Raw genomic sequence first — 57,511 nt, 5'->3', positions numbered from 1 at the left:
GCGTTGCTGCCAATTTATCAGTTTCCTTAAACTGTCCTGGTGTTTTTCCAAAACGTTCCCTGAATATCTCAATGTAAGAACTGACGTTGCTATAGCCGCTCAGATAGGCCACTTCGTTTACGGATAATCCGGCGAAAATCCATTGAAGTGAGGAGAGTACTTTTGCCTGCTGGCGCCATCGGCTAAAAGTAAGCCCGGTCTCCTGATGAAACAAACGGCTAAGATTTCGTACGCTAATTCCCCATTTATTAGCCAGTTGCGTCTGATCCAGCACGCATCCGGGGTTTTTTAATAATTCGTTTGCAACGTTTCTTGCCCGACGATCTTCCGGCAGAGTGAGCTGAAGTGGTAATTCAGGTAGGTGGTTCAGCTCACAAGTTAATACTTTCAGAAGTGCATCCCCGTAATCGGCTGGCCTGTTCAGGCAAAGGCGTTCAAGCAACGTCAGGATAAAAGTATCCGTTCCATAAACCCCGGAACAAAGGGGGAAATGGATACTTGATAATGGTTCAAGGTAAAGACATTTGCCGCTTACGGCCCTTGTACTCCGGGCTCTGTGGTAAAGATTCGCTGGAAACCATCCCATCGACCCTGGAGTAACAACCCATTGAGTCAATTCCGTTTCAATTATCATAAGTCCCTGACTGAGCCAGAATAGCTGGCCTGACCCGTGTTTATGCCACTCCGTAGAATGCGCAGCGTCATGTTCAATCTGGGATATTTTTATCTGCATGGCCGATTAACCGTATATGTTGTCATGATACCGATAATATCCCATCCAGGTTCTGAAATAGACTTCCTGCCATCACTCAAAAGGATAATCTACATGCAAAACATTAAGCAGACAGTCATTGCCGCACTACAGACGATAATCACTGATCCGTTGCACGACGAGATTCAAATTGCATTGTTTTTTGCTCCTGACTATCAACAGCGCGTGGATGGTAAGGAACTGGATTATCGTGGGTTTATCAGACATATGAAGGCCATCAAGTCGCATACAACACGGATGAGCATTTCTATTAAAAGTATCGTGGCTGAAAATGATACCGTGTTCACTCATCATTATGTAAATGTGGAAAAAAATCAGGGTGAGAAGAGTGAATTTGAAGTTTTTGCCCGCTTTACTTTGTTATCTGAAAAGATCATCCGCTGTGAAGAGCTAACGAGAATGATTAACGGGTTGTCTGGAGACAGCGATTTAGGTAGCAGAACTTAATTTTTTCTTCAGCCTGTAGTCAGTGGCCCAGGATATGGGGATCGCCACAGCTGCGATAGCCATCTTTTAAGTTGGCATATTAAATGCCAGATACGGGCACTGCTCCCTCACAACATTATGCGTAAATCACTGTGGATCATCTTGTTTTCTATAGGTCTATGTTTTTCTGAATGCCAGTTAAACGCAAACGTGATGACTGGTAAGGGAGTTACTGACGTAGCGGTGAATCATCAACGCTGGCGGGTCATTCGCAGGAGGAGCGTTTACTGTTCCAAACCAGACAGGATTAGCCGGGCAAACGGAGCCACAAATGTAGGCAGGTATGCCCGCAAACGTACCCGCTATTGGTCTGTGGACATGGCCTGAAGAAATGGCGAGCAGTCTGGTCGGGGCGCGTCTAATAAAACCTTCCATCTCAGGCAGACCTCTGCACATCGTTTCGTCCAGCGTTGGTATGCCAGATGCAAATACGTGATGGTGCATAAACAGCAATGACGGAGGGCTGCATGGGTCGCTAAGTTGATTATCCAACCATTCCAGATGGTCAGTCACACTGCCGTAATCCTTATAATCAATCGTCGAATCCAGACCAATCAGACGAATGCCACCGGTGTTATGAATGAAGTGCAGGGCCTCTCCTTGGGCATCGTGCGCCCATCTGTTCTCATCCCAAACAGAACGTAACAGACAGCGGTCGTCTGAGTTACCCGGCAGGACCAACGAAGGGTAATTTTGCTGATTCAGACGGTCAGCTATCTTTATATAACCTTCCTGCCAATGCCCATCTGTTAGATCACCTGTAACTACCAACACGCCCGGCTGCAGATGCATAAGCCAATTTAGTACCTGGTCGAACCGAAACAGATGGTCATTTTCGGGTGAGGCGTGAATGTCTGAAACCTGCGCTATCAGCATAAAAACCTCATACGATTATTGTGTGGGGAACAAGATCGTGATTCATAACCATGAATCCGGTTTCAAATTTCATGTTTTTCACTACTAATGGCAACAATGGACAGATTAATTAGGATCAGTAATTCAAAAAGTTGCGGTGAATCAGACTGGCTGCAAAGGCGTTCGGGAATTCACAATGAATCGCTAAGTTCAATTCTGACTGCTCAGAGCCAATGTTAGCAGGGATGCGTAACTTCCGCTCCTCGCTCTCAGCGGACTGTAAACCAGCTTTATAAGTTGACCTAGCTATTGCCACCAGGCCCTAGCCGCATAGCCTGAAACGCTACCTCTGGCAGTTCGGCGGAGCTTATGGGCCAACTAGTTAAGGCAGTCGGGCTGACAACCTGGTCGCGCCGGGGAGCTCGGAGGGGCCATCCATATGTTGAATAGATTGATGGCTGTGTGTCATCAGTTGTAAATCTATAACTTTAAGTTAAATTAAAAAGACAGACTATCAATTATAACAATGAATTTTTAGGAAGGATGAATATTAAGTGGATCGGAAAGAGAGAATTATGTAAATTTGTAGAGTTTTATTTTAACTTAAAGTGATAAATATAAAAAACCATATGAATACAATCATCAATCGTTAAAGGGAATGGGGTTTTTATGATGCAATATATTACAATTAATAACATCCTCCTATTAGGTGTGACTGGAGCAACTTTATCAATTTTAATTCTTTTCACATCATCCATATTATACTATTTTTTTTTCACACAATAATGGAACGCTACAGTATTTACTTAAAACCATTATAATAGGGCTCATAACAACACCCGTCGCTATAGTTCTATTGTTCGCCCTTGTGCATTATGTTTTCTGGCAAAAAGGAATTTTATCAGCATGGCGTTATATTTCACCTTCAAATAAAAAAAAGAATGAAAATACGATTGCCAATACTGAGTCTGCGGATGTTTTAGTTCATCTCGTTCATGGTACCTTTGAACCTAACGCACCTTGGACACAATCAAACTCAGATCTGTGTAAAGAAATCAATAAGGTAAACCCAAAGCTAGGAATTTCCCGCTTCGTATGGGACGGGAAAAACACTGAAACATCACGAAAAAATGCAGCACTGCAGTTGGGTAATCATATCAAGGATTCGCCAGCCAAATATAACTACATTATTGCTCATAGCCATGGCGCTGCTATTGTAAGAGAAATGTCGTATATGTTTGATGACGTTGCGAGAAAGGTTGAGGGAGTCTGTCTTCTGTCGCCTCCTTTTATTTATCGACGTAAAATAACTCGCACATCCGGTGCATTGATGCATCTTATTGATATAAGTGGCTCTCTCTCAATCCAACTTATGTTTGCCCTAATTCTAAAACCTTTTGGCCTGTATGATTTCTATTTTGCATTGCTCGTTTTTGCGCTCACCGCATTTGCAGAAGTCAAACTATCTCAAAAATATAAAAAGGAAGTTTTGAGTGAGGTCGAAGATGGCAAGCTACGAGAAGCTGTGGATTTCAGAAATGTTGAGATTTATCATGCTATAGGCGATGAGGCGGATTCTGGATTAAGGTTTGTAAGCTCACTTCACGAAGGATGTTTTGCAATATTCTCGCAGCTGAAAAAAGCTCAAACAAGTCAACACAAGTTAATACATTGGTCAGCATTTATAAGTTACATTTCGCACATTCTTGCTGGTCTAATAGTTTGGGAGTTTTACCCTCAAGATACAGCATGGCTGATTTCATTATTAGTAAGCTTCACAATCGTTTTTTTATCTCACATTTTCCAATGGCTAAGACCCTCTAGAGATATTCCGCATGTTTTATTCATAGCTGCAATGCCTGTTGCCATTTTCTCGTTTTGGCTGGCTTTGGCTAAAGGAATAGCCTATGGAGACCTGCGTTTAATTTTCTGCCCTGAGGTATTTATCGCATCATCAGAAACTCCTGCTGGAGATCATCAGGTTCTTAAGTTTGCTCCACAAAGCGATGGGGTTCTAATGCACTCTACACACTCGAACGCTGAAGCTTTGCAAAATGTCGCTCAATGGTTGTACTGTAGTGAAAAGGAAAGAAAAAACCGCAACACATAGTTTATACTATTAATTAATAATATAATCTGTAGCTCACTCCTCATCTAAACCAGTTGGGGGAGTAATTGTGTAAAATTTAGTTCGCTTAATCAATTAGATTTAGACGGAAAGTTTATTTTTCTCAGGAATTTTTCTGAATATACTGCCTCAAAGGAATATGACCCACGCCCTTTTGATTAACAAGCCGTGAGGTTAGTAATGTCCGCTTCTCGCTCATAAGGGGCAACCATACTCAAATCTCCCATATTGCAGGAGATTTGAGTATGAACACGTCACCCTGGAACAAAGGCCGTATCTCACTTGCTGAAAACTATATGAGCTATGCGTGGATACAACCACCCGATAGTTTATCGGAACATCAGCCTGAATTATCATTCACTGGCAATATTTTTTGTTAAACTCATTAAATGACTTCATCTGCAAGTGATACTCATAAACTAAGGATTTATCATCAATCGTGTATGCAATGGGACGGCGTGAGTACTTAACGTCTAATATCAAGTGTTGTGGCTCTGCAGAGATAAACCGAGCACCTATTTTTTGATTGATTTTTGTTCGGCCAGAAATGATTCCGCACACATAATTCGCCCCCTCAAAGTGATGAGTGCTCATTTCGGAGAATAATATTGGCTTTGAAAAATCAATATCGCTATCGCAAAAACCTAACATCATTTTCTTATTATTTTCATTTGAAGGATCTTTTGCTAAAAAATCTTTGAATAAATCACAACTTGCCGATGAACTCGCTACTTTTTTAAGAAAATTAATCACATATGGCTTAATTTGTTTGTGCTGAATATTTTCTTGACCATTCGAAGCTGGAACTATAGTTAATAGAAGCAACGCAGATAAAACCAAACTTCTCATGAGCCTTCCTCCGTGAATGGATGTCCATGTTACATCGGCAAAAAAAATACCTAACTTTAATGACCTGTGATTTTCAACCACATTAGACGCTTAAATCACCTTGTGGTGCAATCAATAGCAATCCGTCCGTTCCTCGCTCAAAGCGGACCTTCGGTTCAGTCAGAATGTCCGCCCTGTGCCAGGAGCGGAACTTGCTTACATCAAACTATGTTAGTTTGAAGGGAGCAGATCAAATCAGCCAGTTCAAATCACGTTATAACGTATCGTCGCTATTTCTTCATCTGACCGGAAGAAGAAAAGATACCAAGCGAACACTGGTAATTGGCGATATTTGGCGTGATCAATTTCATCGTGCCGTCACAGCCACCGGAAATTCCGAAAGTTAGGATATTCCCCTGTACTTTTCCTCTGCCCTGATAATTATCGCGACCCACGATAATCGCCATATTAACAGTATCATCACTAAGTTTTTCGACCCGGATGGACTGGCTGGCGCTAAATCCTAAACTCGTTTTACGTTCTCCAGACCAAGTGCCGACAAACTTATCGATATCCTTCATTGCGCTACTGGCCGGATTACCGACACTGGTATCCGATTGTTTTTTTTTGCAAACAGAACAGGTACTAAATGTGATGTTTTTCGATTTTATTGGCGAGGTGCCAAACAAAGATTCGACACCGCTGGCCTTATTTTTGAGAATCGTCGAGTAAGACGTATTATCGACATAATAATCCACTTTCGAACATGAACGTTCGGAGCTGTGAACCATTATTTCCGCGCCATAATTTTTATTTGAACCGTAGCCTTTAATGAATTCAACCGCGCCTGAACACTTCCCCACTACTATCGAACAATCGCAATCGTCAGCGGCATACGCTAAAGGCAGTACGGTGAAATATGAGAGAAGAATTAAACCTGAAAAGACACTGCTTCGAACGAACATAACGCCCACTAGGATGTGACGACATTAGTGATAATCATATAGTTGATGCTCGGCCTCTCCGCAAGGGTTCCGGTGGGGACCCGCAGCGGCTATCACGTTTACATGCATCTGTACTACTTACCAACCAATAGGAATCACTAACTACAGATAACAATCCCCTGCTCTATATTCAATATAATTCAGCTTAACGACAATCTGTGAGGTTAGCGTCCGGTGAACTCACGTTCCGCAGTCGCGTGAGTTGTGAGCGTGCTTTAAGGTGTTGATTTTTTGATACGAAGGGCGTGCCGACTGGCGGAATTATGCGCAGTATGGCAGCAGCTCGTGCAGCCGAGACTGCGTTTTTGCCGGAGGTGCTTAACCCAGCGGCGTATTGCGGTGGATCTAACATTCGTTGCCTCACAGGCCTGTGGGACGATATAGCCATGTTTTAGAACGAACTCAGCGCATTCGCGCTTGAACTCGGGAGTAAACATTCTTCTGCTCATAAGGTTACCTCTTTTGTCAGTGAAGTTATAACCTCTGCGCGTGTCCGAATCTATTAAGCCACTACAGCGGCTTTGCCGGTTAGCACCGTGACCCGGCACGCCGGGGAGCCGGAGGGGGAGCAGAGGAAAGCTTCTGTCCAGATTTAAATGGGTTTTACCGAATGGCGGCGAGCAGTAAACATTAGTCCGCTACGTGCCAAAAGCGGAAGTCTGGTAGTTCTAGACCGCCCCCTGATATTCAGTGTCCGGATGCATGTTTCAGCGGTAAATGCAGTAATATAGTATTTGGTTATTTAACCTTATCTGCATTAAGGTTATGCGAACACGAAACCAGGGAGGTGTACCGTGGTAGCAGTCGATAAGATAACAAGTGATATAGAAGACATTGCGAACAGAATTGCAGACATCATCATGTCGCCCGCCATAATTACCGGATTAATAAACGGTGCGCTTACCGTTCCGCTCGATATGGGTTATCTCGCTTGGGGATATATAGATACCGATTCCCGTTATGCGCATCAGACACAACGTTTTCGCATGGCGGAAGCAATTCATAATGACATCCTGAATTATAAACATATAACCAATGCTGTAGAGATCATATTTAAAGAATTCGATAAATACGCCTCCGTATCTCAGCAAAACAATGCCTATCGCGGTGCCGTTTCCTCAATGGTCGGGCGATTCCTTACCTCGAAACTTATTGCGATAATTGGGTCGGCAGTGCTGACGAGAGTGTCATTTATTGGTGCGCAAAGTGCCAAAAACTGGATCGGCAGGGTGACGATGATTCTGCTTATCGGGGGAATGAGCGAACGCTCGATAAGAATGTCTGAAAGCCTCGCCATCGAGGCACCGGAAATTTACGCGCTGTTCCGGCCACACGATTATGACCTCACCTATTTTTTGTTTGAACCCGCCGTTAAACCGTTTATTGACGCTGTCCATGCTGGTGCCACACGCGGCCAGCCTGTGTTTGACAGGATAATCGATGCTGTAGGGCGAAAGCTACATGTCACACAATAAGCGGCTACACAGGGTACTGAAAAGCACGGTGAAAATGATGTTATTTACCGCCGCTAGGATATGGAATTTTTTTGAATCCGTGTTATTCGTTGGCGGGTTAATCGGATGTCTGATGCTGCCCGTGGCGTGGCCGCTAAAATTCGTTTATGCCGCCGTATGGCTGATAATTTTCTTCTCAGTGTCAAGAGGCGTCGCCAAAATAGAAGACTATCGGGAAAGAAGTCGAAACTCAAAATTAAGGAAATAAAATGTCTAATCCTGCTTATTTATGGTTAACAGATGAAAATGGTTCTCCTATTACCGGCAACTGTGAAGTTGTCGGGCGCATCGGCTCAATTGAGATAAAATCCCTTTCACATAATCTGACCGTTCCGACAGACAGAAATACAGGGAAATTGACTGGCACGCGTATTCACTCGCCGATATTGTTCCAAAAGGAATTCGACCGTTCAACGCCGATACTTTACCGTGCGATCAGTCGTGGACTCATGCTTAAATCTGCTGAAATAAAAATGTATCGCATATTAGATGCGGGCGTTGAAACCGAATATTTCAATATTCTGATGGAAAATGTGAAGATTACCGGCATTACCCCGAGCCTTCATCCTGGTTCGGGGACGGGGACACATCTGGAAAATATTGAGATCCGCTATGAGTCGATTCAGTGGAAATATGTAGACGGGAACATAATATTTAAAGACAGCTGGAATGAGCGTGTGGTTGCATAAGCCGAAAACAGAAAACACCGCTCATTGCGGTGTTTTGATATAGATATTTAGGCTTTGTTAAATAAATCAGATTTGGGGTAAGTATCCCTGGAGCCGGTTGCTGCTGGCAGGTAATACGCACACTTATCGCTCATAAGTGACAACCATACTCAAATCTCCCACATTGCAGGAGATTTGAGTATGAACACATCACCGTGGAACAAAGACCGTATCATCGGTCAAAAAAGACCACTTCAGATATCTCATATCTGGGGGATCCGAATCCGGCTTGAACTGGAAGGTAAAACACGTGATTTAGCTCTGTTCAATATGGCCCTGGACAGTAAGCTTCGAGGCTGTGATCTGGTCAAACTCAAAGTATCTGATGTTGCATATGGTAGCTCTCTTTCAAGCAGAGCAACGGTGTTGCAACAGAAAACCGGTAGCCCTGTGCAATTTGAGATAACCAAAGGGACAAGAGAAGCTGTTGCAGCATTGATAAAGCTTGGCAATTTGCACAGTAAAGACTTCTTGTTCCGGTCTCGGGTCGGAACTGACCAGCACATATCAACCCGGCAATACCGTAAGTATCCCGCTTAACCGAATCTTTCATGGATGGGTAGAAAAGCCTGGTCTCGAAGATTCGCTTTACAGCACACATTCCATGAGGAGAACAAAACCTTACCTGATCTACAAGAAAACCAAGAATCTCCGGGTGATCCAACTTCTGTTGGGTCATAAGAAACTGGAAAGCACAGTCCGTTATCTGGGTATTGAAGTCGATGATGCGTTAGAGATCTCTGAATCGATTGAAGTTTAAGGTTGTCAGGGCTGCAACAGCAGCCCTGTGCCAAAAGCGTAAGTATCAAAGGGTCAGTGTGAGTTAATTTACGAGTGGTTGGTCATAGCTGATGAGTAATTAATCTAAATAATGGACATTCATGTCGTATGGATTGAAAATCTTAAGTCTATGATTTACATATTTGGGCATAAAAGTGGATGAGCGAAATTTAGAATTCATGTTGTTAGCGCTTGAAAAATCACGTCAAGCCTTACCGGGCTGCAGACCAAATCCACCTGTAGGGTGCGTGATTGTCCATAAAAGGGCGGTGGTTTCCGAAGGCTTCACTCAACTTCCAGGCCATCATCACGCAGAGATAGACGCCATTTCAAAACTAACGGTTCCAATTGATGAATGTGAAATTTTTGTCACACTTGAACCCTGCTCCTATCAAGGAAGAACCCCTTCCTGTGCCTTGACTCTTGCTGAACTGAAACCACGCCATGTCTATGTAGCCATGGAAGACCCACATCCCAGAAACCGTGGAGAAGGGCTCAGAATTTTGAAAAATGCAGGTGTCAGCTTTACGCTAGGCATTGGTAAACGAGAAGTAGAGAATTTTCTATCCCCTTTTCTGGCGAAGTCTTAGGCCTTATAGACATAACAAAACTGTATCAGCCAAAGGTCCGCTCTTCGCTGGGAGTTCAACCGATGATGAAACACGTTGGTTAAAACTCTCTGTGGGTGATTCATATCAGCATGTCCGCTTCGTGCCAACTGCGGACATGGATAATTTCATGCGAAAAAGGTCACAGTTATAAAGTATGAATGGGATGTGAATATTTGATTGGTCAACAGATAATGAAAAACCATCTGAAATATTTGACTGAATATTCTTCCTGACAGTCAAGAATAGCTGTTTTAAACATCCTTCATCTGAAGTCATGGGTGAGGAATTTAGATACCGCAACGCGCCTCGAGAGGGCAAATGGATAAATATGCGGAACGACTTACAGGTTTTATGCAGGCCATAGGCTGTATGAATAATGCGGCAAACCGCGTGTCTGACTATTTTGTGATGAAACTTGAAGAAAGTAACAGCATGCTGACGTCTCTGGCAATATATCACTCGACCATCACAGATAAGTTTCCAGCCGCTTACTGGCACCCGCAACTTAAAGCCTGCGCTGAAAAAATGTTTATGGAAACGGTGGCGTCATGGTTTTTTGAGCATCAGGACACTCAGCGAATGCCTTCCTCACTCAAGCAGAACCTGCTCGACCATTTTAAAGATGGACTCGTTGAAATGACCGGTAATGCGCTGTTCTATACCCTCACCACCAGCCCACCTGTGTGGTATGGCTCCCTATACAATGAGTTCGTAATTGAGTCACGATATGGCAGATTTCTCGTCCATTTTAGTTGTCATGACTGACTCCTTTTTCAGCGACCAAGGGCTATAAAGTTCCGCTTAATAATGTGTTTCGCAGGCTGATCAAAGCGGCCTCAGCAGTTGCTGCGGCGGTGAGTGCATAGACGGAATTACATGCTTAACTCAATGTGATTATTACGTCGTCTGAAGTGAAACTTCTGCTCCTCGCTCATAATTGATATTCAGCCCATATAAAACAAAAAGCCCGCTTAGTTTCCTAAGCGGGCTTCTCTAAATTTGGCTCCTCTGACTGGACTCGAACCAGTGACATACGGATTAACAGTCCGCCGTTCTACCGACTGAACTACAGAGGAATCGTGTGAACGGGGCGAATAATAGCGACTGCCCCTGTGCATGTCAAAGGGGAAACGATATAAATGCGTGCGTTTGCTGATACTTTGGCCAAGTTGTTGAGAATAGAGTCAAAAAGGCCTGTTTTCATGTTCCGCAGGCCTGTTTATTGCAAACGCAGTGCGCGGCAGGCGCGGGTTATGCGTTCGCAGGCTTCCTGCAGACGGCTGTCATCAATCGCGTACGCAATGCGTAAATAGCCTGGCGCGCCAAACGCTGAGCCCTGAAGCGTGGCTACATGCGCAGATTCCAGCAGATAAGCGGCAAAATCTTCGTCGTTTTGCACAATATCGCCTGAAGGCGTCGTTTTGCCCAGCATTCCCTGGCAGTTGGCAAAGACATAAAACGCACCTGGCGGGACGTCCGCACTCAGGCCATCGAGGTTTTCGATACAATCCATGATCAGAGCGCGGCGGCGTGCCAGGATCTCTATCCATTCGGTAATGAAATCGCTGCTCTGTTCCAGCGCCGCCACGGTGGCCGCCTGCGAAATTGAGCTGGGGTTAGAGGTGCTTTGCGACTGCAAAATTTGCATCGCAGAAATCAGCCAGGCCGGGCCACCGGCATAACCTAAGCGCCAGCCGGTCATCGAATACCCTTTGGATACGCCATTTACCGTCAGGATACGGTCTTTCAGGCGCGGCTCAACGTCTGCCAGCGTGGCGAATGCGCCGGAAGAAAAACAAATCTGCTCATAAATATCGTCTGCCATCACCAGAACCTGCGGGTGTTCCAGTAACACGGCCGCCAGCGCCTTTAACTCTCCGGCGCTATAGACCGCGCCGGTCGGGTTGTTCGGGGAATTGAGGATCACCCAGCGGGTTTTTGCCGTGATAGCAGCGGCCAGAATCTCCGGCTGCAATTTCCAGTCATGGCATTCAAGGCAACGCACAATACGGGGCTCACCTTCTGCCAGTGCCACCATATCCGGATAAGACACCCAGTAAGGGGCGGGAATAATAACCTGATCGCCGGCAGAAACTGTGGCCAAAAGTGCATTGAAGATCAACTGCTTGGCTCCGCTGCCTGCAATGACTTCATCCGGCCGGTAGCTGATCCTATTTTCGCGATTAAACTTAGTAATGATGGCGCGTTTTAGCGCGGCGGTACCCGCCACGGCGGTGTATTTTGTGTCACCTTGTACAATCGCGTCGATGCCTGCCTGCTTGATGTGCGCAGGGGTATCGAAATCAAGTTCACCTTCACCAAGGTTAATGACATCCATGCCCGCTGCGCTTAGCGCGCGAACCTGGTCGGAAATCGCCGCTGTCGGCGAAGGGCGCACACGACGTAAACGCGATGCAAGAAATTCAGCAGACATTGTTTCCCCTGTTTGAACAATAACAAAATTGTATTATGTGAATCATTAAAACCAATTTAAACTTACCATTCTTCTTTTTGCTTTGCTCATAATTTCTTCGCGATGAGCAGCATTTTACCGGTGGAAATGGCTGGGCAGTCCGTTTTACTGGCGATACGCCAGGGGATTGCCTGAACTTTCCTTTTATATTTCAAGGTTGTCTTATGGCTTTTATTTTTGTTGCACATGACACACCTGAGCCTTCGCTGTACGGCGCGATGGCAGCGATACTGGCGGCACAAAAACATTTACCGCTTGCGCATCTGCCGGTGAGCTGGGATGTCGCGCGTTATCCCGATGCCTGCCAGCACGTCATCGGCGAAGGGCAACTGATGACCAGCGGGTTGCTGTGGACCGAACGCCTGAATCCGCAAAGTGCCGGTAAAGTGATGGCGCTTGATGATTTGCTCAATACCTATGGCACACAGGATGTGGTGATCCCGCTCGGACCGGCGCAAATAATCCAGTTCACGCAAATTGCCCGGCAGGTGCGGGACAATGCATTTGATTACGAACTTATCAATGTTGAACGCTCAAATCAGGGCTATGCCTTCAGCCGCCACGGACAGATGGATGAGGCCGCCGGATGCTGGTGGCGCGACCGTTACGGGCGCTGGATAAACCACAATACCCCGCCGCAAACCGGTACAGCCCTGCGTATTGCGCTGGTGGGCGCGCAGGCCGATCAGTGCAGCGTCTACCCGGCCACGCTGGCATCGCTGGGTGACGCCGCCGATGCGCTGGCGTTGTCTCTGGATATTGTTTACGCCGACCCCCTGGCGCTGGAAGATCATCTGCACGAGGTGATGGCGAATGTCGATGGCATCTTGCTGCCCGGCGGTGCTGCAATGTGTAATGTAGCCGGGCAGATTTGCGCCGCGCATTACGCGCTGAACCGTAATATACCTGTCCTCGGGCTTTGTCTCGGGATGCAGACCATGACGACGGCCATCGTGCAAAAAATGATGGGGTCGCTGAAAGCCAATCTGGCCGAGGCCGATCCGGATGCCGAAATCAAAACTTTCGTACCGCTTAAGGAGACCCCGACGTTTCCGGTTCATCGTCTGGGAAGCCATACCATGCATGTCCGGGCGGGTAGCCGGATGCATGAGATCCTCGGTGATGAATTTATCGTGCGCTATAACCACCGTTTTCACCTTGAACCGGCGCTGAAAGCCGGGCTGGAAGCGTTTGGGCTACATATCAGCGGAACGGATGTTTCCGGCAAGATTGCTGACGGTATCGAATATACCCGGCATCCGTTTTATCTCGGTGTTCAGGGTCATCCGGAGCTGTCATCGCTGCGGGTGAAACCGCATCCGCTGCTGACGGCTTTTTTAAAAGCAGCCGGTGAGCCGCACGAATAGGCCTATTCCGTCACGCAAAATCCCCGTCTTTTCAGACGGGGATCCTTCATTACTTCAGCGTTACACCGGAGCGCGGGTCGGCTGCCAGGCGGCGCAACTCCTGTTCGACCAAACCGATCACTTCCGGCCCGAGGTCAATCAGCGGGGCGCGAACGTGATGCCCGTCGAAGCCGCGCAGGTTCATTGCGGCTTTCACCAGCTGTGGCTGACCGAAACGACGGGCGAGGGCGCGGTACGGATACCACAGCCGGTGCAGTTCGCGGGCGGTATTGGCGTCACCGCTTTCCAGCGCACGGTAAGTTGCCAGAATAATTTCCGGCAATGCGCCGCTGTTGGTGGTGCTGATGCCGTCAAAACCACACATCATCGGGCCTAAAAATGCCAGATCGGATGCGCAGAACAGACGCAGGCGTCCGCCCAGGCGGTTGGCGATCTGGTCGATTGCCGTCGGGTTCAGGTCGCCCTGTTTGATGCCGACCACGCCTTCGATATCCGCCAGCTGTTCCAGCACGACGGGCGGCAGGGTAATGCCGATCCCCGGCGCGTTATAAACCAGAATGCCGGTGCGTGATAGCGGTGCCATCTGTTTGAAGAAGCTGACGATCTGCGCGTCAGTGACTTCTGAGACAAACGGCGGGGTGACCATTGGCAGACCGCCCAGATCACCCGCCAGTTGGGTTAAGTCACGCACCACGCGGGCATCAGAACCGGCGCTGCACAGCATCACGGGGACACGGTTGCCGACCACTTCCATCACATGCCTGAACATGGCGGCGCGTTCTGCGGCAGTCATCGCCGGGAACTCCCCGTAAGTGCCGCCAATCAGAATGCCGTCGTAACCCAGCCCGATCACGCGCTCGATATTGCGCGACAGGCCTGCGAAATCAAATTCACCGCTGGCGGTAAAAGGCGTCACGGTAATATTAAAAATACCCTTGAGGCGTGCCTGGCTTTCACTGATGTCTTTCATTTATTCAATTCCCGTAATCTTAGTAAAGGCAAAATCAAAGTAAGTACAGCGGACGATCCACCGTGCCGAGGGCGCGATAGCCGGTTTCAGTTACGACGATGGTTTCACTGACGCCGACGGTGAACTCCCCGTAGATGCGCAGGGCTGGCGGAATATGGAACGTCATGCCTGGCTGTAATTGCGTGGTGATCCCGCTGTAAAGGCTGAGGATCGCGCCTTCGCCCCAGTCCGGCGCGAACGAAACGCCGATGGAATAACCGGTGCGTTTTTTGAAGTTATCGGTATAACCGGCACGGTCGATAACCGCCTGACAGGCCAGATGCGGCGCTTCGCAGGTGGCTCCGGGTCGGATTGCATCGAGCGCGGCCTGCAGGGCTTCCTGGCAGACTTTTTCCATCTCAAGCGCGACGGCTGGCGGTTTACCCAGCCAGGCGGAGCGCATCAGCGCCGCATGATAGCGATCATGCGTGGCGGCCATTTCGAGGAAAATCGGGTCATTGTCGAGGATCTTGCGGCGGCGCCAGGTACCGTGCGGAACGCCGGTGCGCGGGCCGGTGGAAACCAGCGGTTCCATGCCCATGTATTCTGAACCGGCGGCAATGGCTGCACCCATCATGGCGGAAACCAGATCGTTTTCTGTCGCTCCGGCGGCAATCGCGGCGCGACCGGCCAGCATACCGGCGTCGACGTAACGGGCGGCGTGCGCCATTTTTTCCAGCTCGGCGTCTGATTTCACTGCACGCAACTGTTCAATAACGCCTGCGGCGTCGTGGATTGTGCCAATCTCGGCCTGTAAGGCTTCGTAAACGGCAATGGGCAGGAACCAGCCGCGTTTATCGATACCAATGCGGCTCTGCATCCAGCCACGCGCTTTCAGCACGTCGAGCAGGAAATTCACCGGATTATCGCCATCGGTATAAATCGCTGCATCCCGGATAAAGGTGTTTGAAATGAAGTTGAAGTATTCCAGCTGACGGATAACAAATACCGGATCACCGTCCACCGGCAACACCAGCGTCTGGAAGGTGTAATAGCCCGGCGTTTGCTGGCCGGTCAGATAAAAGATGTTTTCCGGCCCCGTGATGATCATCACGTCCAGCCCGGCTTTCACCAGCAGCTGGCGCGCCCGCGCAATGCGCTGCTGATACTCTTCTTCGCGAAATGCGGATTCAGCCCCCGGTACTACGCGGCCCAGATCGGGCAATGATGCTGTTTTCATTGTTCAAACTCCTGAATAAATTCTGCCTGAGAAGGGGTGAAGCGGATGCCGAGCCCTGCGCCCGGCTGGCTGCTCAGCAACCCCTGGTGATAGGAAAGGCCGTGAACCGGGTCGTTGCCCAGCCCGTCGGCACCGTAAAGTTCGGCATAGGCTGGCTGAGTGGCGCGGGCAACATGTAATGCCGCCGCCGTGGCAGCGCCGCCTTCGTTCATCTGGCCGATCATGAAAGGGACGCCTGCCGCGGTCAGACGCCGTGCTGCGGCCACGGTCGGTGCAATCCCGCCCATCTTGACCAGCTTCAGGTGCGCCATGATCTTGCCTTTGAGCTGCAAAATACGCTCTAAATCGGCCTCGCTGCTCATGCTTTCATCAAGCATCAGCGGCACCGGGCTGGTTTCGGCCAGCGCCGGGTAATAGCGGGCATTCGTGTCGGAAACGGGTTGTTCGAGATAGCTCATCTCAAACTTCGCCAGCGCCTGTAAATAGCTGCGGGCCTCCTCCGGTTGCCACTGTCCGTTGGCATCCGCTGACAGGCTGATCTCGTGCCCGAAGCGGCGGCGCAGCGCGGTAAGGCGTGCCTCGTCTTCTGCAAACGACGCGACGCCGACGCGCAGTTTAAGCTGCATAAAACCGCGCTCAACATAGGCGGTCGCCTGTTCAAGCATCTGCGCCATCGGTGTCCAGAACAGCGTCTGATTGGTGTGATAGCTCACCGTTTCACCGCTTTCGGCTCCGGCCAGTTGCGCCACGCTGATCCCATCCTGCCGCGCAATCAGGTCATGCAGCGCAATGTCGAGCAGCATCCGCGTCGGGGCTAAAAAATCAGCCATGCGCTGCGGCAGGTTCATCAGCAGTACACTGGCAGGCTGGCTGAGGTCTAACTGGCGCAGGGCGCGGATTACATCGCTCAACACCCCTTCGGCGCTGTAGCCGTTGAGGTAGGCAATGTTGATCCGTACTTCGCCCAGCCCGTTGAAGTTTTTGTCTTCGAGCAACAGATACAGCGTGTCCAGCCCCGGAATACTGCCCGACGACGCGGTATGCAGTTGCAGGTGCGGATAACGCAGATCGGCGCGATACAACGTAGCTTTCACCGGTGGCTCCTCAGCGTTGCAGCATTTTCAGGGCGACATCGCAGTAAATTTTGCTGCCCGCAACGAATTCGTCGATCGGAATAAATTCATCAGGTTTGTGCGCAACTGCCAGAGAACCGGGGCCAATGATGATGCCTTTGGTGCCGAGGCTGCGAAAATGCACCAGATCGCACCCGCCCTGGAAGCCGAACGGGCCGGGTTCCGGATTACCCTGCGCTGCGCAGGCTTCGACGCCCGCCAGCACAATCGGATCGTCGGAATCGGTTTCGGTCGCGCCGCCGGTCGTCGGCTTAAAGGTGACGATTTCGCTGCGTACGCCGAATTTATCCTGTGCCAGTTGCAGCAAATCCTGAATCTCTTGTTTTACCGCATCCTCGTCTTCGCCCGGCACCATGCGGCGGTCGAGCAGTAATTCGCACGCGCCCGGCAGCACGTTATCCGCGTGCCCCCCGCTGATGCGGGTGACGGTCAGGCTGGCGTTGCCCACCAGCGGATGACAGCGGCAGCGCACGGTATGTTCGTGCGTTTCTTCGACCAGGCCGAGTAACTGAGCGGCACGGAAAATGGCGTTTTCACCCAGCTCTGGCGTGCCGGAATGTGCGGTAACGCCGTGTACGCGGACCAGCGGGCGCAGGCTGCCTTTGTGAGCGGAATAGGTGGTGTTGGAGGTCGGTTCGCCGATCACCACATAATCGATATGAGCAGGCGCTTCGCGAACGTAAAACTTCGCGCCTTCGCTGGCGACTTCCTCGTCGGCGACAAAAATAGCCATCAGCGTGCCGCGCCAGTCGTTACGGTTGGCTGCCAGCCAGCGCATGGCTTCAATCATGGCAACCAGCGGGCCTTTAGCGTCGCAGGCACCGCGGCCAAACAGTTTGCCGTCGCGCTCGGTTAGCGTGAACGGATCCTGCTGCCAGCCTTCACCGGCCGGGACCACGTCAATATGCGTATTGAAGGCAAAGCACGGGCCGCTGCCGTTTTCCAGACGGCCAATCACGTTGGTGCGCCCCGGCGAATATTCACTGAGCGTCATATCAAAACCGATTTCGCTGAGCATGGCGCTGATCAGTTCAGCGGCCTCGCGTTCGCGTCCCGGCGGGTTTTCGGTGTTAATCGCGACCAGTGCGGCCAGATCGCGTTTCATTCTGCTGATATCGGGCGATGAAAGGCTCATCGGTGTCTCCTGAAATATCGTTTTTGTGGCAAAGCTGGCCCCTGGTGAGGGCGCAATATGGGGGTGATTCTGGTTAAAAGGATCAATGTAAAATCTGATCTAAGAAGCGCTGTGCCCGAAGGCTGACGTCGCCGCCGAAGAATTTTTCGCCGGTCGCGTTTTCGATAATCTCGCCGTTTTCCATAAAGACGATTTGGTTGGCTGCACGTTTTGCAAAGCCCATTTCATGTGTGACGACGATGCTGGTCATGCCTTCGGCACTGAGATCGGCCATCACGTCGAGGACTTCACGGATCATCTCCGGGTCCAGCGCCGACGTAGGCTCATCAAACAACATCAGTTTCGGTTTCATCGCCAGCGCCCGCGCAATCGCCACGCGCTGCTGCTGGCCGCCGGAAAGCTCATCGGGGAACGAATCGGCTTTGTCGGGAATGCGTACTTTGCCCAGCAACTCCAGCGCCTGTGCTTCGGCCTCGCTGCGGCTGACACCCAGCACGGTCATCGGCGCGAGCATGATGTTTTCAGCGGCAGTCAGGTGGGAAAACAGCTCGTAGTTCTGGAATACCATGCCGATATCCTGCCGCAGTTTGTGTGGCTCAACGCTGGCATGCGTGATGTCCCGATCGCGAAAGAAAATCGAACCGCCCTGAATGGGCTCAAGCAAATTAATGCAGCGCAACAGGGTCGATTTACCTGAACCGGAAGGGCCAATCAGCACCACGGTTTCGCCTTCTGTGACGTTCAGTGAACAGTTTTTGAGAACATGCTGTGCGCCAAAATGTTTATCGACGCCGATGATCTCCAGAACCGGTTTGGATTTACTCACGGGCTTCTCCTCAGTTTGGCGTGCTGCTGCGCAGCAGACGTTCGGTCAAAGACAGCGCAGGTTTTTTGCGCTTTTTCGGATCGAGCGAGCGTTCCAGCCACGCCTGGCCGACCATAAAGATCGAGGTCAGTACCAGGTAGTAAATCCCGGCTGCGCACAGTGCTTCGAAATACCGGAAGCTGGCGCTGGCCGTCTGGTTAGCGATGAGCAGCAGTTCCTGCACGGCAATCACTGAGACCAGTGCGCTGGATTTCAGCATGCTGATCATCTGGTTGCCCATTGGCGGCAGCACGATGCGCGCGGCCTGTGGCAACACAATTTTTCGCATGATCTGGCTTTGGGTCATGCCCAGCGCCATCCCGGCGGTGCGCTGACCGCTGCGCACGGCCTGTAAACCCGAGCGTAAAATTTCCGCCATATACGCCCCTTCATTTAAGGAAAGTGCCATCACCGCGCAGGTAAAGGCAGAGAAGCGCAGGCCGAAAGTGGGCAGAACGTTGTAGACGAAAATAATCTGGAACAGAACCGGCGTACCGCGAAACAGCCACAGATAAAAGAACGCCAGAACGGAACCCGCCCGAAAGCGGGATTCCTGCAGCAGGGCCAGAATCAGCCCTGCAATAATGCCGAAGAACAACGAGCACACCGTTAACAACAAGGTCATCAGTGCGCCCTGAAAGAACGCCGGTGAGAACAGGTATTGCCAAACAAGATCAAGTGACATGAACTTTCCTCAATGTCAGGGCAAAGCGTGACTTAACGTCATGGTCTCAGAAGATAGAAACGGAGGCCGGGAACTGCCATTTGCTGATGAGTTTCTGATACGTGCCATCTTTAACGACATCCTGAAGCCCTTTTTCCAGCAGCGATTTCATTTCGCTGTCGCCCTTGCGCACGGCAAAACCGATGTGCGTTCCGGCTTCAAATTCGTCGCCGACGGCTTCGAAGGTGTCACCTTTTTCACTCAGCAGCGCGACGGCGCCCGGTGTGGACAGGAATTCCGCATCAGCACGTTTTTGTGCCACAGCCACGGCGGAATCCGTTGCCGCAGGGAAGGTCAGCACGGTCAGAGCCGGTTTTTTGGCATCCAGGCATTTCTGGCTGTCCGCACGCGCCTGGCTTTCTTCAATTCCGCCCAGCGTGACGGCAATGTTTTTGCCGCAGAGGGACAAATCGCGGCCCGTAATTTTTTCCGGGTTACCCTTAGCGACAATCACGCGGCTGCCGATTTTCAGGTAAGGCACGAAATCGACCTGCTCAGAACGGGTCGGATTGATGTACATCGCAGAGTTGATGATATCGAGGCGTTTGCCCTGTAACGCAGGGATAAGCCCTTTGAACTCCATCGACATCGGTTCCGGGGTCAGCGCCAGCTTTTTCGATAAGGCGGTGATGAGGTCGATATCGAAACCGGTCAGTTTTCCGTCTTGAGTAAATTCAAACGGCATGAACGTCGCGGCAGTGCCGTACGTCAGCTGACCTTTGCTGACCAGAGCAGGCGCAGCGGCCTGGCTGAACAACGGGGCACTCAGGCAAATTGCAGCCAGAGAGACGGCGGCATATCGACGCAAAAAAGCTTTTTTTGACATGACAGACTCCTGTTTCCCATGAGCATGATTGCTCTTTGTGTCTCATTAAATACAATTAAATTTGTGAGTCAAGGCTCTTTTTTGGTGCGTTTACTGCACGATTTGGGTGCTTTATAACCAGACTTCACCATCCTCAAGGCTTGTGATATTGTACAAATCTAAACAACAAATACTTTCAGGTGCTGCTATTCCATGACCCAAACTACGACAGCCAGCGGAAGGCGTCTGGCAAACCAAATCCTTGACCTGATACGTGAAGCAAAATTTGAGCCAGGTCATCATCTGCGGGAGCAACAACTTGCCGACATGCTCGGCGTTTCGCGTACGCCGGTGCGTACTGCCCTGAAATTGCTGTGTGAATTGGGGATCATTGAGGCACGGCGTAACCAGGGATTTTTCCTGCTGAAGGCTTTCGATGAACTTCAGCGCATCAGCATCGATATTCCTGCCAGCAATGATCAGGATTTATACGAGCAACTGGTCAGGGACCGCATTGCCGGAAAGCTGCCCGATTCCCTGACGCAGACTGAAATTGCTCAGCGGTATGACGCCGACCGTGGCGTACTGGCACGCACGTTATTGCGCCTGTCGGAGGACGGCCTGATTGCCCGTAACAAGGGGCATGGCTGGTCATTTTTACCGACCCTCAATACCGATGTGGCGCTGAGTAACGGCTACGGATTCCGCCTGATGATTGAGCCGGGGGCTTTGCTGGCGGCGGGTTTTCACGCAGATAAAAGCGCGCTGCGTCGCCTGCGGATGCAGCATATTTATCTCATCACGCATCCGGATATTCTTGCCGTCGATGGCCGCCAGATTTTCGAAACGGATGCCACATTCCACGAAATGCTGGCGGAATTTAGCGGCAATATTTTTGTATTGCAGGCGATCCAGCAGCAGAACCGGCTGCGCCGCTTGCTTGAGTTTGGCAGCTACACCAATAAACAACGCGTGCGCGAATGGTGCGAGGAACACGTCGCCATCATCGACGCCGTACTGGAAGGACGGATGAAGGTGGCGGCAGAAATGATGCGCAATCACCTGCAATCGGCTTATCAGATGGTGCTTAACAAAGTCAGTAAGGTTGGGTAATCCGTTGATTAAAAATGCGTTATTTTTGTCATACGTTAACCAGAGGAAAAAGTGATGGATTTTGGTATTCAGGGTCGGGTGGCGCTGGTCAGCGGGGCGGGCGGCGGTTTAGGCCGCGCAATCGCCATTGCGCTGGCGGCTGAAGGCGTTCAGGTCGCGGTCTGCGGACGAACGCTTGCAGCGTTGCAGGAAACGGTGAGTCTCATCGAACAGCAGGGCGGAACCGCGAAGGCATGGGTGCTGGATCTCACTGCGCCTGAAAGTTTTGATGATGTGCTGATGCAAATCCGTCGCACCCTTGGGCCGGTGGGTATCCTGGTGAACAATTCCGGTGGCCCGCAGCCGACCAAAGCCGCAGGCGTTGCCCCGGAACTGTGGCAGACACAATTTTCTGTCATGGTCAGTTCGCTGATTCAGCTCACCGATAAAGTGCTGCCGGACATGCATAACGCAGGCTGGGGGCGGATTATCACCAGTACGTCATCCGGCGTGGTCGCGCCGATTGCCAATCTCGGCATGTCGAATACCCTGCGTATGGCGCTGGTGGGCTGGTCGAAAACGCTGGCCTCAGAAATTGCGGCTGATGGCATTACGGTCAACGTGATCGTGCCGGGACGGATTTCTACCCAACGGCTGGGGCAGCTCGATGCTGCACGCGCAGGGCGGGAAGGGACATCGGTGGAAGACGTGGCGGCAAAAAGTGCAGCCAGCATCCCGGCAAAACGCTACGGAAAACCGGAAGAATACGGCGCGGTGGCCGCCTTCCTCGCCAGCCAGCAGGCATCTTATATGACCGGTTCGGTTGTCCGCGTCGATGGCGGAATGATCCCGTCAATCTGAAGCCTTATGCCACGAAGTCATCTTCGTGGCATCCTCAGTTATTAACCTTGCTAATTTATAAGGATGACCTATAAGAATGCATGATATTGGTGCACCATCATGTCCTCTTCATCATAATTTAATTTAAGTTTCTTTCTCCTGCTCATTGCGGATCTCCTCTGCGTAATACTTTTCTCTTATATTTTGTGGCATTAGCTTCCCTGTCTCGTGTTTTTATACTATGCGCGGGAGGTTGGCGTAGATTTTGCTTTTGTCAGTTATATGTCAGAAATACTCATAAATGCATTATCGGGGTATCCCTTTTCGCGCAAGATGGAGACAGAGATGAATCTCAGACGTCTGAAGTACTTTGTGAAGATCGTCGATATTGGCAGCCTGACCCAGGCCGCTGATGTTCTGCATATCGCTCAACCGGCACTGAGCCAGCAACTGGCGACACTGGAAGGGGAGCTGCAGCAACAATTGCTGATTCGCACCAAGCGCGGCGTCACTCCGACAGAAGCCGGTAATATTCTTTATTCCCATGCGCAGGCCATTTTGCGTCAGTGCGATCAAATTCACAGCGCGGTCAATAATGTGGGCCAGTCGCTGAGCGGCCAGGTTTCCGTTGGCCTGGCACCGGGTACGGCGGCTTCTGAACTGGCGCTGCCGTTGTTGCAGGCGGTACGCAAGCAGCATCCGGGTATTTTGCTGTATCTCAACGAAAACTTCGGCACGGCACTGGGGGATTTGGTTCTCAACGGCCGTATGGATATGGCGGTGTTTTACGGCACCAATATGGCCGTCGGGCTGAGCAGTCAGCCACTGATGAAAGAAGACCTGTACCTCGTCGGGGCTCAGTCTGTGCCGAATCCGGGGAAATATGTTGAACTGAGCGATGTTGCCAAACTGAATCTGTTCATGCCGCGTTCACATAACGTCACACGCCGCCTGGTGGATGATGCGATGGCCGTCCGCCGCCTGACGGCGAATATTATTGGTGAAATTGAATCTTCCGCGACGCTGACGGCGGCGGTCGCCAGTGGCCTTGGCGTCACTGTCTTACCTGAATCTGCGGCGCGCGCGATGGTGGGGCCGGCGAAAGCCTGGATGTCATGCATATCGGGCCCGGCAATTCAGGTTCCGCTGTCACTGTGCGTATCTGAAACGCTGGCACTATCGCAGGAAGCCATGGCGGTGAAGAAAATCTTGTTGTCGCTGGTCTTTGAGCAGAACGCCCCGGTGCTGGAACCGATGCTGGCGGCGAGCTGAAGAAGGCCGGCGCGAAACTTTGCCTGAATTTCGCGCCATCATGATGTTGAGGCCGCTATTGCAGCGGCCTCTGCAAACCCTTCAGCACGGGCATTTCCCCATTTTCCCACCCTCACTCGGAAATCTTGCCTCCAGGCACCGGCGGTGAAACTCTTTCTCTGTCATGGGTTCCGTCTCCGGATGCCTGACTTTCATGTGCTGCACGTAATTGTGATAATCCTGTACGCCGACCATCAGCCGGAAACTCTGCGCTGTGCGCTTAATCGCCAGTTTCAGCCAGTCGCTGACATTGTGTGGTTTCGCCTGCACTGTGAACAATGGCTGGCAACGGATGATCTGGAACGCCGCATACCGCGGCGTTTTGAATAATGCACGTGAATCAGACATGTCGAGCCTCACGGCGTTGTACGACGGCGGTTTCATGCACTGTCGGCGTAGTGGATTTCAGTGCGCGACGGATAACAAAGAATGCTGAAATGAGCATCGTTACTGCCACCAGCATGAAGAACCCGCAGAGGATGGCGTTGATCTGGTTATTGAGCACGATGGTATGCATGTCTGCCAGGGTTTTCGCTGGCTTGATGATTTCACCACTGTCGATCCCCGCAGTAAATTTTTTCGCCTGCGCCAGGAAACCAATCGAAGGCTTTTCGTGAAAAATTTTCTGCCAGCCTGCGGTCATAGAGGTAATAAACAGCCAGATCGTTGGCAAAATAGTAACCCACGCGTAACGCTGTTTTTTCATCTTAAACAGCACCACAGTACCGAGAATCAACGCCATGGAGGCCAGCATCTGGTTGCCGATACCAAACAGTGGCCACAAAGTGTTGATGCCGCCGAGCGGATCGACTACGCCCTGATAAACGAAGAATCCCCAGCCTGCGACCGCCACCGTTGTCCCGGCAATAGTACCCGCCCATGAACGGTTATTAGCCAGTGATGGAACGGCAACACCCACCAGATCCTGCACCATAAAACGGCAGGCACGCGTACCGGCGTCCACGGCAGTCAGAATAAATAATGCTTCGAAGAGGATGGCGAAGTGATACCAGAAGGCCATCATTGCGCGGCTGTTAAAAACATCGGTGATAATGTGCGCCATCCCGACAGCAAAAGTCGGTGCGCCGCCGGCGCGGGAAAGAATCGACTGCTCGCCGACATCTTTGGCGATTTGCGTCAGAATCTCCGGAGTGATCACGAATCCCCAGCCGTTGATCACTTGGGATGCATTTTCAACGGTGGTGCCAATCAGCGCTGCCGGTGAGTTCATCGCAAAGTACACGCCAGGATCGATTACTGATGCACAAATCAGCGCCATGATTGCCACAAAAGATTCCATCAGCATGGCACCGTAACCGATAAAGCGGATATGGCTCTCGCGCTCGATCAGTTTGGGTGTTGTACCGCTCGATACCAGTGCGTGGAAACCGGAGATTGAACCGCAGGCGATAGTGATAAACAGGAACGGGAACAGGCTACCGGAAAAAACCGGGCCACTGCCGTCAATAAAACGTGAGACGGCGGGCATTTTCATTTCCGGCATGGCAAAGACGATACCCACTGCCAGACCGGCGATAACGCCGATTTTCAGGAAAGTGGACAGATAATCGCGCGGTGCCAGCAGCAACCACACCGGTAAAACCGAAGCGATAAAGCCGTAAATCACCAGTACCCAGGTCAGCGTAGTGCCATGCAGGGTAAAGAACGGCCCCCAGAACGGATCTGCGGCGACGTTGCCGCCGTAAATAATTGCCAGCATCATCAGCACGAAACCAATCACCGAAACTTCGGCAATCTTTCCGGGCCGCAGGAAACGCATATATACACCCATAAACAGCGCGATCGGAATCGTTGCTGCGATGGTAAACAGGCCCCATGGGCTGTCGGCGAGCGCTTTGACCACCACCAATGCCAGTGCGGATAAGATGATAATCATCACACCCAGAGCGCCGAGCATGGTGATAACCCCGGCGAAATCACCGAGTTCCTGTTTGGCCATTTCCCCCAGGGAGCGCCCGTCGCGGCGGGTGGAAATAAATAAGATCAGGAAATCTTGTACAGCACCGGCCAGCATCACACCGACTAAAATCCAGATGGTACCCGGCAGAAAGCCCATTTGCGCCGCAAGGATCGGGCCGACCAGCGGGCCTGCTCCGGCAATCGCTGCAAAATGGTGTCCGAACAGCACCCATTTGTTGGTCGGGACATAATCCAGCCCGTCGTTATGGCGTTCGGCGGGTGTCATGCGTTTGTCATCGAGCTCGAAAACTTTTTCGGCGATAAACAGGCTGTAAAAACGGTAAGCAATGCTGTAGCAGGCGATGGCCGCGACCACCAGCCAGAGGGCATTGACGTGTTCGCCACGGCTCAGGGCCAGCATTCCGAAGGCAAAAGCCCCGATTAACGCCACCACCAGCCAGGTTATCCCGGACTTGACGCTTTTCATGATGTACAACTCCTTGTCAGTGGTCCGGCAGTAAACCAGCCACTTTTTATGTAGAGAGTGTGATGTAGAGAGGTAGGGTGCGCAGGCCTGCATAACAGGTTGCGACTTTGTTAATATCCCGCTTAAACATAATGTTTATAAACAAGAAAGTTTGAAGTTAAAGATGAAAATGTGATGGGGTTGACGCTTTGCGTGGAGAATGCTGGTCGGATGACATAAACGTTGTGAAAGCAGGTCACTTTGTGTGGGTGACGGTGGGTATTGCGGTGGCTTTTCCCCTCAAAAAGGGATTATCCCGATAGCGACCGGAGAATGCTTTATTCATTGGAAAGGCCCTGGATAATTCCAGGGCCTTAGAAAAACCGACCCGTCAGCTTCGACGGGAGGTCGGCTTAGGGAACACGGTCAGAGATTACTCAGCCGCGGCTGATGCTGACTCGCTGTGTTTGTGGTCACGCATCTGTTCCATTTTGGTTGCGCGTTTCTGGTAGTTCTCGTTGAACTGTTTTTTCTGCTCAGGCGTCAGCAGGTTATACATTTTGTTCTCAGCACGGGCGCGGTCCAGCATACGGTCGGACTGTGCTTTGGTGATGGTATCAATCTGCGATTTCACTTTTGCTTCATCGAAACTGTCTGAAGCGACTAAGGTGTGCATCTGATCCATCTGTGCTTTCATTGCAGCGCGGTCAGGGCGCGCGCCGCTGTCTTTCATAATTTCTTTCATCTGAGTTTTCTGCTGCTCAGTCAGGTTCAGGCCGGCGAACGGGTTCATGTGATGCGGGCCTTTATGGTGCATCATTTTACCTTGCGTTGTCGCCGGTGCGTCGGTTGCCGGAGTCGCCGTGGTTTCAGCAGCAAACGCGAAAGAAGCAGAGCTCAGAGCCAGAGTTGAAGCCACAATCATTGCGGTAAGTTTACGCATAATTAAATTCCTCATTGAATATTCAGGCAAGCCGCCCGTTTTGTTTCGACGAAAGCAAGTCTACTCAATCCAATGAATAGTAATGCGAGGCAGGTGTAAAAGAGTGAAAGCTAAAATGTCATTTTTCCAGCGTTCATGGAGAAACTGTTTAGAAAGCGTAAGGTTGCGCGAACAGACGTGAATGAGAGTTCAGAAAAATCTGAGTAATGCGGGGAGTTCAAACATTAACATGGTGAATGTTTCACCGCCAGACCTCTCTGATAAAAACCGACTGACGTTGATGAGCAGTTTACTTCCGGTGATACCGCTAAAATCAGGCATAATAGTTATCATTTAGTTAACACTTCCTATAACAGCACGGGCCACTTATGACTGAATCCCGCTACGAAACCCTGGCACGTACTTTACGCAGACAAATCGACACGCAGGTCTGGCTGCCGGGCGACCGCCTGCCTTCCTTACGTGAGTCCTGCAAACAGTCGGGGCTGAGCCTGATGACGGTGTTACAGGCGTACCAGTTGCTGGAAAGTCAGGGTGTGATCGTTGCGCGCCCGCAGTCCGGCTATTACGTCGCGGCAGGTTTGCAGCGTCCGGTTCGCCGCCAGCCCGATGAACGCCTGCATGCCGCCGAACAGGTGGACGTCAACGATGCGATTTTCGATATCCTGAAAGCCGGGCAGGATCCTTCCGTCGTGCCGCTGGGTTCGGCATTTCCCGATCCGACATTATTTCCGCAACCGCGTCTTGCGCGTTCTCTTGCCAGCGCCGTCCGCCGGATGTCGCCACACAGCGCCATCGCCAATTTGCCACCGGGTAACGAAGAATTGCGCCGCAGCATCGCCCGTCGTTATGCCCTGAACGGTATTGAAGTGGCACCCGATGAAATCGTCATTACATCTGGCGCGATGGAATCTTTAGGGCTGAGCCTGCAGGCGGTGACCGAACCGGGCGACTGGGTGGCGATTGAGTCCCCGGCATTTTATGGCGCGTTGCAGGCCATAGAGCGGCGCAAGTTGAAAGCGATCGCTATTCCGACCGACGTACGTTTTGGTATGGATCCCGATGCACTGGAAAAAGCGCTGGAAACCTATCCGATCAAAGCCTGCTGGCTGATGTCGAGTTTTCAGAACCCGCTCGGTTGCACAATGCCGTCTGAAAATAAGGCGCGTCTGGTGGATACCCTGCAACGGCATCAGGTGGCGTTAATCGAAGACGACGTTTATAGCGAACTGTATTTTGGCAGTGAACGCCCGGTGCCGCTGAAGGCGTCGGCGTACCGCAGCGAAATCCTTCATTGTTCTTCATTTTCTAAATGTCTGGCACCGGGTTTTCGTGTCGGCTGGGTAGCGGCAGGGAAATACGTTGAGCGTATTGAACGCTTGCAGCTGATGAGTACGTTATCCGCCAGCGTGCCGGTACAGCTGGCGCTGGCAGATTTCCTGCAAAAAGGCGGCCAGCAGGGCGGTTACGACACCCATTTACGCCGCCTGCGCCGTGTGCTGGAACAGCGACAAATGGCGATGCATCACGCCATCATCAAAGAATTCCCCACGCAGGTTTCGGTTTCCCAACCGCAGGGCGGCTATTTCCTCTGGCTCGATTTGGGCGATAACGTGGACGCCGCGCGGGTCTATCAGCGCGCACTGGCCAAAGGCGTCAGCGTCGCGCCGGGCACCATGTTTTCCGCCGACGAACGTTTCCGGCATTGTTTGCGCATCAATACGTCATTCGAATGGGGACCGCACACCGCCCGCGCTATTTCAGTGCTGGCGGCGCTGGTGGCAGAGGAAATTCGGGGGTAACCGGGAAGTGCTTACCCTTCAACGTCTTTCAGACGGTGGAGGTTTTACGGATTACCAGCCGCGCTGGATCCTCCCCGCGCTGAAAATCGGGGCTTCATAATGATCAGAGATATTGCGTACCCGATAAATTTTCCACGTTATGTCTTCACGCTTCAAATACGTCTCAAGGTGAAGGCTCTTTCCATGGTCAATCCCAAGCCAGACATCCACGACTTTTCCGCCCGGAATACTGCGTACGGACCCGGTCTTGAAAGCCGGGATCCACGCTGCGTCATAATCTTGTGTGTACGTAAAATAATCTGCGCTAACGATCTCCTGTTCCGGGATTTTATCCACGGCGGCAAGCCGGTTTAAGGTGTCTGCCGCCACATAACGACGCATTTCAGGCGACTCATACGCCGGAGGGGGATCTTTCAGAAAAGCCGCAAGATAAAATCCATAAAACCCGGTGACCTGTTTAATCGCCAGCTGATTGTCATCGGAACGGGAAGAACACGCTGTTAATAAGCTGAGAGCTAATAGAATAAGTATGCGCATTAGTTCTTCCGGTAAATTTTGTAGGTCGGGTGGGTGTTCCGATATCCCGGGCCGGGATACATGCTGGTTTGGCGAAAATCTGAAAACCACGTTGTACCGTCGTACATCCTCATATGACCCGATGGATTACCACCTTGGTAGGGTTGAATTATTGCCACATCTCCCGCTACTAAAGTTGAACCGGCAGGTACCTCCCTGAACCCGGCGCGTTCAAGCGAAGCACCGTAGTCTTTCGCATCAGGTATATTGTCCAGATGAACGCCGCCAGCCTCTATCGCCTGCCGGGTGTAACGTGCACAGCGATGAACAGAGTGTGAGCCCGCGTGAGTCCTGATATGTGATATTGCGGCATCCCGGTTCCAGCTCATAATCTTCCCTAATCTGAGATAAATTGAGCAGGCAAGGTACGCCGCGAAAAACAACAAAACAATAAAACCAATGCACACTGAGTCACTTTCAGAGGTTTGTTATACGCAAAAGCATTAGCCAAACGATTATTCCCCGCCCGGATTTACAAATCCTGCTCCCTTAATGTCTTCCCGACATTTCCGCCGGGATGCACTTTCAGAAGCCTTTGCTGATCGAAGCCGTTGCGCAGCATGATGTTGCCGCACAGCGCGTCGAAAACGGCCAGCACCAGAACGATGGACGTGGTGGCCAGCATATTGAGCGGGTCGATTTCCTGCTGAATATGCGTTTTTACCACCAGCGTGGCGGCACGGGCAATGGCGGAATCCAGATTCTCTGTCACGCTGATGATGGCGACGCCTTTGGTTTTCAGCGTCGGCAACAGCCGCGTCAGTTCCTCGGAATTTCCGCCGCGTGAAATCAGGATAATCAGATCGTCACTGCGCAGAAAACCCAGGTCTCCGTGCGCGGCGTCGGTGGCGCTGAGATAGACCGACGGCTGTTCGACACACGCCAGCATGTGCGCAATTTTACGTGCTGCAATGCCGGATGTGCCGACGCCGGTGACGGCAATTTTGCCTTTGCAACCGGTCACCAGCGTCAGCAACTGACGCCAGATATCGGCGTCAAGATGGTTTTGCAGGGCCAGCAGTTCCTGGCTGTACGTCCTCCAGCCCTGACACGCCAGCTGAAATTCCTCGTCAGCGGTCATTGTTCTTCCCCCTGCATCAGGCGGCGGTACTTCATGCTGTCGTGATACATCTCGTGGAATACGCGGTATTTACGGTCGTAATATTCTTTGATTTTGTTGGTTTGCGGCGTGACGGTTTTGCCGATACGGCTCATGGCGGCCATCGCTTCGGGCAGTGAATCGTAGGCACCGGCGGCCACGGTGCCCATCATGGCGCTGCCGAGCAACATCGCTTCGCTCTCTTCCGGCAACAGCATCGCGCAGCCAGTGGCGTTGGAATGCTCCTGCACAAATACCGGGTTTTTGGTGCCGCCGCCGCTCGCCATCATGGTATCAATGCGGTAGCCGCTCTGATTCATGGTTTCAATGATATGACGGGTGCCGAGCGCCAGCGCCTGGATCGTCGCGAGATAATGCAGCGCCATGTCTTCCGGCGTGCGCGAGAGTTTCAGGCCGGTCAGCGTGCCGGTGAGCGTCGGGTTGGCGCGCGGCGAACGGTTGCCGTGGAAGTAGGGCAGCATATGAATGTCTTTAGTCAGGAACGCGATGTTTTCCGGTTCACCGGCCATTTTCCGTAACAGGCTGTTCAGCACTTCATAAATGGTTTTTCCGCTGTCTTTGCCCTGTTTCAGTAAATCCTGATAGCACGGATGCGACTGAATCACATGGTCGATCAGCGCCCCGGTGGTGGACTGGCCGCCTTCGTTAAGCCAGTAATCCGGCAGGATCGCGGAGAAATACGGCCCCCAGATACCGCCGATGTAGCGTGCGCTGCGGGACATCGCCATATGCGCCGTAGAAGTGCCGCCAATGAGCGCGATGCGGTTGTCGAAATCGGCGGATTCACCGGATGCGCCGCTGGCGCCGAGAATCCCCAGGCTGCCCGCGTGTGCATCGATAATTGAGACGCTGACCGCGGTTCCGGCCATTAGCCCCATCTCAGCGGCGGCGCGCTGTGTCAGGCCGTGGCCCAGCGGTTCGCCCATGGTTTTGACTTCGCTGCCTATTTTAGCGGCATTGTTTTCCAGCAAATCTTCCAGACCAATCTGGCGGAAATAGCTCGGATCCCAGCGGTCTTCATGGCCGATATAGGTCCATTTACACACCGTGGAACACAGCGAGCGGGTGGTACTTTGTGTGGCGCGCCAGGTCAGGAAATCCGGTAAATCAAACAGATGCCCGACGTTATTCCACGTTGTCGGCATATGTTGTTTCAGCCACAGGAGTTTTGGCGTCTGCATTTCTGGCGAAATAATCCCGCCGACGAATTCCAGCACGCGGTGGCCGGTGGCGTTGATGCGTTCGGCCTGCGTGATGGCGCGGTGATCCATCCACACGATAATGTTCTGCTCGCTGCGGCCGGACGGGCTGACGGTCAGCGGTTTACCTTCTTTATCGAGCACCACCAGCGAACAGGTGGCGTCAAAGCCGATGCCTTTTACCTGAATCGGGTTGATGTCGGCCTGATTCACCGCGTCTTTGACGGCGTTGCAGACGGATTGCCAGATCTCATCGGAAGACTGCTCGACGAAATCAGCTTTCGGGCGGTACAGCGTAATCTCACGGCTGGCCTGACCGACCATGCGGCCGGTCATGTCGAAGACGCCCGCACGGGCGCTGCCGGTTCCTACATCAACTCCAATAAAATAACTCGCCATGTTTTTTCCCTTCGGTAAAAGCAATTCGTTTAAGATTTTCTGTTTTGTAAGGCGATAAACAGGATCAGGACGCCGCCCCAGAGTGCCATCGTCAGGTAACTGCTGACGCCCATCAGGTTCAGGCCGCTTTCCAGCATTTGCAGGACGATCAGCGCCAGCACCAGCCCGATGACCCGCCCGAATCCGCCGTCGGGGTTGATCCCGCCAAGTACGGACGCAAGAATGGTCACCAGCAGATACGAGTCGCCGTAGCCCGCTTTCGCCGAGTTAAATTTAGACATCATCAGCAGCGCCGCACCCCAGCCGAGCAGGGCGGAAAGTACGTACACCGCGATGGTGACTTTATGTGTGTTGACGCCGCTAAAGCGCGTGGCCTGTTCGTTGGAACCCATCAGGTACAAACTGCGGCCGAGCGTGGTGTGTTCCAGCAAAACCCACAACAGCAGCGCCACCAGCAGGAAAAGCAGCAGGGCGACAGGAACGCCCAGCAGGCTGCCGTTGCTCAGATACTGAATCGCCGCCGGGAAACCGGAAATCACCGCGCCGCTGGTGAGTAAAATGTTCAGCCCGGCAATCAGCGTCATGGTGCCGAGCGTTGCCAGAATCGGAGAAACGCCGACGTACGCAATCAGCGCGCCGTTCAGCACCCCAATCACCACCGCAACGGCCAGCCCGGCGAGCATCGCCAGCGCGAAATAACCCGGCTGGTCAGGATGCGCCACCAGAATCGCAGCCATCGCCAGCGAACAGGCATTAGCCCCGGCAATGACGGAAAGGTTGATACCGCCAGTCAGCATGGTGATGCCCATGCCTAACGCCAGCATGCCCAGAATCGGCAACTGCGAGGAAATCGACTGGAAATTGCCGACGCTGTAAAAACTGCCGCCCAGCGTGAAGGAAAACAGCACGGCGACAGCGACGATGATCAGCAACTGCAAGCGGATGATGCGGTCGCCGGGGAGAATTCGGGTTAAGGTCGTCATGTCACATCCCCTTCGCCAGTTTGCGTTTTTCGTTCCACGCGGTGCTGCTGATGCTGACCAGAATGATCACGCCGCTGAAAACCTGATGCCAGTAAGACGAAATGCTCAGTAACGTCAGCCCGTTTTGCAGGAAGGCCAGCAGCATTACGCCAAGAATGGTGCCGGTCAGCGAACCGCGCCCGCCGGTCATGCTGGTACCGCCTAACACCACCGCCGCCAGCACCGTCAGCTCATAACCGAGCAGGGAGTTGGGCGCGACCGACTGCGTGATTTGCGCCTGTACGACCGCCGCAATGCCCGCCAGCAAACCCATAAAGCCGTAAACGTAGAAGTGCAGACGCAGAATATTCAGGCCGAGGCGCGAGGCGGCGTCACGGTTGCTGCCCATTGCATAAATCTGACGGCCCACGCGGGTGCGGTTCATGAGTACGCCGGTGGCGATAATCACACCCAGCAGGCTGAGCAGCGGCAACGTCAGGCCATAGTCATAGCCGTCGGCGGCAGTGAACGAGAACCAGCTGATACCGTTCATAAACCAGTCCGGGAAACCGTACAGCCAGGTGCCGTTGGTCAGATACACCAGCAAACCGTAAAACAGGTTCAGCGTGGCAATGGTGATGATAATTGCCGGAACGCGCAGCCAGTAGACCAGGAATCCGTTCACCAGCCCGAGCAGCAAACCGGTGCCCATCGACATCGCAAACGCCAGCGGAAAACTGCCGCCGTGGTGAATGATGTAACTCGCCATCACGTACTGACCGATTGAGGTCACGGCAGGAAAAGAGATATCAATGCCGCCGGCGATCAGCACCACGAACAGGCCACAGGCCAGAATGCCGAGAATGGCGTAGCTGGTGGCAACGTCGGTGAGATTGCCGAGCGTCATAAATTCACTGGTGCGCAGGCTCAGGCCGATGACCAGCAGCAGAACCAGTAATCCCAGCCAGAATTCGTGCTGAGAAAACAATTTGGAAAGCTTTTTGTTATCCATTGATTGCCTCCGCAATCTGCGCTTCGCTGCTCTGGTGCGGGGCAAACTCCGCCACCAGCTGGCCTTTACGCATCACCAGCACGCGGTGACTGTTGTAATAAGCTTCGGGAATTTCATCGCAAATCATCAGAACGGCCATGCCGGACTCCGCCAGATCGCGCGCAATACGGTAGATGCCTTCTTTGTTGGCGATATCCACGCCGACCGTCGGCGAATCCAGGATCAGAATATGCGGCTGCGTCGCCACCCATTTGGCGATGGCAATACGCTGCGCATTCCCGCCGGATAACGTTTTCACCGGCAGTGCGCTGTCCGAAACTTTGATGTTCAGATCGCGGATCAGATCTTTCACCACGGCGGTCGCTTTGCGGTGATCCATCAGGCCGGTGGCGGTGTGCAGCTTGTCGAAAATGGACACCAGCGTGTTGTCATAAATCGACTGCTCCATGACCAGCCCTTGCGTCAGGCGGTCTTCAGAGACATACGCGATGCCGTGGCGGATAGCGTCGCGGTTACTGTGAAATTTCACCGGATTGCCGTTCACGCGGATTTCACCGCTGTCAGGCTGGCTCATGCCGAACAGGCTCAGGCACAGTTCGGTGCGACCCGACCCCAGCAGGCCGATAATCGAGGTAATTTCGCCCTGACGCAGCGACAGCGAAATATCCTGATACTGGCCCTTGCGGCTCAGGTGGCTGACTTCCAGCAGCGGTGTCGCTTCAGCGGGTGCGCGGTGCGGCAGATGGCTGTAGCTAAAACGCTGCCCGGTCATCAGGAAGGCCAGCTCGTTGCTGTCGAGCGAACTCGCCGGATAGGTGCCGACCAGCTTGCCGTCGCGCATCACACTGATCCGGTCGGCGACTTCCATCACTTCATCTAAACGGTGGCTGACGAAAACCACGCAAATGCCCGCCGCTTTCAGCTCACTGACTACCCGCAGCAGGCCGTTTACCTCGGTGCGGGTCAGTGACGCGGTGGGTTCATCCATGATCACCAGGCTGGCGTCAGCAGCGATTGCCCGGCATATTGCCACCAGCTGACGGTCGGCGATCGATAACTTTTCGACTTTACGATCCGGGTCGAGAGAAACCCCAACCCGTTGCATCGCCGCTATCGCTTTTTTGCGCATTGCCTCACGATGTACCCAAAAATCGCCGCCCGGCAAATAGCGGTGAATCGCGATATTTTCGGCCACCGATAAATTGGGGAATAAAGAAAGGTCCTGATAAATCACCTGAATGCCGTAATAAGAAGACAGTTGCGGCGTTAAGGAATGAAAGAGTTTGCCGTCCAGCGTAATCGCGGCGCCTTTTTCCGGCTGATAAACGCCGGAAATGACTTTAATAATTGTACTTTTCCCGCAACCATTCTGGCCCGCCAGACAATGCACTTCGCCTTTATTTAAGGTGAGCGAGACATTATCCAGTGCCAGTACGCCGGGGAATTTTTTGCTGATTTTCTCGAGGCTGATAAATGCCTCAGCAGGAACGACGGGCGTGAGTATATTCATCACATAATCCTTACAGCGTTTTCCCCGTCATACTTCAAATTGCAGATGCGTTGGCTGCGCTTGCTCACCCGAATCACTTACTCAAGTATGCTCATCGGGATTCTCTCGCTTGCCGCCTTCCTGCAATCCGAATTATTTAGGGGGCATTTTTTATATTGGGGGAAACAAATACGGCACAACAAACAACGCCCTATTTGTTTCATTCCCCTGGTGTGGCGCGGGAGATAATGCATCTCCGGTAAAAATGAAAACTATTTTATGAAATCAGAAGCCGAGTGATTTCGCGTTATCCGGTGTGACTTCGAGGATTTTATTAAAGCGAATCACGTGTTTTTCGGTATCCACATCGGCTTTCCCTAAGGTGTCGATGGTCAGATCCTTCGTCACTTCTTTACCCTGCAACAGCTGGTCGGCAACGGTAACCAGCGCGTAACCGGCATCTTTCGGATCCCACAGCAGGACTTTCTTAATATCACCGCGCATCAGGTAAGGCGCGGCCTGCGCTGGCATTGCAATACCGACGACGGCGATTTTATTTTTCGCACGTTTTTGCTGTACGGCCTGACCGGCACCGATCGGGCCGAGTGAGCCGAAGCCGATAATCCCTTTCAGATCAGGATAGGTTTTCATCAGATCCAGCGTAGTGGAGTAGGACTTGTCGATATTTTCTGCCACCGGCAAACGTGAGGTGACTTCGTGCATATCCGGGTATTTTTCTTTCTGATACTTAATTGCCGCGTCAGCCCACGCGTTGTGCAATGGCACGGTCAGGGAACCGACATAAATAGCATAACCGCCTTTGCTGCCCATATCTTTTGCCAGCTCATCCATATTGGCTTCGGCATATTTCTGGCTGTCGATGGTTTCGATATCCCACTGACCAATCTGCTGATCCGGAGATTCGTGGGTTAATACCACGATGCCCTGATCGCGGGCTTTTTTCAGCACCGGTTCCAGCACTTTGGCATCGTTCGGCACCACGATAATCGCATCCACCTTTTTAGCGATGAGATCTTCAATGACTTTCACCTGCTGGGGCGGGTCTGGCGTTGAAGCACCCACCTGATACGCGTTGACGTCCAGTTTCTGCGCGGCTTCTTTTACGCCAACTTCCATGCGGGTGAACCAGGGAATGCCGGTGACTTTCGCCACGACGGCGATGTCGTAGGGTTTATTGGCGGCGAAAGTCGGTGTCGTGAATAACATGCATGCTGAAACCACACATGCACTGACTAATGCGAGGTTAAATTTCATGTCTGTACCTTTCTTATGAGGGTTTGTGTAGGGGGCGGTCGGGGTAAATGCCGCAATCAGAGATTAACTTAACGGGAAAGCGCTTTTCGCGTGCTCGTGAACGGAGTGTGATCAAAGTCCTCAATTGTTAATTTATATAATCTATATGGTTAAATTTAAGTTTCATAAATTCGAATCGCAGGCATGGCGTGGCAACGGGAATTGAAGTTACCGATAACAATATTACATAAATATAACAATTTAATAACAATTTCGTATCAATAAAACAAGGCTGATGTATTTTTGAGCCCTAAAACTTCCTCACACGTTTTTATTTGCGCAGAATGTGAACACGGTCACGGGGCGGAAATGCCCCAAGCGGGTGCGTGATTGCACTGATATCGGGCGATGTGCTGCCGCGGTGCATGAGCGCATCAGCGCCAGATCACAATCCTGCACAATATCTGCCATCAGAAATCAAAATAATTCCCTGCATACTCATTCCTTTCCCCTCGTTGCTGTAAAAGGGGATTTTTTCTTTTATTCATTTTTTATGCAATTTAAGTGAATAACAGGCGGTATTAAGTGGTTGTTTTTTCTGGGTGTCGCCTTTTTTATTCACTTTTTCCCTTTGCTGGCACGAAGACTGCAATCTATGATGTGACTGAGTGAGATTATTTATTAACTTTTAAATAACAAATTAATAACTGCATTCCCTGCCAGTCCGGGGGGCGGAAACGGTCACCCTGAATTCAGCCAGTCACTGAGACTTAATAAAGAGGTTTATATGGAACACCAACAGCAGCCGCAAAATGTTAGCCGCCAGAACTTTGATGACTGGATGGTGCCGGTTTATGCCCCTGCCGCGTTTATTCCGGTACGGGGTGAAGGATCCTGGCTGTGGGATCAGGCGGGCAAAGATTATGTCGATTTTGCGGGCGGTATTGCGGTGAACGCGCTGGGGCATGCACATCCGGAAATTCGCAAAACGCTGCATGAGCAGGCGGATAAGGTCTGGCATCTGGGAAACGGCTATACCAATGAGCCGGTGCTGCGGCTGGCGAAACAGCTGATCGACGCGACCTTTGCCGACAAAGTCTTTTTCTGTAATTCCGGTGCGGAAGCGAACGAAGCGGCGCTCAAACTGGCGCGGTTGTACGGGCATAAAGCGGGTGGCGATAAGAACGAGATTATTGCCTTCAAAAACGCCTTCCACGGCCGCACGTTGTTCACCGTCACCGCTGGCGGCCAGCCGAAATATTCTGAAGATTTCGCGCCGTTGCCACCGGCGATTACCCATCTGCCGTTCAACGATCTGGCCGCCGTTGCCAGCCAGATTTCTTCGCGTACCTGTGCCGTGATTGTTGAGCCGATTCAGGGCGAAGGCGGCGTGGTGCCTGCCGATGCGCAATTCCTGCAAGGGCTGCGCGAGCTGTGCGACAAACATCAGGCCGTGCTTATTTTCGATGAAGTCCAGACCGGCGTGGGCCGCACCGGCGAGCTGTATGCCTACCAGCATTACGGTGTGGTGCCGGATATTCTGACCAGTGCCAAAGCATTGGGCGGTGGCTTCCCGATTGGCGCGATGCTGACCACGGATCGCTACGCCGCGCTGTTCCAGCCCGGCACCCACGGCACAACTTACGGCGGTAACCCGCTGGCAACGGCAGTGGCCGGCAAGGTGTTCGGGATGATCAACACACCGGAAGTACTGTCCGGCGTACAGAAACGTCATCAGTGGTTTATCGAGGGGCTGAAACGCATTAATGACCGCCATCACGTCTTCAGCCAAGTGCGCGGGCAAGGCTTGTTGCTCGGCGCCGTCATGAGTGAACGTTATAAAGATCAGGCTAAACAGCTGAACACGCTGGCCGCCGAAGAAGGGTTGATCGCCCTGATTGCCGGGCCGAACGTGTTGCGTTTCGCACCTTCGCTGATTATTCCGGGTGCTGATGTCGAAGAAGGGCTGAACCGCCTTGAACACGCCGTCGCCCGCCTGTGCGTATGAATCTCCAGGATAAATGAGGTAAAGCATCATGATGTTGATTCGACCTGTGCGGCCCGGTGATCTTGCCGATATCCTGCAGTTGTCAGGCAAAACCGGCATCGGTTTAACGTCTTTGCCCAAGGATGAAGCGCATTTACGCGCACGTATTGAACGTTCTGTGGCGACCTGGGAAGGCCGCCTCGGGAAAGCCGACCAGGGTTATCTGTTCGTGCTTGAAGATACTGAACGGGAAAAAGTGGTGGGCGTCAGTGCGATTGAAGTGGCCGTCGGGCTGAGCGAGCCCTGGTATAACTTCCGCCTCGGCACGCTGGTTCATGCGTCCAAAAGTCTGAATATTTACAAACCGGTGCCGACGCTGTTTCTCAGCAATGATCACACCGGTTATACCGAGCTTTGCACGTTGTTCCTCGATCCTGAATACCGCCACGGGAAAAACGGGCAGTTGTTATCAAAAGTTCGCTTCCTGTTTCTGGCGGCTTTTCGCGAATATTTCTCCCGTAAGGTGATTGCCGAGATGCGCGGGATGTCTGATGACACCGGACATTCCCCTTTCTGGGACAGCGTCGGGCGGCATTTTTTTGGTATGGAATTCGCTGAGGCCGATCGCCTGACCGGCATGGGGCAAAAATCGTTTATTGCCGAGCTGATGCCTAAACACCCGCTTTATACTGAACTGCTCAGCCACGAAGCCCGTGAAGTGATTGGCGAAGTACATCCGCAAACGGCCCCGGCGCGTGCCGTGCTGGAAGGCGAAGGGCTGCGTTATGAAGGTTATGTCGATATTTTCGATGCCGGGCCGACGCTGGAAGGTGAAATCGACCAGTTGCGCGCGGTTAAAGAAAGCCGCCTGCTGCCGGTCAGGCTGGCGGAGCACCGCAGCGATCGCGATGAGCCTTTATATCTGGTGGCCAACGAGCAATATCAGAATTTTCGCGCATTAATCGTCCCCGGCGATAATTCGCCTGATTCACTGACGCTCAATGCCGCAGAGGCTGAAGCGCTTGGGGTGCTGGAAAACCAGAGCCTGCGCGCCGTGGCACTTTTCCCCGGTAATTCCATAATCAATCCGACGCAACTTCAAAAAAAGGAAAGCCTCGCATGATGCAACCCGCACTCTTTATTCAGGGCCAGTGGCGTAGCGGACAAGGTGCGCAACTGAACAAAATCAATCCGGCCGATAACGCATTGTTGTGGTCAGCTCTGAGCGCAAATGCCGAAGACGTTGATGCTGCCTGTGCGGCAGCGCGCACGGCGTTTCCGGCCTGGGCGCGCAAAACTGTGGCTGAACGGGCCGTCGTGATTCAACGTTTCGCCGATTTACTGACGGAACACAAAACCCGGCTGGCTGAAATTATCAGCCAGGAAACCAGCAAACCACGCTGGGAAACGCTGACCGAGATCCAGGCGATGATCGGTAAAGTGGCTATTTCTGTGGACGCCAGTCAGCAACGCACCGGCGAAAAACACACGGCGATGCCGGATGGCGAAGCGGTTTTACGCCATCGTCCGCACGGCGTTCTGGCAGTGTTCGGGCCGTATAATTTCCCCGGACATCTGCCAAACGGTCATATCGTTCCGGCACTGCTGGCGGGCAATACGATTGTTTTCAAACCGAGCGAGCTGACGCCGAAAACTGCCGAGGAAACCGTGAAACTCTGGCAGCAGGCTGGTTTACCGGAAGGCGTGCTTAATCTGGTGCAGGGCGGGCGTACGACCGGCGAAGCGCTGGCGGCCTGCGGGAATATTGACGGGCTGCTGTTTACCGGCAGCGCGGGCACGGGGTATCAGTTACACCGCCAGCTGGCCGGTCAGCCAGAAAAAATTCTTGCGCTGGAGATGGGGGGGAATAACGCACTGATCGTAGAACCGGTTGCAGACATTGATGCGGCCGTGAATCTTACCATTCAGTCTGCCTTTATCTCCGCCGGCCAGCGTTGCACCTGTGCACGCCGCTTGCTGGTGAAAGAAGGCCAGGCGGGGGATGCGTTTATTGCGCGTTTGCTCGATGTCACGATGCAGCTGCGCGTGGGCGGCTGGAATGACAGTCCGCAACCGTTTATGGGCGGGGTGATTTCAGACGCCGCAGCCCGCAACATGCTCAAAGCGCAGGACGAATTGCTGGCGCTGGGCGGTAAACCGCTGCTGTTGCTGACACGCCCGGATCCGCTGAATACGGTGCTGACGCCTGGGATTATCGATCTTACCGGTGTGGCCGGAGTTCCGGATGAAGAATACTTCGGGCCTCTGCTGAGTATTTACCGCTACAGCGATTTTGACCATGCAATCGCGCTGGCTAATCAGACGCGCTTCGGGCTGGCTACCGGGCTGATATCCGCTGAGCGCAATCAGTTTGAGCAGCTATTATTGGAAGCAAGGGCGGGTATTGTTAACTGGAACAAACCGCTGACCGGCGCGTCAAGCAACGCCCCGTTTGGTGGTATCGGTGCCTCCGGTAATCACCGTCCGAGCGCTTATTACGCCGCGGATTACTGTGCGTGGCCAATGGCTTCGCTGGAAACAGACAAGCTGGAACTCCCTGCGACGCTGTCGCCTGGTGTTGATTTCCGTACAACCTGAGGAGAGGCTGAATGTCCGGATGTGAAGCAAATTTCGACGGATTAGTCGGACCCACACACCATTACGCCGGGTTGTCGTTTGGCAACGAGGCGTCAACCAAAAACCAGAATGCGGTCGCTAATCCCCGGCTGGCGGCGAAGCAGGGCTTACTGAAAATCAAAGCGCTGGCGGATTTGGGATTTGCACAAGGCATTTTGCCCCCGCATGAGCGCCCGCACCTGAGCACGTTGCGCAAGATGGGGTTTGGCGGCAGCGATCGTGAGGTACTGGCTAAAGCGCAGGCCTATTCACCGCGCCTGCTGTCGTCACTGAGCTCCGCGTCATCTATGTGGGTGGCAAATGCGGCGACGGTTTCCCCTTCAGCGGACAGCGCGGACGGACGGGTGCATTTCACCGTGGCCAATCTGAACAACAAATTCCATCGCGCGATTGAAGCGGATACCACATCCGCTATTTTGCACGCGACGTTCCATGCTGATAAATATTTCGCGCACCACGACGCACTGCCACAGGTGACCGCGCTGGGCGATGAGGGCGCGGCAAACCACAACCGTTTATGCGGCGCGTACGATAAACCCGGCGTGCAGATTTTTGTGTACGGGCGCGACGGGCTGGCCACCGGTGAAAACGAACCGGTACGCTATCCGGCGCGCCAGACCCGCTTAGCCAGTGATGCGGTGGCACGCCTGCATCAGCTTGATGAAAAACGCACGGTCTTTATTCAGCAAAACCCGCACGCTATCGACAGCGGCGTTTTTCACAATGACGTCATCTCGGTCAGTAACGGTAACGTGCTTTTCCATCATGAACAGGCGTTTGTGAATTCCACCAAAGCGCTGGAAGACATTCGCCGCAAAATGGCCGCGCTGGAGCTGGATTTTCTGCCGATTGAAGTGCCGCGGTCGAAGGTTTCCCTCGACGATGCGGTAGCGACTTATCTGTTTAACAGCCAGTTGCTGACCAAATCCGACGGAAAAATGCTGCTGGTGGTGCCGGAGGAATCCCGCCAACATGCCGGTGTCTGGGCCTATTTATCGGCGCTGAAAGAGAGCGGCGGGCCGATCAATCAGATTGAAGTCTTTGATCTGCGCGAAAGTATGCGTAACGGTGGCGGCCCGGCGTGCCTGCGCCTGCGTGTGGCGCTGAACCGCAATGAACTGAATGCGGTGAATGTCGCTTCCCTGATGAGTGACAGCCAGTTTGTGCGGCTCAACGCCTGGGTCGATAAGCATTACCGCGACCGGATGCAGGCTAAAGATCTGGCCGATCCGCAACTGCTGACGGAAGTCCGGGCTGCGCTCGATGAACTGACCAATATTCTCGGTCTGGGTGCTATTTATCCGTTCCAGCGCTAAGCCTCAAAGGAGTGAACGCATGTTTGATTTTCTGGCGATGACGCTTCGGGCAGAACCTGTCACGGAGCCCGCAGGGCAAACTGAAACGCTGGACTGGCAGTGGCGCGGAGAAGGTATTCTCGAACTCTCCCCGCGCCAGCCTTGTGACGTTGCCGTGGTGATTTCCGCCGGTATCCACGGCAATGAAACGGCACCGGTTGAGCTGCTAAATCAGCTGGTGGGTGAGCTGTTAAACGCAAAAAGGCAGCTGCGCGTCCGGTTGCTGGTACTGCTGGGCAATCCTCCCTCAATGCGCATTAATAAGCGTTTTGTTGATGCGGATATGAACCGTATGTTTGGCGGCCGGCACGCGCGTATTCCGCCTGTTGATGAAACCCGCCGGGCGCAGGAGCTTGAACAGGTGATGGCGTTGTTTTACCGCAGCGCAAAAGCGGCGGGGGCAACACAACGTTTCCATTATGATTTGCACACGGCTATCCGCGGTTCAAAGCATGTTCGTTTCGGATTGCTGCCCTTCCAGGCACGTCCGAAGGGCGAGGCGATGCTCAGATGGCTTGATGCGGCGGGGCTGGATGCGCTGGTACATCATCGTTCGCCGGGCGGCACGTTTACGCATTTCAGTAGCGAAGTTTTTCAGGCGGACAGCTGCACGCTGGAACTGGGCAAGGCGCTGCCCTTTGGCCACAACGATCATGCTCAGTTCACCGGTATCCGCCGGGCGCTGGAAAACCTGGTTAGCGGTGAACCTTTGCCCGCGCGGGAAGCAGAGACACCGTTGATCCATTACCGCGTTGTGCAGGATATTATCCGGTCAAAAGAAGACTTCCGCCTGTTTGTCCCGGCAGATGCGCTGAATTTTACGGCATTCAAAAAAGGTTTTGTGCTGGCAGAAGAAAGTGGCAAGACCTATCAGGTCGAAGAGGAAGAAGAGAGGGTGTTATTCCCGAATCCGAACGTTGCTACGGGGTTGCGGGCCGGTCTGATGCTGGTCCCCGTTATCGCTTAAACAGCCGCTGCGTTGGCGGCTTTTATATGTGTCGCCGGTCAGTAACACGAATAACGGGAAGATAACGGTTTAATCTCCACAAAGAAAAAGGGTTCTGATTTTCATCAGAACCCTTTTTCTTTAATTTGGCGGTGAGGGAGGGGTTCGAACCCTCGATACGATTTCTCGTATACACACTTTCCAGGCGTGCTCCTTCAGCCACTCAGACACCTCACCGTGTTCGTTGCATCGCAAGCTCTGCAACGGGGCGCTACTATAGGGAGACAGCCGCGAAGGGTCAAGAAGATTTTCGGTGTTTTGTCTCAGGTGCTCAGACTCTGTTCAGGCGAAGGTTATTACGGTGGCAGGCGTGTTTTCGAAACGCAGAATAGCAAAAGGCCCGGATTTTCATCCAGGCCTTTGGCTTTAATGTGGTGGAGAGAGAGGGGTTCGAACCCTCGATACGATTGCTCATATACACACTTTCCAGGCGTGCTCCTTCAGCCACTCAGACACCTCTCCAGCTGTCAGCCACACCGCAGTGCTGCTGACCGGCGCTAATGTAGGGAAAAGTGGCTTCTGCGTCAACCCTCTTTTGCAGGTTCCGTGCCGTTTACACAAACTTAGAGCAATTTGCTGATTTACAGAACAAAAGCTGCTCAAAGCCTGAGCGCCCGGCAGGCTGTTCCCCTGCGTGATTAATTTTGCTTATAAAAATGAATAAATAAGTAGATTTTTTGCATAAAAGCACAATTATCCGACAAACACTTTTTGTTACGGCTAAATAGCAAGATATGTTGTGGAAAACATCTCTTATGGCGGTATAACCATGCCCTCTACAAAAATGCTTCGTATAAGAACTGCACAAGTCATCATTTGAAGCAGAGTTTATTTCTCAGATAAGGACAGGGGTCATTCTTGAGTCAGTTAAACAGCACGACCGCACCGCATCATCGGGCGGCGATACCCGCCGGAGCCGGTACTTTATTTTTCGTTCAGACATTCGCAACGCTGGGCTTTGCGGTGCTGTATTCCACTCTGGTGCTGTATGCCACCAAAAAACTGGGTTTCAGCGAAGATAATGCCAACGCCATCATGGGCGTTTTCGGGGCATTCAACTACGGGCTGCATATGTTTGGTGGCTATCTCGGCGGGCGATATCTCAGCAACCGTAATCTGTTTGTACTCGGCATGGTGTTGCAGGTCTTCGGCTGTGCGCTGATTGCGCTGGAAGGCGTGACCGGCTTGTACTGGGGGCTGGCGATGTTCCTGACCGGCAGCGGGCTGAATGTAACCTGCCTGAACATGATGCTGACGCAGCGGTTTGCACCAGACGATGACCGCCGTGAATCTGCATTTTTGTGGAATTATGCCGGGATGAATCTGGGCTTCTTTATCGGTTTCGCCGTCGCAGGGTATTTCCAGCTGAGTGAAAACTACCGCGCACTGTTTCTGTTCGCTACGCTCGGCAATGTGGCGGCAGTGGTTGTTACGCTCTCCCGCTGGTCGGTTCTGGCTGACATCAGCACGCCGCTTAAAGGCGTCAGCCGCAGCCAGTTGCTGCGCCGTATGGCTGTTGGTATCGCTATTTTAATCATCCTTGTGCCGGTCATTCGTATGTTGCTGACCCACGCGGAGTTCAGCAGTTACTTTGTGGTCGCGCTGGGTATTATTATTTTTGCACTGATGGCACTGGTAACTTTCCGCCACCGTGATGCTGATGAGCGCCGCCGGATGAAAGCTTATTTGCTGCTGGCGTTGGGATCACTGGTCTTCTGGACGCTGTACCAGCTGGCGCCAATGGGCCTGATGCTGTTCTCCGAAAACAATATTAATCTGAACGTGTACGGTATCCGTGTGGCACCGCAATGGATCCAGAACATTAATACTCTCGTGATTGTCATTGGCGGCCCGCTGATGGCGCTGTGGTTCAATAAATTGCGTCAGCGCGGCTGGAAAATTGATGTTCCGGCACAGTTCTCGGCTTCTTTATTCTGCATGGGACTGGGAATGCTGGTTCTGCCGCTGGGGATCCATCTGGCGGGCGGCGACGGGCTGGTGGCGTTTAAATGGATTGCCATCAGCTATTTGCTGCAAAGCATTGGTGAGCTGCTGATTTCGCCTATCGGCTACGCGATGATTGGCAAGCTGGCACCGGCGCGCTATCAGGGCGTGATGATGGGATGCTGGATGATGGTCACTGGCGTGGCATCGGTACTGGCCAGCTATATTTCTGGGCTGATGCCGCAGAATGCAGGCAGTACGCCAGCGCTGACGAACCCGGGTTACAGCGAAGTCTTTAACGCGCTGGGCTGGGGATCGGTCGTGACCGGTGTAGTATTGCTGGTGCTTATTCCGCTGCTGCGCCGGATGATCCGCCGGGAGCCTGCCGCCGCCTGATAAAATGGCGGTGCAAATCACTCCTTTCACAGGCTCCGATTTCCGGGGCCTGTTCTTTTTTCAGCCGCAGGGTTGCATCCTGATGATATTCAGGGAAATCTATCAGTCCACAGGAGGCACCGCGATGAACATTATTTTTTACCACCCTACATTTGATGCAAAACTCTGGATTGACGGCATCACAAAAAGATTGCCGCAGGCCAATATGCGGGTATGGCAAGCCGGTGACGACCAGCCGGCGGATTACGCGTTAGTATGGCGTCCGCCGCATGACATGCTGGCATCGCGCACGGCGCTGAAAGGGATTTTTGCCCTCGGTGCGGGCGTTGATGCCATCCTCGCACAGGAACAGCATCAGCCCGGGACATTGCCTGCAGGCGTACCTTTATTGCGGCTTGAAGATACCGGGATGTCTTTGCAAATGCAGGAATATGCGCTGGCGGCCGTGCTGCGCTATTTCCGCCGCATGGATGAATACCAGCTGTTCCAGCAACAAAAGCAGTGGCATGCTCTGGTTCCTCATTCACGCAGCGATTTTACCCTCGGTGTGCTTGGCGCGGGTGTGCTGGGCAGCAGCGTTGCTGAAGCTTTGGCTGGTATGCAGTTCACCGTGCGCACCTGGAGTCGCAGTGCCAAATCACAGGCCGGAGTACAAAGTTTCTATGGTGACGATCAGCTGGCTGCGTTCTCAACCGGTTGTAAAGTACTGATTAATCTCTTGCCGAATACACCGCATACCGCGGGTATTCTCAATCATCAACTGTTCACAAATATGCAGCATAATGCCTATCTGATTAACCTCGGACGTGGCGGTCATCTGGCCGAAGGTGATTTATTGCGGGCGCTGGACAGCGGGCAAATAGCCGCTGCTACGCTGGATGTCTTCACCGAAGAACCCTTGCCGGCGATGCACCCGTTCTGGTCGCATCCGCGTGTGAGCATCACGCCACACGTTGGTGCAGATACGCTGCCGCAAGAAGCGATGGACAGTATTGTCAGCAATATTGTTGCGATTGAAGAAGGGCGCGAACCTGCCGGGCAGGTCGATCTCATCCGGGGTTATTAACGTTAATCTGCTAACATTATTAAAGCTGTGGTTACCCCGCCACGGCTTTATAACTTCAAGGAGAGCACATGCCGTACCCGGTTGATTTACATATGCATACTGTCGCCAGCACGCACGCTTACAGCACACTGCATGATTACATTGATGAAGCAGCAGAAAAGGGTATTAAGCTGTTTGCCATCACGGATCATGGCCCTGATATGGCCGATGCGCCGCATTACTGGCACTTTATGAATATGCGGGTGTGGCCGCGTCTGGTTAACGGCATTGGCATCCTGCGCGGGATCGAGGCGAATATCAAAAACATCAATGGCGACATTGATTGTACCGGTCCGATGCTCAATGAAATCGACGTGATTATTGCCGGTTTTCATGAGCCGGTGATGCAACCTGTTGATAAAGAAACACACACCGCTGCAATGATTGCGGCGATGGCCGGGGGGGAGGTGCATATTATTTCGCATCCGGGTAACCCGAAATACCCGATTGATATTCCGGCCATCGCGGCGGCTGCTGCGAAATACAATGTGGCGCTGGAGCTGAATAACTCATCCTTTATCCATTCACGTGTGGGAAGTGAACCCAATTGCCGCGCGATCGCGCTGGCGGTGAAAGAGGCGGGGGGCTGGCTGGCGCTGGGGTCGGATTCGCATATTGCGTATTCGCTCGGCGGTTTTGAGCATTGCGAACGCATTCTGCGTGAAATTGATTTCCCGGAAGACCGGATTCTGAATGTCAGCCCGCGCCGTTTTCTCGATTTTCTGGAAAAGCGCGGCCGTGCCCCCATTGCCGAATTAAGTGAACTGTGACATTGTCGCGTCCACATTGCCGGGGATGACTCCTTTACTTCGACTTATCAGGTTACTGTTATGAATGAATTTTCTATTGTCTGCCGCGTGCTGGGTACCTTGTTCTACCGTCAGCCGCAGGATCCGTTGCTGGTTCCGCTTTTTGGCCTGATCCAGGACGGTAAACTGCGTGAGCACTGGCCGCTTGAGCAGGACGCACTGTTAGTCCGTTTGCAGCAAAGCGCGAATCCCGAAACGCTGGCGGGTGAATTTAACCATTTATTCGTTGGTCCGGAATGCGCCGTTTCCCCGTTCCGCAGCGATTATGTCGAAGGCGCAAATGAAATGGATGTCCGCACTTTTCTGCAACAGCGTGGAATGCCGTTAGGGGAGTCGCCTGCAGATCATTTCGGCGCTATGCTGCTGGCCGCGTCCTGGCTGGAAGATCAGTCTCAGGAAGATGAAGTCAGCGCGCAGATCACCTTGTTTGATGAGTTCCTGTTCCCGTGGTGCGGTAAGTTCCTGGGTAAAGTAGAAGCCCATGCGACCAGCGGTTTTTACCGCACGCTGTCGGAAATCAGCCGCGAAGCTTTGCAGGTGATGCGTGATGAACTCGAGGAACAACTGCCGCCGGATTTGGAAGACGCCGAAGAGGACGACCAGTAATTTTTTGAGATACACATGAAAAAGCCCGGCGGTGAGTCACCACGCCGGGCTTTTTCATGGCCGGTTCCTGAGGATTAGTCGGTAAACGGAATCACCAGTTCACCAGGTTTGACTTCAATCCCTTTCGCCAGTTTTTTCGCCATTGCTTCGCCTTTGCTGTGCTCGCCATTAAGCACATAAGCCGGACGCTGGTTGAAATAGGTATTCAGCGAGTTATTCAGATAAGGCATCAGGCCTTTCATGACGCTGTCCATTTTTTCCGGTTTGATGGTGTAATCCGTCACCTGCATGTCTTTGAGGAAAATCGCGCCTTTTTCACGGTCATAACTCGGATGTGCTTTCAGCGTCAGACGCATATCGGCCTTCTGCGGGCCGAACAATGACGAGATATCGACATGGGCATCACCGGTCAGGATCGCAACACCCGGCTCTGCGCGGCCAATCTGGCTGCTGAGGTTTGTCAGAACCAGTTTCGCATCGACCAGCCCCGGTACACCTAACTGCTTCTCGAAGTTATTATTCTTTTGCAGGTAGTCGTTGACCTGCTGTTCACTGATTGTGTACTGCGTCAGCTGGTTGCAACCTGCCAGCAGGCTGGCAGCAATCAGCATTGCGGCACCTAAAAATCGCTTTGTCATTCTTCCCTCATTACCTGAACACTATTTTGTCAGCATGACCGCGAAACGGCATGGTTCCTATCGGACAACGCTGATTAGCCTAAGTGCTCAGGGATAAGAAGAAAAGGAAAAAGAGCCGGAAGCGGGCTTCCGGCTGAAAAGACTTAGCTGGCGAGGCGGGTGAAGAGATTGACCTGAGTCTGTTTCGCCATATTGTCGCGATAAGCCAGAACGCGTGAAGGCCAGTCAATGCCCTGAACGATCGACAGTGAACGCAGCACCGGCCACAGGTGAATATCATCTTCAGAAAGCTCACCATTCACCGCGTTGGGCTCAGCGATCAGCTTGTCGAGTGCGCGTAAATCCTGGCTGATTTTTTTCACCAGTCCCTCTGAATGTTTCAGATGCTCCTGAAAATCGCCGCTGGCGGCCTGTTTTTTGTCGGAGAAGTACTTACGCGCTTCTGGCGTGGAGAACTCCTCCAGCGGCGCGGCCGCAAAACGAGGCAGCAGCAGACGACCCATATATTCAGAAACATGACGCAGCCAGGTCGCAATAGACGCATTCAGCGGGCCGGTCAGCAGCGGTTTGCCATCACTTTTGTCGATGTAATGCACTATATCCATGCTCTCCGGCATGAATCCGCCATCTTCTTTTTGGAGGATTGGCACCATCTTTTTGCCGACCATCGAAATGGGCGTTTTTTCGTCGTCGTTCAGCAGAACTTTGATTTCAACCGGGATGTTATTCAGACCGAAAATCATGCGTGCTTTTACGCAAAAAGGGCAATGTTCGTAAACGTAAAGTCTCATAGTTCATAGCTCCTGTTATTGCCGGCGGTGACCTGTTGTAGGGTGCGTGAAAACTGCCGGATGTAGGTTCGGATTTAATCTAACGCTATGATTCAGTATGGGCAAATGAGGAAGGGAGATCAAACCGCATCCCGTGGAACGCGGTTTGCATCAAGCTATTAGCTGCCGCTCAGCATGGCCGGTTCAATGCGACGCAGATTGAACTGCCAGTACAAACCGCTGAGGGTGATGAGCCCGACAACGCCCAGTAAAAACCACGGTAATTCAGGTAATTCAAGCGCACGGCCAGTGTCGTACATCCAGCCACCGCCGGTATAACCAATCACACCGCCAAGCGCCAGCCCGAGGCGGCTGAAACCCATATAGCTGCCGCGCGCGCGGGAATCTGCCAGCGAAGCGCTGAGAGTTTCACGGGCAGGTTCTGCGATAATTGAGCCGATATAGAAGAAACCGATCAGCAGCAGCAGCGGGTTGATCGACGTCACCAGTCCGACCGGCAGAAGGCTGAGTGTCATGATCAGCAGGCCAAACATCAGACGTTGCTCAAGGCGAAAACGTTTTTCGCTCCAGCGGGCAATCGGATACAGCAGCGTCAGCGAAAGCACGGCCTCGATGGCGTACATCCATTTCACCGCAGACGGGCTGCCGGCAACGTCATTGACCGCAATAGGTAACATCAGCATGACCTGCACGGTCAGCATGTAATAACCGGTGAGCGTCAGCACATAGGCGAGAAAACGGCGGTCGCGCAGCACGCGCATCATGCCTTCACGCATCGGGGTACGCAGGGTGGAAATCCGGTAAGCCGGCAACAGCCAGGCGTTGCTGGCCGCCGCCAGACAAAAGATGCCTGCACCGGCCCAGCACACATAATGGAAATCATATTGCAGCAACCAGCTACCGATAAGCGCACCAATAACCGCTCCGGCACTGTCTTGCATCATCATCAGGGAGAAAAACCGGCCGCGCTCATGCGGGCGTGTCAGTTTGATGACCAGCGCAGTGCGCGGCGGGTCAAACAGCGTGCCCCCCAATCCGGAAAGAATACAGGAGCAGACTAAAATCCACGGTTCATCGGCCATCGCCATGGTGGCAAAACCCGCAGCACGTAACAACATACCGGTGATAATCATCGGTTTGGCACCGAACCGGTCGGCAATCGCCCCGCCAAAAATGCCTAATCCTTGCTGAGTTAACTGCCGGACACCCAGCGCCAGGCCGACGGCCATCGCGGCCCAGCCAAGCTGATCGACAAATCGGATCGAGATCAACGGAAAAACCACGAAAAAGCCTAAAATAACCAGCGCGTTGTCTAATAACAGAAAATATTTACCCAAGCTCCGAGCTTGTGATACCAGAGACATGCTTCACCATGAGCGATTATTTGTACCCTGTCCGGCGGATACAGAAAGGAGAAAAGACCGTTCCAGTCTGAACTGGAATCTGGCAATTAGATAGGGCGCTATTGATAATATTTTTTTATCGTCAAGCCGCGTTCTGACTGGCAGAATTAGCGGTGATCTGTCGTTTCCTATAAATTCTATTTATCGACCCATGCGGGATGTGGAGGGAAGGGATGTTTGGCTACAAATCTGCCGTGCCAAAGGTGCGGCTTACCACTGACCGGATGGTCCTGCGTTTGGTTCACGACCGGGATGCGCACCGGTTAGCTGAATACTATGCTGAGAACCGGGCGTTTCTTAAACCCTGGGAACCGGTCAGGGACGAAAGCCATTGTTATCCCTCCGGATGGCAGGCTCGGCTGGGATTAATTACCGAGATGCAGAAACAGGGGAGCGCCTACTATTTTATTTTGCTCGATCCTGATGAAAATCGTGTGATGGGCGTGGCGAATTTCAGCAACGTGCTGCGTGGCTCTTTTCACGCTTGTTTCCTGGGCTATTCGCTGGGTCAGGAATGGCAGGGGAAAGGGCTGATGCAGGAAGCCTTGCAGTCGCTGATCCGCTATATGCAGCGCCAGCAAAAGATGCACCGCATTATGGCGAATTACATGCCGCATAACAGACGCAGCGGTCAGCTTCTGGAGCGTCTCGGCTTCGAACGCGAAGGCTATGCGAAAGACTATTTGCTGATCGACGGCAAATGGCAGGACCATGTACTGACTGCGCTGACCTGGCAAGAATGGACACCCCCGTCCCGATAAGGAGAGCAACATGAAACATGAACTCAGCGCCCGGGAGGCGCGGGTGGTGGGCTGTTTACTGGAAAAACAGCTCACGACGCCGGAACAATATCCGATGACGCTCAACGGGCTGACGACCGCCTGCAATCAGAAAACCAACCGTGAGCCTGTGATGGAGTTGAGTGAAAGCGATGTTCAGCAAACGCTGGATCTTCTGCTGCGCAAACACTTTATCCGCACCCTGAGCGGTTCCCGCACCATGAAGTATGAACATCGCTTCTGTAATTCCGAATTCGGCAATCTCAAGTTTTCCCCGCAGGAGGTGGCTATCGTCACCACTTTATTACTGCGCGGCGCACAAACGCCGGGCGAACTGCGCACCCGCACCAACCGCCTGCATGATTTTTCTGACGTTGCCGAAGTTGAGCAGACCCTGACAGACCTGACTCACCGCGAAGATGGCCCGTTCTGTGTGCGTCTGGCGCGTGAGCCGGGCAAACGTGAAAACCGGTTTATGCATCTGTTTAGCGGCGAAGTCAGCAATGTGGCTGGCGCGTCTGAAGAACCGTTGTTCAGCGCTGCGGCGACGGAAAATTCAGATCTGGCAACCCGTGTCGAAGCGCTGGAGGCGCAAGTTGCTGAACTGAAACAGCGTCTGGAAAACCTGCTGCAACATCTGGCCGATTAAAGGAGTACGTCGTGAGTAAATTACGTATAGGGGTTGTCGGGCTTGGGGGGATTGCGCAAAAAGCATATCTGCCGGTTCTCAGCCATGCGGAAAAATGGACACTGGTCGGAGGTTTTTCCCCGAATCAGCAAAAAGCACAAGCCGTCTGCGACAGCTATCGCATGGCCTGTTTCTCACGCATAGATGAGCTGGCGAACCAGTGTGATGCCGTCTTTGTCCACAGCAGCACGGCGAGCCATTTTGAGGTCGTCGGGCAATTGCTGGCGCAAGGTGTGCATGTTTATGTTGATAAACCCCTGGCGGCGGAGCTAGAGCAAGCGCAACAGCTGGTTGAACAGGCACATAAGGCAGGTAAGGCCCTGATGGTCGGGTTTAACCGCCGCTTTGCACCGTTGTATCGTCAGCTGAAAGGCCAGATGCAGGACGCGGCGTCCTTGCGTATGGATAAGCACCGTACGAACAGCGTCGGGCCAAATGATCTGCGTTTTACGTTGCTGGATGATTATCTGCACGTTGTCGATACGGCGCTGTGGCTGGCGGGCGGCAATGCCACCCTGGAAAGCGGGCTGATTCAGATTAATGAAGCTGACCAGATGATTTATGGCGAGCATCATTTCCTGTGCGGAGAAACGCTGGTGACGACCTCAATGCACCGCCGCGCCGGGACATTCCGCGAAAGCGTGCAGGCGGTTACCGAAGGCGCCGTTTATCAGCTTGACGACATGCGGGTCTGGCGCGATGAACGCGATGATATTCTGACCCAGCAACCTGTTGCTGGCTGGCAAAGTACGCTGGCGCAGCGCGGTTTTGCCGGCGCAATTGAGCATTTTGTCGATTGCGTCTCGAACCATACCGCCCCTGAAACCAGCGGCGAACAGGCGATTTACGCGCAGGCCATGATCGAAAAAATTCTGCAAAACTGAGTGAAAGCCGCACAGGACGGTGCGGGTAACAATCTATAACAACTGCCGTTGGCTATTGCATGGCGGATGCGTAGACTAAGCGCATCTTTGAGCCATGCCGGTTCATCTTTCACGCCTGCTGATGCAGGCGTGGTTGTTTAACTGACTGATTTAAAAACTAACCGGCGAACAAGAACAGTGACATGAATCTACTTAAATCTTTGGCAGCCGTCAGTTCCATGACGATGTTTTCACGTGTATTAGGCTTTGCCCGCGACGCCATTGTGGCGCGCGTTTTTGGCGCCGGCATGGTGACCGATGCCTTTTTTGTGGCGTTTAAGCTGCCCAATTTATTGCGGCGCATTTTTGCCGAAGGGGCATTTTCACAGGCCTTCGTTCCGATTCTTGCCGAGTACAAAACCCAGCAGGGCGAGGAAGCCACGCGGACGTTCATTGCTTACGTTTCCGGCTTGCTGACGCTGGTGCTGGCGATTGTCACCGTGCTTGGTATGCTTGCCGCGCCGTGGGTGATTTATATTACGGCTCCCGGTTTTGTGGATTCGCCGGATAAATTTGCACTGACCAGTTCGCTGCTGCGCATCACGTTCCCGTATATCCTGCTGATATCGCTGGCCTCTCTGGTCGGGGCGATACTCAATACCTGGAATCGTTTCTCGATACCGGCCTTTGCGCCGACGTTTCTGAATGTCAGCATGATCGGTTTTGCGCTGTTCGCCGCACCCTATTTCCATCCGCCGGTGCTGGCGCTGGCCTGGGCGGTCGTGGCGGGCGGATTATTGCAACTGGGGTATCAGCTCCCGCACCTGAAGAAAATCGGCATGCTGGTGCTGCCGCGCCTGAATCTGAAAGATGCCGGTGTGTGGCGCGTCATGCGCCAGATGGGACCCGCGATTCTGGGGGTTTCCGTCAGCCAGATTTCGCTGATTATTAACACGATTTTCGCGTCGTTTCTGGTCTCTGGCTCCGTTTCGTGGATGTATTACGCTGACCGCCTGATGGAGTTCCCTTCCGGGGTGCTGGGTGTGGCGCTGGGGACGATTTTACTTCCGTCGCTGGCACGCAGTTTCTCCAGCGGTAACCATGCGGAATATAACCGGCTGATGGACTGGGGCTTACGCCTGTGTTTCCTGCTGGCGCTGCCAAGTTCTGTGGCACTGGGGATTTTGGCAAAACCGCTGACCGTTGCGTTGTTCCAGTACGGTAAGTTCAGTGCTTTTGATGCCTCAATGACGCAAAGAGCGCTGGTCGCCTATTCCGTCGGCCTGATGGGGCTGATTGTCGTGAAGGTTCTGGCCCCTGGTTTCTATTCGCGTCAGGACATCAAGACGCCGGTGAAAATCGCTATTATCACTTTGCTGATGACGCAGGTGATGAACCTTGCATTCATCGGGCCGCTCAAACACGCGGGGCTTTCTCTCTCGATCGGCCTGGCTGCCTGCCTGAACGCGTCGCTGCTTTACTGGCAACTGCGTAAGCAGGATATTTTCCAGCCACAGCCCGGGTGGAAAATTTTCCTGATTAAGCTGTTCGCCGCAGTGATTGTGATGTCGGCAGCGCTGCTGGGCACAATGTGGCTGATGCCAGCATGGGATGTTGGCGGAATGGCCTATCGTCTGGCACGTCTCGCGGCGGTTGTTGTGGTCGGTGTGGTGGCGTACTTCGCCGTGCTCGGTTTGTTAGGGTTCCGTGTGAAAGAGTTTGCCCGACATTAATCCGGCAATTGCCGGGTTAATTGCAGAAACAGAAAAGGGCGCTAAGCGCCCTTTTTTAATGTCTGAGGATGATGACTTACATACGCTCTACGGTTTCGATGCCCAGCGTATCCAGACCGGTTTTCAGCGTGCGCTGGGTTAACAGTGCCAGTTTCAGGCGGCTGTTACGGCTGGTTTCATCTTCTGCGCTCAGGATCGGGCAGTGTTCGTAGAAGCTGGAGAACAGGCCTGCAACGTCGTAGAGATAGGCGCACATGGTGTGTGGTGTACCTTCACGGGCAACAACGGTCAGCACTTCTTCAAATTGCAGCAAACGGGTAGCCAGCGCGGCTTCACGTTCTTCACTCAGCACGACCGGCTGAGTCAGGCTGTTAACGTCAATCTCTGCACGTTTAAAAATGGATGCCACACGGGTGTAGGCATACTGCATATATGGCGCCGTATTGCCTTCAAAGGCCAGCATATTGTCCCAGTCGAAGATGTAATCCGTGGTGCGGCTTTTTGACAGATCCGCGTATTTGATTGCGCCGATACCGACCGCGTTGACCAGATTTTCCAGTTCGCCGGCATCTTTCAGTTCCGGGTTCTTTTCAGTGATCAGCTTACGTGCACGATCAATCGCTTCATCCAGCAGGTCTGACAGTTTTACCGTACCGCCTGAGCGGGTTTTGAACGGTTTGCCGTCTTTACCCAGCATCATGCCGAACATGTGGTGCTCAAGCGTCACGGAGTCTGGCACATAGCCCGCTTTACGCGCGATGGTCCACGCTTGCATCAGATGCTGGTGCTGACGTGAGTCGATATAATACAGGACGCGATCGGCCCCCAGCGTTTCGTAGCGGTATTTCGCACAGGCGATATCGGTGGTGGTGTACAGGTAGCCGCCATCTTTTTTACGGATGATGACGCCCATCGGGTCGCCTTCTTTATTTTTGTATTCATCAAGATAAACGACAACCGCGCCTTCGCTGTCCACCGCCAGGCCTTTTGCCTGCAGGTCTGACACGATACCTGGCAGCATGCTGTTGTACAGGCTTTCACCCATCACATCGTCTTCGGTCAGGGTAACGTTCAGGCGGTTATAGGTCAGCTGGTTTTGTTTCATGGTCACATCAACCAGCTTGCGCCACATCTGCAGGCAGTATTCGTCTCCGCCTTGTAATTTCACCACGTAACCGCGGGCACGCTCGGCAAAAGCTTCGTCTTCATCGTAGTTTTTCTTGGCAGCGCGGTAGAATTCTTCGAGGTCTGCCAGATTCATATCCCCGGCATTTTCGTTCTGCACTTTTTCCAGATAGGCGATCAGCATGCCGAACTGGGTGCCCCAGTCGCCGACATGGTTTGCGCGGATCACTTTATGCCCGAGGAATTCATTGGTACGCACGGCTGCGTCACCGATGATAGTGGAACGGATGTGACCTACGTGCATTTCTTTCGCCACGTTAGGCGCAGAGTAATCAATGACGATGGTTTGCGGTTCAACAGGCGTGATCCCCAGTCTGTCATCATTCAGCGCGCTGTCTACATGCGCACCGACAAACACCGGATCCAGGAAGATGTTGATGAAACCCGGTCCGGCAATTTCGATTTTATTCGCAATACCGTTCAGATCTAAGAGCTCAACCACTTTCTCTGCCAGTTGTCGTGGCGGCATACCGAGTTTTTTCGCCACGGACATTACGCCATTAGCCTGATAGTCGCCAAACTGAGCTTTGGCGGACTGACGGACCTGCGCTTCGCTGTCGGCGGATGCGCCAGCAGCGATCAGCGCCTGGCTGACTTTATCTGAAAGGAGTGACTGAATATTCACCGGATTACCTTATAATTTATCCCCGTCATCCTTCGCGCTGCCTCTGCGTTAGCTGCCTTCGCGAACCCCGGTCACATACTGATGTATGCTCCCGGGGAATTCACTCAGTTGCTGCCTTGATGCAACCCGAATGATTTAGGGGAAGAATGTAGTTGTTTACTGGTTATACGCTTTTAACG

General features: G+C 52.6%; 52 protein-coding genes, 3 tRNA genes and 1 pseudogene (1 of these 56 cut by a window edge). 25 read left to right on the top strand and 31 right to left on the bottom strand.

Annotated elements, in window-relative coordinates; genetic code table 11:
* Window positions 1–634: the 5' portion of an AraC family transcriptional regulator gene (locus tag CWS43_RS19710; protein WP_232777081.1), read on the bottom strand. Its footprint begins 23 nt before the window's first position; the window shows 634 of its 657 coding nt (coding positions 1–634); it begins with the start codon at window positions 632–634; its stop codon lies off the left edge, out of view.
* 192 nt (window positions 635–826) lie between these two features.
* On the opposite strand from CWS43_RS19710, the gene CWS43_RS19705 reads away from it, so the two are divergent.
* Entirely contained in the window at window positions 827–1,219 is a 393-nt protein-coding gene (locus tag CWS43_RS19705) for a nuclear transport factor 2 family protein (protein ID WP_101078772.1), read from the top strand.
* 177 nt (window positions 1,220–1,396) lie between these two features.
* Here the strand turns inward: CWS43_RS19705 and CWS43_RS19700 are convergent, their stop codons facing one another.
* Window positions 1,397–2,134: a metallophosphoesterase gene (locus tag CWS43_RS19700; protein WP_101078771.1), complete on the bottom strand. Its 738-nt coding sequence runs from the start codon at window positions 2,132–2,134 to the stop codon at window positions 1,397–1,399.
* Between the two features lie 847 nt (window positions 2,135–2,981).
* Between CWS43_RS19700 and CWS43_RS19695 the strand changes: the two genes are divergently transcribed.
* Window positions 2,982–4,223: a hypothetical protein gene (locus CWS43_RS19695; RefSeq protein ID WP_157825416.1), complete on the top strand. Its 1,242-nt coding sequence runs from the start codon at window positions 2,982–2,984 to the stop codon at window positions 4,221–4,223.
* A 375-nt stretch (window positions 4,224–4,598) separates the two neighbouring features.
* Here the strand turns inward: CWS43_RS19695 and CWS43_RS19685 are convergent, their stop codons facing one another.
* From CWS43_RS19685 to CWS43_RS27805, 3 genes are all read right to left on the bottom strand, one after another.
* Window positions 4,599–5,090, bottom strand: coding sequence for a hypothetical protein (locus CWS43_RS19685; protein WP_101078769.1), 492 nt, complete (start codon window positions 5,088–5,090; stop codon window positions 4,599–4,601).
* Window positions 5,091–5,359: 269 nt separating this feature from the next.
* Window positions 5,360–6,034: a hypothetical protein gene (locus tag CWS43_RS19680; RefSeq protein WP_157825415.1), complete on the bottom strand. Its 675-nt coding sequence runs from the start codon at window positions 6,032–6,034 to the stop codon at window positions 5,360–5,362.
* 254 nt (window positions 6,035–6,288) lie between these two features.
* Window positions 6,289–6,510 carry a transposase gene (locus CWS43_RS27805; RefSeq protein ID WP_369825901.1) on the bottom strand — a complete coding sequence of 74 codons (222 nt, stop codon included), beginning with the start codon at window positions 6,508–6,510 and terminating at the stop codon, window positions 6,289–6,291.
* Between the two features lie 423 nt (window positions 6,511–6,933).
* Here CWS43_RS27805 and CWS43_RS19675 point away from each other — a divergent pair, with 423 nt between their 5' ends.
* From CWS43_RS19675 to CWS43_RS19650, 5 genes and pseudogenes are all read left to right on the top strand, one after another.
* Window positions 6,934–7,548 carry a hypothetical protein gene (locus CWS43_RS19675; RefSeq protein ID WP_232777100.1) on the top strand — a complete coding sequence of 205 codons (615 nt, stop codon included), beginning with the start codon at window positions 6,934–6,936 and terminating at the stop codon, window positions 7,546–7,548.
* 248 nt (window positions 7,549–7,796) lie between these two features.
* Window positions 7,797–8,276, top strand: a complete 480-nt coding sequence (locus CWS43_RS19665; protein ID WP_101078765.1) for a type VI secretion system tube protein TssD — start codon at window positions 7,797–7,799, stop codon at window positions 8,274–8,276.
* Window positions 8,277–8,456: 180 nt separating this feature from the next.
* Window positions 8,457–9,075, top strand: a pseudogene (locus CWS43_RS19660) (site-specific integrase).
* A 199-nt stretch (window positions 9,076–9,274) separates the two neighbouring features.
* Window positions 9,275–9,685: a bifunctional diaminohydroxyphosphoribosylaminopyrimidine deaminase/5-amino-6-(5-phosphoribosylamino)uracil reductase RibD gene (locus CWS43_RS19655; protein WP_101078764.1), complete on the top strand. Its 411-nt coding sequence runs from the start codon at window positions 9,275–9,277 to the stop codon at window positions 9,683–9,685.
* Window positions 9,686–10,024: 339 nt separating this feature from the next.
* Window positions 10,025–10,471 (top strand): hypothetical protein, encoded by a 447-nt coding sequence (locus CWS43_RS19650; protein ID WP_101078763.1) that lies wholly within the window; start codon window positions 10,025–10,027, stop codon window positions 10,469–10,471.
* A 235-nt stretch (window positions 10,472–10,706) separates the two neighbouring features.
* On the opposite strand, the gene CWS43_RS19645 is transcribed toward CWS43_RS19650, so the two are convergent.
* Window positions 10,707–10,782: transfer RNA gene (locus CWS43_RS19645), tRNA-Asn, on the bottom strand.
* Window positions 10,783–10,925: 143 nt separating this feature from the next.
* The gene (locus tag CWS43_RS19640; protein ID WP_101078762.1) at window positions 10,926–12,140 is read right to left on the bottom strand and encodes a pyridoxal phosphate-dependent aminotransferase; all 1,215 of its coding nucleotides are present in this window, start codon (window positions 12,138–12,140) and stop codon (window positions 10,926–10,928) included.
* A 203-nt stretch (window positions 12,141–12,343) separates the two neighbouring features.
* Between CWS43_RS19640 and CWS43_RS19635 the strand changes: the two genes are divergently transcribed.
* Entirely contained in the window at window positions 12,344–13,546 is a 1,203-nt protein-coding gene (locus CWS43_RS19635; protein WP_101078761.1) for a gamma-glutamyl-gamma-aminobutyrate hydrolase family protein, read from the top strand.
* A 49-nt stretch (window positions 13,547–13,595) separates the two neighbouring features.
* On the opposite strand, the gene CWS43_RS19630 is transcribed toward CWS43_RS19635, so the two are convergent.
* The 7 genes from CWS43_RS19630 to CWS43_RS19600 all read right to left on the bottom strand — a co-directional run bounded on the left by CWS43_RS19630 (window position 13,596) and on the right by CWS43_RS19600 (window position 20,418).
* On the bottom strand, window positions 13,596–14,516 hold the full coding sequence (locus CWS43_RS19630; RefSeq protein ID WP_101078760.1) for a dihydrodipicolinate synthase family protein: 921 nt from the start codon (window positions 14,514–14,516) through the stop codon (window positions 13,596–13,598).
* A 34-nt stretch (window positions 14,517–14,550) separates the two neighbouring features.
* On the bottom strand, window positions 14,551–15,735 hold the full coding sequence (locus CWS43_RS19625) for a Xaa-Pro peptidase family protein (protein ID WP_101078759.1): 1,185 nt from the start codon (window positions 15,733–15,735) through the stop codon (window positions 14,551–14,553).
* Complete coding sequence (locus CWS43_RS19620; protein ID WP_101078758.1) at window positions 15,732–16,829, bottom strand: mandelate racemase/muconate lactonizing enzyme family protein; 1,098 nt, start codon at window positions 16,827–16,829, stop codon at window positions 15,732–15,734. Before CWS43_RS19620 ends, CWS43_RS19625 begins: the two co-directional genes overlap by 4 nt.
* A 10-nt stretch (window positions 16,830–16,839) precedes the next feature.
* Window positions 16,840–18,003 (bottom strand): M20 family metallopeptidase, encoded by a 1,164-nt coding sequence (locus CWS43_RS19615; RefSeq protein WP_101078757.1) that lies wholly within the window; start codon window positions 18,001–18,003, stop codon window positions 16,840–16,842.
* Between the two features lie 82 nt (window positions 18,004–18,085).
* Window positions 18,086–18,829, bottom strand: a complete 744-nt coding sequence (locus CWS43_RS19610; RefSeq protein WP_101078756.1) for an amino acid ABC transporter ATP-binding protein — start codon at window positions 18,827–18,829, stop codon at window positions 18,086–18,088.
* Between the two features lie 10 nt (window positions 18,830–18,839).
* Complete coding sequence (locus CWS43_RS19605; RefSeq protein ID WP_101078755.1) at window positions 18,840–19,553, bottom strand: amino acid ABC transporter permease; 714 nt, start codon at window positions 19,551–19,553, stop codon at window positions 18,840–18,842.
* A gap of 46 nt (window positions 19,554–19,599) precedes the next feature.
* Window positions 19,600–20,418, bottom strand: a complete 819-nt coding sequence (locus CWS43_RS19600) for an ABC transporter substrate-binding protein (RefSeq protein WP_101078754.1) — start codon at window positions 20,416–20,418, stop codon at window positions 19,600–19,602.
* Window positions 20,419–20,610: 192 nt separating this feature from the next.
* Here CWS43_RS19600 and CWS43_RS19595 point away from each other — a divergent pair, with 192 nt between their 5' ends.
* The 3 genes from CWS43_RS19595 to nac all read left to right on the top strand — a co-directional run bounded on the left by CWS43_RS19595 (window position 20,611) and on the right by nac (window position 23,601).
* A complete protein-coding gene (locus CWS43_RS19595; protein ID WP_101078753.1) occupies window positions 20,611–21,510 on the top strand; it encodes a GntR family transcriptional regulator in 900 nt (299 codons plus the stop codon).
* A 54-nt stretch (window positions 21,511–21,564) separates the two neighbouring features.
* Window positions 21,565–22,350: an SDR family oxidoreductase gene (locus CWS43_RS19590; RefSeq protein WP_101078752.1), complete on the top strand. Its 786-nt coding sequence runs from the start codon at window positions 21,565–21,567 to the stop codon at window positions 22,348–22,350.
* Between the two features lie 324 nt (window positions 22,351–22,674).
* The gene (gene nac, locus CWS43_RS19585; protein ID WP_101078751.1) at window positions 22,675–23,601 is read left to right on the top strand and encodes a nitrogen assimilation transcriptional regulator NAC; all 927 of its coding nucleotides are present in this window, start codon (window positions 22,675–22,677) and stop codon (window positions 23,599–23,601) included.
* Window positions 23,602–23,682: 81 nt separating this feature from the next.
* Here nac and CWS43_RS19580 read toward each other — a convergent pair whose 3' ends face one another.
* From CWS43_RS19580 to spy, 3 genes are all read right to left on the bottom strand, one after another.
* Window positions 23,683–23,988 (bottom strand): YbdD/YjiX family protein, encoded by a 306-nt coding sequence (locus CWS43_RS19580; RefSeq protein ID WP_101078750.1) that lies wholly within the window; start codon window positions 23,986–23,988, stop codon window positions 23,683–23,685.
* Complete coding sequence (locus tag CWS43_RS19575; protein WP_101078749.1) at window positions 23,981–26,047, bottom strand: carbon starvation CstA family protein; 2,067 nt, start codon at window positions 26,045–26,047, stop codon at window positions 23,981–23,983. The genes CWS43_RS19580 and CWS43_RS19575 overlap by 8 nt, the downstream gene beginning before the upstream one ends.
* A 412-nt stretch (window positions 26,048–26,459) precedes the next feature.
* The gene (gene spy, locus CWS43_RS19570; protein ID WP_101078748.1) at window positions 26,460–26,969 is read right to left on the bottom strand and encodes an ATP-independent periplasmic protein-refolding chaperone Spy; all 510 of its coding nucleotides are present in this window, start codon (window positions 26,967–26,969) and stop codon (window positions 26,460–26,462) included.
* A 368-nt stretch (window positions 26,970–27,337) separates the two neighbouring features.
* Here spy and CWS43_RS19565 point away from each other — a divergent pair, with 368 nt between their 5' ends.
* Window positions 27,338–28,771, top strand: a complete 1,434-nt coding sequence (locus CWS43_RS19565) for a PLP-dependent aminotransferase family protein (protein ID WP_101078747.1) — start codon at window positions 27,338–27,340, stop codon at window positions 28,769–28,771.
* A 51-nt stretch (window positions 28,772–28,822) separates the two neighbouring features.
* Here CWS43_RS19565 and CWS43_RS19560 read toward each other — a convergent pair whose 3' ends face one another.
* The 8 genes from CWS43_RS19560 to CWS43_RS19520 all read right to left on the bottom strand — a co-directional run bounded on the left by CWS43_RS19560 (window position 28,823) and on the right by CWS43_RS19520 (window position 36,803).
* The gene (locus CWS43_RS19560) at window positions 28,823–29,308 is read right to left on the bottom strand and encodes a YbjP/YqhG family protein (protein ID WP_101078746.1); all 486 of its coding nucleotides are present in this window, start codon (window positions 29,306–29,308) and stop codon (window positions 28,823–28,825) included.
* Window positions 29,308–29,676, bottom strand: a complete 369-nt coding sequence (locus CWS43_RS27585; RefSeq protein ID WP_101078790.1) for a hypothetical protein — start codon at window positions 29,674–29,676, stop codon at window positions 29,308–29,310. Before CWS43_RS27585 ends, CWS43_RS19560 begins: the two co-directional genes overlap by 1 nt.
* A gap of 143 nt (window positions 29,677–29,819) precedes the next feature.
* On the bottom strand, window positions 29,820–30,428 hold the full coding sequence (locus CWS43_RS19550) for an SIS domain-containing protein (protein ID WP_101078745.1): 609 nt from the start codon (window positions 30,426–30,428) through the stop codon (window positions 29,820–29,822).
* On the bottom strand, window positions 30,425–32,065 hold the full coding sequence (locus tag CWS43_RS19545) for an FGGY-family carbohydrate kinase (RefSeq protein WP_101078744.1): 1,641 nt from the start codon (window positions 32,063–32,065) through the stop codon (window positions 30,425–30,427). The genes CWS43_RS19550 and CWS43_RS19545 overlap by 4 nt, the downstream gene beginning before the upstream one ends.
* Before the next feature lie 29 nt (window positions 32,066–32,094).
* Complete coding sequence (locus CWS43_RS19540) at window positions 32,095–33,048, bottom strand: ABC transporter permease (RefSeq protein WP_101078743.1); 954 nt, start codon at window positions 33,046–33,048, stop codon at window positions 32,095–32,097.
* Window position 33,049: 1 nt separating this feature from the next.
* Window positions 33,050–34,039 (bottom strand): ABC transporter permease, encoded by a 990-nt coding sequence (locus CWS43_RS19535; protein ID WP_101078742.1) that lies wholly within the window; start codon window positions 34,037–34,039, stop codon window positions 33,050–33,052.
* Window positions 34,032–35,549, bottom strand: coding sequence for a sugar ABC transporter ATP-binding protein (locus tag CWS43_RS19530; protein ID WP_101078741.1), 1,518 nt, complete (start codon window positions 35,547–35,549; stop codon window positions 34,032–34,034). The genes CWS43_RS19535 and CWS43_RS19530 overlap by 8 nt, the downstream gene beginning before the upstream one ends.
* Before the next feature lie 264 nt (window positions 35,550–35,813).
* Window positions 35,814–36,803: an autoinducer 2 ABC transporter substrate-binding protein gene (locus CWS43_RS19520; protein WP_101078739.1), complete on the bottom strand. Its 990-nt coding sequence runs from the start codon at window positions 36,801–36,803 to the stop codon at window positions 35,814–35,816.
* Window positions 36,804–37,569: 766 nt separating this feature from the next.
* Between CWS43_RS19520 and CWS43_RS19515 the strand changes: the two genes are divergently transcribed.
* Genes CWS43_RS19515 through astE form a run of 5 tightly spaced genes read left to right on the top strand, consistent with a single transcriptional unit; the run spans window position 37,570 to window position 43,728 of the window.
* Window positions 37,570–38,790, top strand: coding sequence for an aspartate aminotransferase family protein (locus CWS43_RS19515; protein ID WP_101078738.1), 1,221 nt, complete (start codon window positions 37,570–37,572; stop codon window positions 38,788–38,790).
* Window positions 38,791–38,818: 28 nt separating this feature from the next.
* Complete coding sequence (astA, locus tag CWS43_RS19510; RefSeq protein WP_101078737.1) at window positions 38,819–39,892, top strand: arginine N-succinyltransferase; 1,074 nt, start codon at window positions 38,819–38,821, stop codon at window positions 39,890–39,892.
* Window positions 39,889–41,367, top strand: coding sequence for a succinylglutamate-semialdehyde dehydrogenase (gene astD, locus CWS43_RS19505; protein ID WP_101078736.1), 1,479 nt, complete (start codon window positions 39,889–39,891; stop codon window positions 41,365–41,367). The genes astA and astD overlap by 4 nt, the downstream gene beginning before the upstream one ends.
* A gap of 11 nt (window positions 41,368–41,378) precedes the next feature.
* On the top strand, window positions 41,379–42,722 hold the full coding sequence (astB, locus tag CWS43_RS19500; RefSeq protein WP_101078735.1) for an N-succinylarginine dihydrolase: 1,344 nt from the start codon (window positions 41,379–41,381) through the stop codon (window positions 42,720–42,722).
* Window positions 42,723–42,741: 19 nt separating this feature from the next.
* Window positions 42,742–43,728 (top strand): succinylglutamate desuccinylase, encoded by a 987-nt coding sequence (gene astE / locus CWS43_RS19495; RefSeq protein WP_101078734.1) that lies wholly within the window; start codon window positions 42,742–42,744, stop codon window positions 43,726–43,728.
* A gap of 126 nt (window positions 43,729–43,854) precedes the next feature.
* On the opposite strand, the gene CWS43_RS19490 is transcribed toward astE, so the two are convergent.
* A tRNA-Ser gene (locus CWS43_RS19490) sits at window positions 43,855–43,944 on the bottom strand.
* A gap of 195 nt (window positions 43,945–44,139) precedes the next feature.
* A tRNA-Ser gene (locus tag CWS43_RS19485) sits at window positions 44,140–44,229 on the bottom strand.
* Window positions 44,230–44,625: 396 nt separating this feature from the next.
* Here CWS43_RS19485 and CWS43_RS19480 point away from each other — a divergent pair.
* From CWS43_RS19480 to CWS43_RS19465, 4 genes are all read left to right on the top strand, one after another.
* Complete coding sequence (locus CWS43_RS19480) at window positions 44,626–46,107, top strand: peptide MFS transporter (RefSeq protein ID WP_101078733.1); 1,482 nt, start codon at window positions 44,626–44,628, stop codon at window positions 46,105–46,107.
* Between the two features lie 124 nt (window positions 46,108–46,231).
* Entirely contained in the window at window positions 46,232–47,173 is a 942-nt protein-coding gene (ghrA, locus tag CWS43_RS19475; RefSeq protein WP_101078789.1) for a glyoxylate/hydroxypyruvate reductase GhrA, read from the top strand.
* A gap of 68 nt (window positions 47,174–47,241) precedes the next feature.
* Window positions 47,242–47,982, top strand: a complete 741-nt coding sequence (locus tag CWS43_RS19470; RefSeq protein WP_101078732.1) for a phosphatase — start codon at window positions 47,242–47,244, stop codon at window positions 47,980–47,982.
* 60 nt (window positions 47,983–48,042) lie between these two features.
* Complete coding sequence (locus CWS43_RS19465; protein WP_101078731.1) at window positions 48,043–48,627, top strand: molecular chaperone; 585 nt, start codon at window positions 48,043–48,045, stop codon at window positions 48,625–48,627.
* Between the two features lie 74 nt (window positions 48,628–48,701).
* On the opposite strand, the gene CWS43_RS19460 is transcribed toward CWS43_RS19465, so the two are convergent.
* The 3 genes from CWS43_RS19460 to mdtH form a co-directional block, all read right to left on the bottom strand.
* Entirely contained in the window at window positions 48,702–49,265 is a 564-nt protein-coding gene (locus tag CWS43_RS19460) for a lipoprotein (RefSeq protein WP_101078730.1), read from the bottom strand.
* Window positions 49,266–49,408: 143 nt separating this feature from the next.
* Complete coding sequence (grxB, locus tag CWS43_RS19455; protein ID WP_101078729.1) at window positions 49,409–50,056, bottom strand: glutaredoxin 2; 648 nt, start codon at window positions 50,054–50,056, stop codon at window positions 49,409–49,411.
* 158 nt (window positions 50,057–50,214) lie between these two features.
* Window positions 50,215–51,420 carry a multidrug efflux MFS transporter MdtH gene (gene mdtH / locus CWS43_RS19450; protein ID WP_101078728.1) on the bottom strand — a complete coding sequence of 402 codons (1,206 nt, stop codon included), beginning with the start codon at window positions 51,418–51,420 and terminating at the stop codon, window positions 50,215–50,217.
* A 212-nt stretch (window positions 51,421–51,632) separates the two neighbouring features.
* Here mdtH and rimJ point away from each other — a divergent pair, with 212 nt between their 5' ends.
* From rimJ to murJ, 4 genes are all read left to right on the top strand, one after another.
* Window positions 51,633–52,220, top strand: coding sequence for a ribosomal protein S5-alanine N-acetyltransferase (rimJ, locus tag CWS43_RS19445; protein WP_101078727.1), 588 nt, complete (start codon window positions 51,633–51,635; stop codon window positions 52,218–52,220).
* 10 nt (window positions 52,221–52,230) lie between these two features.
* Entirely contained in the window at window positions 52,231–52,887 is a 657-nt protein-coding gene (locus CWS43_RS19440) for a DUF480 domain-containing protein (RefSeq protein ID WP_101078726.1), read from the top strand.
* Between the two features lie 11 nt (window positions 52,888–52,898).
* Window positions 52,899–53,810: a Gfo/Idh/MocA family protein gene (locus tag CWS43_RS19435; RefSeq protein ID WP_101078725.1), complete on the top strand. Its 912-nt coding sequence runs from the start codon at window positions 52,899–52,901 to the stop codon at window positions 53,808–53,810.
* A 182-nt stretch (window positions 53,811–53,992) separates the two neighbouring features.
* Window positions 53,993–55,522 carry a murein biosynthesis integral membrane protein MurJ gene (gene murJ, locus CWS43_RS19430; protein WP_101078724.1) on the top strand — a complete coding sequence of 510 codons (1,530 nt, stop codon included), beginning with the start codon at window positions 53,993–53,995 and terminating at the stop codon, window positions 55,520–55,522.
* A gap of 76 nt (window positions 55,523–55,598) precedes the next feature.
* Here the strand turns inward: murJ and argS are convergent, their stop codons facing one another.
* Window positions 55,599–57,332 (bottom strand): arginine--tRNA ligase, encoded by a 1,734-nt coding sequence (gene argS, locus CWS43_RS19425; protein ID WP_101078723.1) that lies wholly within the window; start codon window positions 57,330–57,332, stop codon window positions 55,599–55,601.
* Between the last annotated feature and the right edge of the window lie 179 nt (window positions 57,333–57,511).

The organism is Rahnella sp. AA, from assembly GCF_002834385.1.
Taxonomy (GTDB): domain Bacteria; phylum Pseudomonadota; class Gammaproteobacteria; order Enterobacterales; family Enterobacteriaceae; genus Rahnella.
Note: the sequence above shows the minus strand (reverse complement) of the source record. Positions and strands in the feature narration are given on the sequence as shown.

Coding starts and splice junctions, on each gene's coding strand:
- CWS43_RS19705 (WP_101078772.1), top strand. CDS start 827: ATGCAAAACATTAAGCAGACAGTCATTGCCGCACTACAGACGATAATC.
- CWS43_RS19700 (WP_101078771.1), bottom strand. CDS start 2,134: ATGCTGATAGCGCAGGTTTCAGACATTCACGCCTCACCCGAAAATGAC.
- CWS43_RS19685 (WP_101078769.1), bottom strand. CDS start 5,090: ATGAGAAGTTTGGTTTTATCTGCGTTGCTTCTATTAACTATAGTTCCA.
- CWS43_RS19680 (WP_157825415.1), bottom strand. CDS start 6,034: ATGTTCGTTCGAAGCAGTGTCTTTTCAGGTTTAATTCTTCTCTCATAT.
- CWS43_RS27805 (WP_369825901.1), bottom strand. CDS start 6,510: ATGTTTACTCCCGAGTTCAAGCGCGAATGCGCTGAGTTCGTTCTAAAA.
- CWS43_RS19675 (WP_232777100.1), top strand. CDS start 6,934: ATGTCGCCCGCCATAATTACCGGATTAATAAACGGTGCGCTTACCGTT.
- CWS43_RS19665 (WP_101078765.1), top strand. CDS start 7,797: ATGTCTAATCCTGCTTATTTATGGTTAACAGATGAAAATGGTTCTCCT.
- CWS43_RS19655 (WP_101078764.1), top strand. CDS start 9,275: ATGTTGTTAGCGCTTGAAAAATCACGTCAAGCCTTACCGGGCTGCAGA.
- CWS43_RS19650 (WP_101078763.1), top strand. CDS start 10,025: ATGGATAAATATGCGGAACGACTTACAGGTTTTATGCAGGCCATAGGC.
- CWS43_RS19640 (WP_101078762.1), bottom strand. CDS start 12,140: ATGTCTGCTGAATTTCTTGCATCGCGTTTACGTCGTGTGCGCCCTTCG.
- CWS43_RS19635 (WP_101078761.1), top strand. CDS start 12,344: ATGGCTTTTATTTTTGTTGCACATGACACACCTGAGCCTTCGCTGTAC.
- CWS43_RS19630 (WP_101078760.1), bottom strand. CDS start 14,516: ATGAAAGACATCAGTGAAAGCCAGGCACGCCTCAAGGGTATTTTTAAT.
- CWS43_RS19625 (WP_101078759.1), bottom strand. CDS start 15,735: ATGAAAACAGCATCATTGCCCGATCTGGGCCGCGTAGTACCGGGGGCT.
- CWS43_RS19615 (WP_101078757.1), bottom strand. CDS start 18,003: ATGAGCCTTTCATCGCCCGATATCAGCAGAATGAAACGCGATCTGGCC.
- CWS43_RS19605 (WP_101078755.1), bottom strand. CDS start 19,553: ATGTCACTTGATCTTGTTTGGCAATACCTGTTCTCACCGGCGTTCTTT.
- CWS43_RS19600 (WP_101078754.1), bottom strand. CDS start 20,418: ATGTCAAAAAAAGCTTTTTTGCGTCGATATGCCGCCGTCTCTCTGGCT.
- CWS43_RS19595 (WP_101078753.1), top strand. CDS start 20,611: ATGACCCAAACTACGACAGCCAGCGGAAGGCGTCTGGCAAACCAAATC.
- CWS43_RS19590 (WP_101078752.1), top strand. CDS start 21,565: ATGGATTTTGGTATTCAGGGTCGGGTGGCGCTGGTCAGCGGGGCGGGC.
- nac (WP_101078751.1), top strand. CDS start 22,675: ATGAATCTCAGACGTCTGAAGTACTTTGTGAAGATCGTCGATATTGGC.
- CWS43_RS19580 (WP_101078750.1), bottom strand. CDS start 23,988: ATGTCTGATTCACGTGCATTATTCAAAACGCCGCGGTATGCGGCGTTC.
- CWS43_RS19575 (WP_101078749.1), bottom strand. CDS start 26,047: ATGAAAAGCGTCAAGTCCGGGATAACCTGGCTGGTGGTGGCGTTAATC.
- spy (WP_101078748.1), bottom strand. CDS start 26,969: ATGCGTAAACTTACCGCAATGATTGTGGCTTCAACTCTGGCTCTGAGC.
- CWS43_RS19565 (WP_101078747.1), top strand. CDS start 27,338: ATGACTGAATCCCGCTACGAAACCCTGGCACGTACTTTACGCAGACAA.
- CWS43_RS19560 (WP_101078746.1), bottom strand. CDS start 29,308: ATGCGCATACTTATTCTATTAGCTCTCAGCTTATTAACAGCGTGTTCT.
- CWS43_RS27585 (WP_101078790.1), bottom strand. CDS start 29,676: ATGAGCTGGAACCGGGATGCCGCAATATCACATATCAGGACTCACGCG.
- CWS43_RS19550 (WP_101078745.1), bottom strand. CDS start 30,428: ATGACCGCTGACGAGGAATTTCAGCTGGCGTGTCAGGGCTGGAGGACG.
- CWS43_RS19545 (WP_101078744.1), bottom strand. CDS start 32,065: ATGGCGAGTTATTTTATTGGAGTTGATGTAGGAACCGGCAGCGCCCGT.
- CWS43_RS19540 (WP_101078743.1), bottom strand. CDS start 33,048: ATGACGACCTTAACCCGAATTCTCCCCGGCGACCGCATCATCCGCTTG.
- CWS43_RS19535 (WP_101078742.1), bottom strand. CDS start 34,039: ATGGATAACAAAAAGCTTTCCAAATTGTTTTCTCAGCACGAATTCTGG.
- CWS43_RS19530 (WP_101078741.1), bottom strand. CDS start 35,549: ATGAATATACTCACGCCCGTCGTTCCTGCTGAGGCATTTATCAGCCTC.
- CWS43_RS19520 (WP_101078739.1), bottom strand. CDS start 36,803: ATGAAATTTAACCTCGCATTAGTCAGTGCATGTGTGGTTTCAGCATGC.
- CWS43_RS19515 (WP_101078738.1), top strand. CDS start 37,570: ATGGAACACCAACAGCAGCCGCAAAATGTTAGCCGCCAGAACTTTGAT.
- astA (WP_101078737.1), top strand. CDS start 38,819: ATGATGTTGATTCGACCTGTGCGGCCCGGTGATCTTGCCGATATCCTG.
- astD (WP_101078736.1), top strand. CDS start 39,889: ATGATGCAACCCGCACTCTTTATTCAGGGCCAGTGGCGTAGCGGACAA.
- astB (WP_101078735.1), top strand. CDS start 41,379: ATGTCCGGATGTGAAGCAAATTTCGACGGATTAGTCGGACCCACACAC.
- astE (WP_101078734.1), top strand. CDS start 42,742: ATGTTTGATTTTCTGGCGATGACGCTTCGGGCAGAACCTGTCACGGAG.
- ghrA (WP_101078789.1), top strand. CDS start 46,232: ATGAACATTATTTTTTACCACCCTACATTTGATGCAAAACTCTGGATT.
- CWS43_RS19470 (WP_101078732.1), top strand. CDS start 47,242: ATGCCGTACCCGGTTGATTTACATATGCATACTGTCGCCAGCACGCAC.
- CWS43_RS19465 (WP_101078731.1), top strand. CDS start 48,043: ATGAATGAATTTTCTATTGTCTGCCGCGTGCTGGGTACCTTGTTCTAC.
- CWS43_RS19460 (WP_101078730.1), bottom strand. CDS start 49,265: ATGACAAAGCGATTTTTAGGTGCCGCAATGCTGATTGCTGCCAGCCTG.
- grxB (WP_101078729.1), bottom strand. CDS start 50,056: ATGAGACTTTACGTTTACGAACATTGCCCTTTTTGCGTAAAAGCACGC.
- mdtH (WP_101078728.1), bottom strand. CDS start 51,420: ATGTCTCTGGTATCACAAGCTCGGAGCTTGGGTAAATATTTTCTGTTA.
- rimJ (WP_101078727.1), top strand. CDS start 51,633: ATGTTTGGCTACAAATCTGCCGTGCCAAAGGTGCGGCTTACCACTGAC.
- CWS43_RS19440 (WP_101078726.1), top strand. CDS start 52,231: ATGAAACATGAACTCAGCGCCCGGGAGGCGCGGGTGGTGGGCTGTTTA.
- murJ (WP_101078724.1), top strand. CDS start 53,993: ATGAATCTACTTAAATCTTTGGCAGCCGTCAGTTCCATGACGATGTTT.